The sequence below is a fragment of the Glutamicibacter uratoxydans genome (assembly GCF_006539925.1).
GTDB lineage: Bacteria > Actinomycetota > Actinomycetes > Actinomycetales > Micrococcaceae > Glutamicibacter > Glutamicibacter uratoxydans.
The window spans coordinates 1-55,451 of sequence record NZ_BJNY01000003.1 but is presented as its reverse complement, the minus strand read 5'-3'; the positions used below and the strand labels follow the sequence as shown (position 1 = coordinate 55,451).

Here is a 55,451-nt window from a genome sequence, read left to right as displayed (position 1 = left end):
CGCGAGTGCAACGTGTTTCATGTGGGTTGGTCCTTAGATGTGGAATGCGGGTTCGATGACCTTGGACAAAAATGCTTTGGTGCGTTCGTGGCGCGGTGACGCCAGCACCTGTTCCGGGGTGCCGTCCTCGATGACCCGCCCGGCGTCCACGAACAAGATGCGGTCTGCCACGTCGCGGGCAAAACCGATTTCGTGGGTCACGATGATCAAGGTCGTGCCCGATTCAGCCAGCGACCTGATCACGTCGAGCACCTCGGTGACCAGCTCCGGGTCCAGGGCACTGGTGGGTTCGTCGAACAGCACCACCTTTGGCTCCAGCGCCAGGGCCCGGGCGATGGCGACCCGCTGTTGCTGCCCGCCAGAGAGCTGTCGCGGGTAGGCGGCTTCCTTGTCCGCCAGCCCCACGCGTTCAAGCAACTCCCGCGCCCGTGCCATGGCCTGCGCTCTGGGTATTTTTCTGGCATGGACAGGTGCCTCAATGATGTTCTGCAAGACGGTCAGGTGGCCAAAGAGGTTGAAGTTCTGGAACACCATCCCCACTTCGGTGCGCTGGGCCAGGACTTCTGCCTGGCGCAGTTCATGCAGCTTGCCGTGGCGTGCCCGGTAGCCGATGAGCTCGTCGTCAATGGCGATAGTGCCCTTGTCGACCTTTTCCAGGTGGTTGATCGTGCGCAGCAGCGTGGATTTTCCGGAGCCGGAAGGTCCGAGGATCACTAGCACCTCTCCGGGGGCCACATCGAGGTCGATCCCGTGCAGCACCTGCACATTGCCATAGTGCTTTTCCACCCCGCGCACGCTAACCGCGCCGCGGCTGGTGGTTGGCTGATTCTCAACGAGCAGGCTCATTGGCTGGTCCTTTCACGGCATGGGTGGAAATAAAGCGGCGGAGCTTCTGCAGCGGGGTCGGCGGCAGGGTGCGCAGCGCGCCGCGGGAGTAGTGGCGTTCGATGTAGTACTGGGCGATGCTCAGCACCGAGGTGATGACGATGTACCAAATCGTGGCGACCAGCAGCATCGGCAGCACCTGCTGGGTGCGGTTGTAGATGACCTGCACCGTGTAGAACAGCTCCGAATAGGCCAGCACGTAGACGATCGAGGTTCCCTTGACCAGCCCGATGATTTCGTTGAAGGCTGTGGGCAGGATGGCCCGCATCGCCTGCGGCAGCACGATCCTCGTGGAGCGCCGCCAGCGTGGAATGCCCAGCGCCTCGGCCGCCTCGATCTGCCCCTGGTCCACCGAGAGGATGCCTCCGCGGATGATCTCGGCGCTGTAGGCCGCCTGGTTCAGCGTCAGGCCCAGGACCGCCGCCGCGAACTGGCTGATCAGCGTGGTGGTCTGCAGTTCTGCGAAGGTGATCGAGGTGAACGGCACGCCCAGCCTGATGGTCTCGTAGAGATAGCCGAGGTTGTACCAAAGCAGCAGCTGCACCAGCAGCGGCGTGGAGCGGAAGATCCAGGAGAAGGTCCAGGACACCGAGCTGAACAGCGGCGAAGAGGACAGCCTCATCAATGCCAGGACAAAGCCGAGCAAGAATCCCAGGCTTCCGGAGATCAGCGTCAACTTCAGCGTCTGTCCCAACCCACGCAGGATCGATTCGGCGGTGAACCACTGCGCCACGACGTCCCATTCCCATCGCGGATTAGTCAGCAGGGAATACAGCACGCTGGCCGCGAGGCCGGCAACAACAACCGTGCCCAGCCAGCGCCATGGGTGGCGGGCCGGGACGACCTTGTAGTCGGAATAGTCTCGTTCGCTGGCTTGCCCAGTACCCGTATTGCCGGGCACTTGTTTTTGCGCCGCAGCGTCGACCGTGGTCAGTGTCATCGGTGCTTCCTTCATCAGATCGAATGGCGATGAGAACACCGTAGAACCGCGGCGGCGGCCAGCGCACGGCGCAGATTCACGCTCGTTCACCTGATGCAATTTGCGGTAGTCATGACGTTTCTTGACGCGGATTCCGGCGAATCTCGGGTCGAACTGTGTTCCTGCGTTGCTTCCCGATGACCTTTGTTTCTTCGCAAGTCAGCCGCCTAGCTGCGATGCTGCATGCGCTTCTAGTCTGGCGCTACGACTAGGCCCGGGCCTCATGGCTGTGCGGCGCAAGGAGAGAGCATGGATGAGCAGCACATTGTTTTTATCGGCGGAGGACCGCGGACCGCGATGATCCTCGAACGCATCAGCGCCAACCGGGAGCATTTCCCCGGCTCGCCGCTGCGCCTTCATATCGTCGACCCCTACCCTGCGGGTGCGGGCCGCATCTGGCGAGAAAATCAAAGCCCGCTGCTCAAGCTGAATTCTCGGGCTTCCGATGTCTCGATGTTCACCGACGAGTCGGTGCAGTGCCTGGGTCCGGCCGTCAACGGCCCTCCGCTTGATGAATGGGCGCGGCTCATCCGCGAAGGAGCCTTGAACGATGCGCCCCAGCAACTTGCATCAGACCCGCTACTGCGTGCCGAAGTCGCTGCCTTGGGCCCGGAAGACTTCCCCACCCGCAGACTACAGTCATGCTATCTGCGCTGGTTCTTCGACCGCGTTCGGGCTTCCTTTGCGGCCCCGGACCAGGTCGAGGTTCACCTGGACACTGCTGTGGACCTGATTTCCGGGCCCTCGGCGCACCAGGTCCATCTTGCCTCCGGCCAGATCATCGAGGCAGATCAGGTGGTTCTGGTTCAGGGCCACCTCGATGCCAGGATTCAGTCGGATGCACGGGCCGCTGAATTTGCAGCCAAGGCCGCCAAACATCAACACCTGGGCTATTTCCCGCCCGGATACACCAACGACATCGATTTCCAGTCCTTGCCTGCCGGTGCCGACGTCTTGGTATCCGGCATGGGCCTCGCTTTCACCGACTTGTTCGTGCTGCTCTTTGAAGGCAGGGGCGGACGTTTCGAGCCAGCTTCCGACGGCGCCTTGCGCTACATCCCCAGCGGTGCAGAGCCCCGCCTGCTGGCCGGCTCCCGGCGCGGCGTCCCCTATCATTCCAAGATCAGCAGCATTCCGCGTTCAGACACTTCCAGCACCAGATTCTTCACCGAAGAACAGCTCGCCCGATTGCACGAACGGCACGGCGAACTGGACTTCTTTGAGCATGTGTGGCCGCTGATCGCCAAGGAAGCCGCCTACTTCTACTACCGCGAGCTGTTCAGTGCACCCGCGGCGAGGACCGGGAGTTTTGAGGACTTTGCCGACGCCTATGAATCAGTGCATTGGTATTCGCCTGAGCGCGCGTCGCTGGTTGCGCGCTTCTTCGAACCTGCCGATCGGCTTGAATTTGAAGAGCTCGACTTTCCGCTGCCGTTTCCCCGGCCCTTCGGGTCGAAGCTGGCACGCACGCATATCAACCGCTTGGTCACCTCCCACATTATCCAGGATCTTCGGCTGCGTGATTCACCGGATCATCCGCAGTTTCAGGCATTGTTCCTGGGACTGCTGCGTTGCTACACCGATCTGCGATTCATCCACGACAAGCTGAGCGAGCAGGGACGCAGCCAGCTTGCGAGCTGGTGGCATGGATTCTTCAGCTTCATCGATTCGGGGCCACCCGCCCACAGGCTCCGAGAGCTCCTGGCATTGCATGACGCCGGATTGATCGAGTTTCTCGGCCCAGAGACCAGTTTCGGCTTCGATGAACAAGCCCAACAGTTCACCGCTCAAACCCTGGCCGGCACGGTGAACGCCCAGTGGTTCATCGAGGCTAGGCTGCCGGCAACGCGTGTGGCCTCCAGCGCCGACCCGCTGCTCGCCGCGCTGCACCGCCGAGGACTCATTACCGAAGAACCAGGAGGTTCAGGAAAATTGCACATCAACTCGCTGCGCCAAGTCATCGGCCCGGACGGGGCGGTCCACCGCTGGCTCTTCGCCGTCGGCGCCTCGGTCTCGGGAATTCAAGGCGGCGCATTCTCACGCCCCAAGTCCAATTCTGCGCCCTTTGCCGACAGCGATGCGCTGGCGCGAGAAGTGCTGTCAGCGCCGGCTCGGATGTCCCCTTGGGAACTGGCAGGCTCCGTCGGCGACGCACATCGTATCCTAGGTTAAGCAATGACAACACAACACGATATCCTCAGAGCCCACCAGGTTCGCTTGGGCGATCCACGCTTGCAGCCGCTGTTTGCCGGCCTCAGTGCGGAGTACACGCAACGGTACGGAGACCGCGACGGCTCCGTGGCCCAGGAACTCAATCGCTTTCCCGCCGAAGATTTCGAGGCGCCCTTCGGGCGTTTCGTTGTACTCGAACTTTACGGACAGACCGTCGCCGGGGGCGCACTGCGCCGTTTTGATCAGAACACCGCCGAGCTTAAACGCATCTGGACCCATGAAGGGTACCGCCGCCGCGGCCTGGCCCGCCGGATCCTTCAGGAGCTGGAACTGGCGGCGGCGGAACTGGGCTATTCGCAGATCTACCTCACTACCGGGCCCAATCAGCCTGAAGCACTCCACCTCTATCTCAACGCCGGCTATCTGCCGGGCTTTGATATTGAAGCCGACCCGCGTTCGCTTGAATATCTGGCGTTTACCAAGGCCTTGCCCGCCAGTGCCGACGGTGAAACGATAATTGCATGAACAAGGACGAAGCTGCACTGAACGCGGCTCGTTACAAGCTTGAAAAGCTGACCGAGTCGCAGCCGCCGCTGCCGGTGGACGAATACGCCGAAGCCACCGGCATGGCTCCGGTGGACAAGCCGCGCACCCCGATGCAGATCCATGCCGAGGACGAGGCCTGGGAGATCGCCAATTCAGCGCTGGACGAAGCGGTCGCCCGCGGGGATTTCGACAACCTCGCACTGGCAGGAAAGAACATCGACCACATCACCAGCAGCACGGATCCCGACTGGTGGCTGAAATCGATGATGCACCGCGAGAAGATCTCGGGCCTCGGTCCCCCGGCACTGACCCTTCGGGTGGAAGACGAACACATGGACCAGACGCTGGATGCGCTGCCCACACCGCGCGCCGTGCGCGAACACATCGATGACTTCAACCAGCGCGTCATCGAAGCCCGCCGCCAGCTGCTCGGCGGCCCTCCGGTCATCACCGCCCTGCGTGATGCCGACGCCGAGGTTTTCGCGTGGCAGAACCGCCGCGCCTCCGCTGCCCCGGCCCCCTCGGAGCAGCCGGCGCCGAAAAAGAAACGCTGGTGGCGTCGTTAAACGGCGAAAGCCGCCTTCCCGAAGGAAGGCGGCTAGCGCGTAAGTCTAAAGACTTGCAGGTCTTACCAGGAAGACTTGGTGATGCCCGGAAGCTCACCACGGTGTGCCATGTCGCGGAAGCGAACACGGGAGATACCGAACTTCTGGAAGGTGCCGCGTGGGCGGCCGTCGATCGAGTCGCGGTTGCGAACGCGGACTGGAGAAGCGTTGCGTGGCAGCTTCTGCAGGCCGACGCGAGCTGCTTCGCGAGCCTCGTCGGTGGCGTTTGGATCAATCAGGGTCTTCTTCAGTTCGAGGCGCTTTTCAGCGTAACGCTCGACGATGACCTTGCGCTGTTCGTTCTTTGCGATCTTGGACTTCTTGGCCATGTCTTAGCGCTCCTCTCGGAATTCTACGTGCTTGCGGACTACTGGGTCGTACTTCTTCAGAACCATACGGTCTGGGTCGTTACGACGGTTCTTGCGGGTCACGTAGGTGAAACCGGTGCCAGCAGTGGACTTCAGCTTGATGATCGGACGTACGTCCTTATCCTTCTTTGCCATTTTTAGAGCTTCACACCCTTCGCAATCAGGTCGCCAACAACAGCGTCGATACCGCGGGCATCGATGACCTTGATGCCCTTGACCGACAGGGTCAGGGTCACCTTACGGCGCAGCGATGGCACGTAGTAGGTCTTCTTCTGGATGTTCGGATCGAAACGACGCTTGTTGCGACGGTGCGAGTGGGAGATGCTATGTCCGAAGGCCGGAGTAGTACCGGTTACCTGGCAAACAGCTGCCATGATCACTCCTTAGTTAGTTAGTAGTAAATGCGCGGCGGTCCTCGCTCGTGATACCGAATATCGGCACCACCCCTGCGTTGTCCCGCCGACCAGTGAAACACCGTTATTACTGCACACTAGGAAGAAACCAGGCTGGGTGAGAACCAACCGAAGAGCCTTAAAGTATGTAAGACGGTGAACTTCGCAACCGGTCGAGCATTTTCCCCGTACTCAGTTGGCCGCGATATTCGGTATTACGGGCTATTCACGCACGCTGAAGCATCCGGAGAATGCATTCGGGCATGCGTGATTAACGCCAGATAAGCTTATCGAGAATTTGCCCGGGTTCCAAATCTGAAAATCAGCTGTCCAGAATCCAGTGGCTCTCATCCAGACCAGCGGTGATCTTCCGGGTAATCCGCGCGAGATCGGAAACATCCTTGTCATCCAAGGGATCAAAGAGCAGCCCGCGAACAGAGGCCACATGGTGCGGGGCCATTCTCACGACGGCGTTCATTCCCGCCTCGGTTAATGTAGCGATTTTCACACGGGCATCATCGGGCGACTGCGCCCGAGCCACCCAGCCTCGGGTTTCGAGCTTCTTAACCACGTGAGAGAGCCGGGAGAGCGAGGCGCTGGTCAACGAAGCAAGGTGGGTCATCGACAGCTGCTGTCCCGGAGACTCGGAGAGCATCGCAAGCATGTGGTAGTCGAACAACGTAATTCCATCCAGCGCCTGCAGGTCCGAATCCAGCGCGGCGGGCAGCAAAGTCAGTACCGCATTCAGGCCCAGCCAAGCTTGGCGCTCGGAATCTGAAAGCCATACAGGCTCGTCACTCATGAAATGTCCCATCGAATCTCCATGGACCAAGTACCTGGTCCCGGATGGATAAAGTAAAGTCCGCAATCCCCCAAAGTTGCAACATGTGGTGAATGCACCCGCGGCATCAGGCCGCCGCGATGCGAAAATCTGAAGTATTCCAGTCCCCCACAGGCATTATGTTATGCAATGTATCATCACTTTCCGAATGGGGACATCTCCCCACGCTGCCCTCGGCAGGCTCTGGTTCCTCACTGTCGAGCCGCGCTGCGCAGCGTTGGAAGCCGCCGTAGCCGGTCGAGCCGGCAGCACCGGAATAGTGCGAAGCGGCGGGTGGAATCCGGCAGCAGTTTCACCTTCGCGCCCGTGTTACCGCGCCGATTGGTGCTTTGAGGCCCATGACACTACTGTGTGCTTTAAGCCGCTGGAAGCAGGAAGTCATGCTGGAACCAACCCGTATCACCCTGGCCCGCGAACGTGCGGGCCTTGGCACCATGGACCTTGCCCGCGTGATGAATCTGGATCCCGAGCTGATCGCCGACTATGAACTGCACGGCGCCCCCGATGCGCTGGCCGCGCCGCTGGCGGCCGCGACAGGCTTCCTGCCGGGCTTCTTCAAACTCTCCCCCGCCAGGTCGATCGAGGTGCAGCGGATTTTCTTCCGCACCCCGCGCCGACTCGACGGCGCCGCGAAGGCCTCCGCGGCGGCGCTGGCACGCTGCGGCGTCGAACTCTATTCACTGATTACCGGCTGCTTCACCCTGCCGGATACCCAAATCCCCGACTACACGGGCTTGGACCCGCAGCAGGCGGCCGCGCGGCTGCGGCTTGACTGGAACCTGGGCTGCGGACCGATCCCGGACCTGCTCTATGTGCTTGAATCCCGCGGGGTGCGGGTGCTGTGCGGGCCGGTCACGCTCAGCTTCTGGGAGGACGGCCAGGGCTTCATTTTCCTCTCCCCGGGGCAGGAGGCTGACACCCGCTATCGGCTGGCCCATGAGCTGGCGCATCTGCTGCTGCATTCGGCGCTGGAAGAGGGCGCCGGCTGCGCCGCCGAACGCGAGGCGGACCTTTTCGCCGCCAGTCTCCTGCTGCCGGAGCTGTCGCTGCAGCTGCGGGTTTCCAGCTCGCTGACCCTGGTACAGCTGCTTGACCTGCAGAGGATGTTCGGTACGCCCGCGGCAGTCATCCTGGACTGCGCCCGCGAGGCTCAGCTGCTCGACGAGGACTGCTACCGCTGGCTCATGGCGGAGCTGGCGCTGGAACCGGCAGGGGACATAGTGCGCGCCACCTCGAGGGTCTTCTCCATCGTCTTCCCCGCGCTGCGCGTGGAAAACCGCATGGGCACCACCCGCATCGCCCACCAGCTGGGCCTGGGCGCACAGCAGCTGCACGAGCTGACCTTCGGGCAGGCATTTGTGCTGCTGGCCGGCGGCGGATCCAACGCCCGCACCCGCCTGCACGCGGTGCGCTAGTTCCCTAGCCGAAGCGCGCGGCGGGGGCTAGGCTGGGCAGACCAGCAACAAAGGGGTCTGCCATGGACATCAACGCCGCCGCTGCCCGGAAAGTGGCCGAAGAATCTCGCGAAACCAGCTGGCTGAGGCCAAGCTTCGCCAAGGGCATCTACATGGGCGAGGTGGACTTCTCGCTCATCGAACCTCTGCCCCAGGAGCTTAATGCCGAGCGGGGCAGGGAATTTCTTGCCAAGCTGGAGGGCGTGCTGGACGGCTTCGATCCGTCCCGGGTGGAGCGCGAGGCCCGCATCCCCGACGAGTACATCGCCGCCCTGCGCGAGATCGGCGCTTTCGGCATGAAGATTCCCACCGAATACGGCGGGGTGGGGTTGAGTCTGCTGGACTACGGCCGGGCGCTGATGCGCGTGGGTTCGGTGTGTCCGGCGCTGGGCGCGCTGCTCTCCGCCCACCAGTCCATCGGCGTGCCCGAGCCGGTGAAGTCCTTCGGCAGCGAAGCACAGAAGCGCGAGTACCTGCCGCGCTGCGCGGCCGGGGCGATCAGCGCCTTCCTGCTCACCGAGAACGACGTGGGATCGGATCCCGCCCGGCTGGGCACCAAGGCGGTGCTCAGCGAGGACGGCAGCTATTACGAGATCGACGGCGCGAAGCTGTGGACCACCAACGGCGTCGTCGCCGAACTGCTGGTGGTTATGGCCGCGGTTCAACCCCATGAGGCTTGCGGCGAGCAGCCGGCGGGCAAGGGCGGGATCAGCGCGTTCATTATCGAGGCTGACACCGAAGGCATCACCGTAGAAAACCGCAACGCTTTCATGGGGCTGCGCGGCATCGAAAACGGCGTCACCCGCTTCTCCCGCGTGCGTGTGCCGGCGGCCAATCGGCTGGGTAAGGAGGGCGCGGGGCTGAAAATTGCGCTGAGCACGCTGAACACCGGCCGGCTGTCTATCCCCGCGATGTGCGCCGGCGCCGGGAAATGGGCGACGAAGATCGCCCGCGAATGGTCGGCGGCCCGCGTGCAGTGGGGCCACCCGGTCGGCGAACACCAGGCGGTGGCCGCCAAGCTGGCCTATATCGCCGCGAGCACTTACGCGCTTCAGGCGGTGTTCGAGGTCAGCGCGCTGCTGGCGGATGCGGGCATGAAGGATGTGCGCATCGAGGCGGCGCTGGCCAAGCTCTACTCTTCGGAGGTCTCCTGCAAGATCGCCGACGAGCTGCTGCAGATCCGCGGCGGGCGCGGCTATGAGACCGCCGCCAGCCAGGCAGCCCGCGGCGAGCGCGCGGTCCCCGTCGAGCAGCTGCTGCGCGATTTGCGCATCAACCGCATCTTCGAGGGCTCCACCGAAATCATGCACCTGCTCATCGCCCGCGAGGCGGTGGACGCACACCTGCAGGCGGCCGGGGCGCTGGCCCAGGCGGATTCCACGCTGGAGGAAAAGGCTAGGGCGGCGCTGGATGCCTCCGGCTTCTACGCCCGCTGGCTGCCCAAGCTCGCGGTGGGCGCCGGCACGCTGCCCACGACCTTCTCCGAGCACGGGCCGCTGGCCAAGCACCTGCGCTATGTAGAGCGCACCAGCCGCAAACTGGCGCGGCAGACCTTCGCCGGGATGGCCCGCTGGCAGGCCGGGCTGGAAAAGCAGCAGGTGTTCCTGGGGCACATCGTTGACATCGGGGCGGAGCTGTTCGCGATGAGCGCGGTGATCGCGAAGACCTCCTCGCTAATCGATCATGCGGCGCCGGAAGCCGATTCTGCGCAGCAGCTGGCGCAGGCGTTCTGCGAGCAGGCCACGGCGCGCTGCGAGGACCACTTTGAACACCTGTGGGAGCACAGCCACGAGCACCTTGCCCAGCAGCTGCTGGACGGGGAGTTCACCTGGCTGGAGGCCGGCGTGCGCGACGTCTCCGAGGGCACCGGGCCATGGATCGCTCCATGGTCCGATGCCCCTCGGGAAGATGTCCGCCGGCCCTATGGCGGATCGGCGCAGGACAGCTAGTAGCGGGTGCCGGCGGTGATGCCGCCGTCCACCACGTACTCCGCCCCGGTGCAGAAGCTGGACTCGTCGCTGGCCAGGAACACCATGAGCCCGGTGACCTCCTCGGGGCGGGCGAAGCGCTCCAGGGTATTGCCGCTCAGGTCCTCCTCGGTGACCTCGCGGAAGGCGGTGATCAGCGGGGTGGCGATGGCGCCGGGGTGCAGCGAGTTCACGCGCACCCCAAACTCCGCCAGCTCCAGCGCCGCGGTCTTGGTGACCCCGCGCAGCCCCCACTTGGAGGCCGCATAGGCGTGCTGGCCCGGGTAGCCTTCCAGCCCGGCGGTGGAGGAAACGTTGATGATCGAGGCGTTCCCCGACTTCTTCAACTCTCCGGCCGCCGCGCGCATCCCGAGGAAGGCGCTGGTCAGGTTGATGTTCAGCACCCGCTGCCAGACTTCATCGGTGGTGTCCTCCAGCGGGGCCTGAGCGAAGATGCCCGCGTTGTTCACCAGCACGTCCAGCCCGCCGAACTCGCTGGCGGCCCGCGCCACGGCAGCGTCCCAGTCGGTGGCCCTGGTGACATCCAGGTGGATGTAGCTGGCGCCGAGTTCTTTTGCCAGCGCGGCGCCGGCGCCGTCGTCCACATCAGCCAGCAGCACCTGCGCCCCGGCTTCGATGAAGGCGCGGGCGTGGGCGGCGCCCATCCCCTTGGCGGCGCCGGTGATCAGGGCGCGTTTTCCTGCAAGTCTCATGGGTCTTCTCCTTTACTCTGCTGCGTGCTGCGGTACGCGGACGATGAATCCCGGGTAGCCCTGGGCGGCTTCCTCCGCGCAGCGCTGCCGGTAGTTGGCCAGTCCCCCGGCGTAGACCAGGGTGCGGGTGGGCTTGCCCTCGATGTTCTGCCCGCGGTACCAGGATTTGGCCTTGGCGTAGAGGGTGTAGGACAGCGCGGTTTCCACTTCCGCGGCCCATTCGTCCTCCAGCTCGCCGCGCGGTTCGATGCTCGCCCCTGCTCCGAGATCGGCGATCGCTTGCACCGCCCAGTCCACGTGCTGTTCGATGGCCGCGATCATGTTCACCAGCACCGAGGGCGACTGCGGGCCGGTGATCATGAACAGGTTCGGGAATCCGGCCGCCATCAGCCCCAGGTAGGTGCGCGCGCCGTCGGCCCAGTGCTCGCGCAGGCTGCGCCCGTCTACCCCGCGGTAGTCCACGCGGGTCAGCGCGCCGGTGAGGTTGTCGTAGCCGGTGGCGTAGATGATCACGTCGTACTCCCGCTCCCCGTCCCGGGTGCGGATGCCGTGCTCGGTGATCTGCTCGATCGGGTCCTGGCGCACGTCCACCAGATCCACGTGCTCCCTATTGAAGGTGGATAGGAAGTTGGTGTCGGTGACGATGCGCTTGGCGCCGATCGGATAGTCGCGCGGGGTCAGCTTTTCAGCCAGCTGCGGGTCGGCCACCGTCTGCGCGATGCGCTGGCGCACGTAGCCGGCCAGCTCCTCGTTGGCCTGTTCATCGTAGGTGGCGTCGATGAAGGTGGTCAGGAACAGGTTGCCGCCAAGCTTCCACGCATCATCCAGCCGCCGGGTGCGCTCGGGCTCCGCGGTTTCCATGAGCTTCTGTGTGGTGTAGCCCGAGCTCATGCCCGCCTGCGATTCCTTGCGCGCCTCGACCAGCTGCGCGGCGGTGGCCCGCGCCCGGATCAGCTCGTCCTCATAGAGCGGGCGGTTGCGCGCCGGCAGCGTGTAGGCGGGGGTGCGCTGGTAGACGGTCAGCTGAGCGCACTGCGCCGCTACCTCGGGAATCAACTGCACACCGGAAGAGCCGACGCCGATGACCGCGACTCGCTTGCCGCTCAGGTCCACCCCGCCGGCGGGCCAACGGCCCGGGTGCAGGCTGAGCCCCTGGAACTTTTCGGCACCTTCGAAGGGCGGCACCGAGGCGGCGGAGATCGAGCCGGAGGCCGCGATCACATAGCCGGCGGTGAAGACTTCGCCCGCATCGGTGGCCAAGCGCCAGTGGTCCTCGACGAATTCCGCGCTGACCACCGTGGTGTTGAACTTGAAGCTGCCGCGCACATCGAGCTTGTCCGCGGCCCACCGGGCGTAGCGCAGGATTTCGGGCTGCGTGGCGTAGCGTTCGGACCATTCCCAGCCCTCGTTGACCTGTGCGTCGAAGCCGTACTGGTAGTCGAGGGACTCCACGTCGCAGCGGGCGCCCGGGTAGCGGTTCCAGTACCAGGTGCCACCGACGTCGTCGCCGGTCTCAAACCCCTGGGCACTCAGGCCGCGGGCCTTGAGGCTGTGCACCGCGTAGATTCCGGCGAAACCGCCGCCGATCACGATGGCGTCGATCATTTTGCTTCCTCCAAGATGTTGGCTGCGAAGGCCCGGGCGAAGGCCGCTGTCAGGTCCTGCAGCTGGCGGATGGATACTTCAGCCTGCGGGGCCAGCGCCGCGGAGGCATGGAAAGTGCCAGCGTAGAGGTGCGCCTCGGTGGGCACGTTGGCCTGGGCCAGGCGGCGGGCGAACTCCAGCCCCTCGTCGCGCAGCGGGTCGAACTGGTTCACCGCGATGAACGTCGGCGGCATTCCGGACAGGTCCGCCGCCCGGGCGGGGGCCGCGTACTGGTCGGCCTGAGCGCCTGCGAGATAGGCGTGCCAGCTGCGCCGGGCGTTGTCGGTATCCCACATCGGCGTGTCGGTGTAGGCGAGCACGGATTCGGTGGCCACCGCGTCGTCGGTCACCGGGACGTCGAGCACCAGCTGGCAGATGGCCGGGCCCTGCTCATCGCGCAGCTTCAGCGCCAGTCCCGCCGCATAGGCGCCGCCCGCGCTCTGCCCGCCCAGGGCGATGCGCTGCGGATCGATGCCCAGCTGATCGTGGTGCTCCGCCACCCAGCGGGCCGCCGCGGCGCCCTGGTTGACCGCCACCGGGTAGTTGGCTTCCGGGGAGAGCTGGTACTGCACCGAGATGCCCACCGCTCCGGTGGCCAGGACTACCTGTTCCAGGAACGGCAGGGACTCGCTGGCATCGCCCAGCACAAAGCCGCCGCCGTGGAACCACAGCACCGCCGGCGCTGCATCCTGCGAGCGCGCTTCGGGCCGGATGACCAGCAGTTGGACTTGCGTCCCCTGGTATTCGGCGCTGATCGTTTCCTGCACGATTCCTTCGCCCGGGGCATAGGGCGGAAACTGCTCCGACGCGGCGGCAAGCATGCTGCGGGTGCCGTCGATGTCGCTCAGGGCGATGACTGGCAGATAGTCCACCACTGGCTGGATTTGCGGGTCGTAGGCGTAGGACATGACAACCTTTCGGAATGTGATCTGAACCACAGGATGTGATGCCTCAAGGAAATCATCGGCCATATTCCCGGTCAATCCACCCGACGCGCAGGCCAGTGAGTGGATGAATCTGCATTTTTGTCTACCATTGGCCCATGGTCGACTACTCGAAATTCGCGCCGCAGCCTACCCTGCGCCAGCGCCAGAAAGCCGCCACCAGGCAGCTGCTGATCGACGCCGCCGCGCAGGTTTTTGCCGCGAACGGCTACGCCAAAACCCGCATTGACGACGTGGCCGCCGCGGCGGGAACCAGCCGCGCCACCTTCTACCTGCACTTTGGCGGCAAGAGCGAACTGCTTGGCGAGCTGATCGGCCGCGCCGAAGCCAATTTTGCCTCCGGCTTTCGCGAGCTGGGCCGGTTGCTGGCAGACCCCCAGACCGACCAGCTGTGCCGATGGATCCGGCAGACGCTGGCCCTGTGGAACACCGCTGCGGTGCTGATGCGCCCGGTCTTCGAAGCCACGGACCACGACCCGCTGCTTGCAAATAAGCTGATGCCAGAGGCGCTGCCCGGTTCAGCTCCCCTGGCGGCCGCGCTGCTGGAGTCGGGCATCTGCGCCGAAGAAGCCGCTGCCCAGAGCATGGCCCTGGTTTTCATGGCGCCGCTCTTCGTGGCCTTTCGCAGGCGGGCCATGGGCAGCGCGGTTGACGAGGAGCAGCTGGCCCAGCTCACCGCCACGAGCTGGGCCGCCGTTGCGCAGGCTCATCGCAGCGGCGCCTAGTTCTGCCCCGCTCAGCCCTGGGCGAATTCAACCTCCAGCGTGCCGGCCTTCCAGCGCGCGGTGGCCTCGGCCGCCTGCCGCTGCAGCCTGCGCGCCTCGTCGGGTGCGAAGAAGTAGGTGTTGGAACTGCAGGCGCTGCGCCGGATCCAGCTCCTGGGGCAGCAGCACCATGGGGCGGGAGCCTGGCACCTTGACCGAGTGGAACAGCCCGCAGTGGCGCCCGATGTGGTGCACGGTGCAGAATAGCTCCGCGCTGCCGATGTCGGTGCGCCCGCCGAGCTCCCACTTGTCCAGGTGGTCCAGCTCGCAGCGCTGCGCGGGCATGCTGCACCCCGGGTAGCCGCAGCCGCGGTAGGCGGTGCGGATGGCGCGCGCCTGGGCCGACGAATACAGCCGCTGGGTGCGGCCTAAGTCCAGGATCTTGCTGGCCCCGCCGAGCACCAGCGGGTAGATGCCGGCGTTGCACAGCAGCGCCCGCGCCTCGCCGGCCGGGATTGGAATCCCGGAGGCGGTGACCGCGAAGTCCCTGCCGCAGCTGAGCATCTTGTCGTAGTCGAGGATGACGCCGACCTGCGCGGCGAGCCCGGGCGGGCCGGCACCGGTCGGCTGCAGGGCGGCGAGCAAGCCCAGCAGGTGGCGCAGCTCCGGGCGCAGTTCTTCGAACGGCCGCTGAGGGTCATCCGATGCTGAGGCGCCGGGTTCCGGCGAGGCGTCGGCCGGCGCGGGCCCTGACTGCGAACCGCCGGCCCTGGCCCAGTCGGGCATGGTGCCGGCGTCGTCCCAGGCGGTTGTGGCGGCAAAGCCCATGCCGGCGAGCATCTGCGCCAGCTTCTCGCGGTTGCCGGCGATGGTCTTGGGGTTGTCGATCGCGCGGAACACCGCGAACATGGCCTCGGCCTGGGTGGGCAGGCACTTGATCAGCAGGTGCTCTAGGCCCTGGCGCATGCCCAGCCGGTAGATCCCGGCCCGGTCCTGCAGGCCCTTCTTGCTGTGCTTCTCCCCCACGGCCGCGGCGACCAGCGTGTTGATGTGTTTGCGGGCGGTGGCTGGCTGCTGGGCGATGAAGTCGAGGGCTTGGCGCTGCAGCTGACGGCTGGCCCTGCGCCCGGCGGCCCCGGCGCCCAGGTCCTTGCGGGCCGCATGGATTTTGCGGGCGGCGGCGAGGATCAGCCGCGGGTCGAGCTGCGGGTTGGCAAACTGCCGGGCCAGCAGGCCCAGGGCCGGTTTGGCTGGTTCGCCGGCGTCGGTGACCTGTCCGATCAGGCAGTCGGCGTGGGTGATGCGCTCGCGCACCGTGGAGATCGGCAGCGCCAGCCAGCCGGAGAGCAGGTCCGCGGCGTTGCGGTAGTGGGTGCGGGCGGTGGTGGTGTGCCCGGCGGCGGCCTTGGCGTCGGCAAGGGTGGGGCGCAGGCCGGCGTCGTTGATCAGCTGCAGCGATTCCTGGTCCAGCTTGTGGGCGCCGGAGGAGCGCACCGCATGGGCGGCGGAGATCTGGGCGCGGACCAGGTGCTTTCCCAGGTCCTCGATCAGGCGCGCGGCATAGGCGGCGTGCCCGGCGGGAATCTGCCCGTCGAGCGCCGCGACGGCGCCGGTGAAAAGTTCTGCGGCGCGGCCAAGCTGTACCAGTGCTTCGCTGCTGTCCATGCCTCCATCCTGCGCAGGCGCGCGGCGGACAACCCGAAAAACAGCGCGGACTGTGGACAGCGCTAGTGGTGCATCCGGTAGAAGAGCAGCGCCACCTGCAAGCTGGTGCGGGATTCGGCCGAATCCAGCGCCACCCCGAGCTTTTCCTGGAGCTTGGCAAGGCGCGCGTAGAGCGTGGGCCGCGAGAGGTAGCCGGCCTTGGCCATCGCCGACTTGTTGCCGCCGTGCTCCAGGAACAGCTCAAGCAGTTCAAGCCCGGCAGGATCCGGCGGGTCAAGCAGCCCTGACAGCTCGGCCTGGGCGAAGGCGCGCAGCGCGGTATTGGCCCCCAGCGAGGCGAGCACCCCGCGCAGCCGCAGGTCGGCGAAGCGGTAGTAGGGCTGGGCGCGGGTGGGCAGGTGCGGGACGATCGCCGCCACCTGCACGGCGGTGTCCAGGCCTGCCAGCGCGGTGCCCAGGCTGCCGGCCGGCCCCACGCCCACCGCCACCGGTTCGGCCAGCATTTCTGCCAGCCGGCGGGTGAAGCCCTGGAGCAGCGAGTCGGCCAGTTCCCGGGCGCGCAGCGGCAGGATCACCGCCAGGTAGCCGGGCTTCAGCGAGCCTGCCAGCACTCCCAGGTGCAGGGCGTCGGCCACCTGGTCGATGATTTCCAGGGCGGCGCGCTCGGCCAGCTGGGTGTCTGTCGGGGTGCGCCCGCCGGGCAGCGAGATTACCGCCGGGACGTAGTAGGCAGCTTCCTCCAGCCCCAGGGACTGGGCGCGGATCGCAATGTCCTTGTCCGGGTAGTTGTGCGCGGCCTGCAGCTCGTGTAGCAGCGAGGTGCGCGCCTGGTAGAGCAGTTCGCGCTGGTCGCGGCCCGAGAGCCGGGCGATGGTCAGCGCCTGCCCGGCGCGTTCGAGCACCAGCGCGGCGTTCGCATCGTCGTCAAGCTGCGCGGGGATGATCAGCCGGCCCCAGCGGCGGGAGGCGGCGCCCACCGGGGTCTGCAGCCAGGATTCGGCGCCGGCGGCCCGGCCGGTGTGCTCCAGGTAGCCGACGAAGCGCGACCGGCCCACCCAGTTCTCCAGGCTGGCATCCGCGTGGGCGAGCACCAGGTGGCGCACGTCCTCCAGCACCACCGGGGCGCCCAGCAGCGCGGCGGTGCGGGCGACGATCTGCTGCTCGTCGGCCTCGGTGAGCGAGAGCTCGGTGTACAGCTCGTGCACGGAGCGGGAGAATTCCAGGGCCTGCAGCTGCTGGGCGGCGAGCAGCTGGTGGATGACCTCGGTGATGGACACGAAGCGCACCGGGCGGCGCAGGTGGATCACCGGGAAGTCCAGCTCCGGCAGTTCCAACTGTCCGAAGTGCTCGATCATCACCGCCGCGGCCCCGGCATCGCGCAGTGCGGCGACGAAAGAAGGCACGCTGGACACATTGCGCAGCGTGGTCAGCACCAGCTCCCCGCCCAGCAGCATCTCCACGTTGGCCTCCGACTCGGTCACGTGCACCCAGCGCAGCTCCCGGTCCAGGCTGGCGCTGCTCAGCAGCAGCGGATCGGCGGACTGGACCACCGGCAGTTCAAGGACCTCGGCGACGCTGAGCATGGGCGTTCCTTTACAGGTTGAAAAGTATGACGCATAAATCATGACACAGTGCCCGTGTTTCAGCTCATATTTTTGGGCCACCATGGAGCCATGACAACTTTGCAGCACTGGATCAACAACGCCGAATACTCAGGCGATGACCGCACCGGCAACATCTACAACCCTGCCACCGGAGAGGTCGCCCGCCAGGTGGCGCTGGCCTCCAAAGCCACCACCGAGGCCGCCATCGCCGCCGCGCACGCAGCCTTCCCGGGCTGGCGCGACACCTCGCTGGCCCGCCGCACCGCGATCATGTTCAAGTTCCGCGAGCTGCTCACCGAACGCAAGGGCGAACTGGCCGCGATCATCACCGCCGAGCACGGCAAGGTGCTGGACGACGCGCTGGGCGAGGTGGCCCGCGGCCTGGAGGTCGTCGAACTTGCCTGCAACGCCCCCTATCTGCTCAAGGGCGAATTCTCGGAGAACGCCTCCACCGGCGTGGACGTGAAGTCCATGCGCCAGCCAGTGGGCGTGTCCGCGATCATCTCCCCCTTCAACTTCCCTGCCATGGTGCCGCTGTGGTTCTTCCCGGTGGCCATCGCCGCCGGCAACACCGTGGTGCTCAAGCCTTCGGAGAAGGACCCGTCGGCCGCCAACTGGATGGCGCAGCTCTTCGCGGAGGCCGGCCTGCCCGAGGGCGTGCTGAACGTGGTGCACGGCGACAAGGAGTCGGTGGACACCCTGCTGACCGATAGCCGCGTGGCCTCGGTGTCCTTCGTGGGCTCCACCCCGATCGCGCAGTACGTCTACTCCACCGGCACTGCCAACGGCAAGCGCGTGCAGGCCTTCGGCGGCGCAAAGAACCATATGCTGGTACTGCCGGATGCGGATCTGGATCTGGCCGCTGACATGGCGGTCAACGCAGGCTTCGGCGCGGCCGGCGAGCGCTGCATGGCCATCTCCGTGGTCGTCGCGCTGGATACTATCGCCGACGAGCTGGTGGCAAAGATCGCCGAACGCGCCAAGACCCTGCGCGTGGGCGACGGCACCCGCGGCTGCGACATGGGTCCGCTGATCACCGGCGAGCACCGCGACAAGGTGGCAGGCTACATCGAAGCGGGCATCGAGGCCGGCGCCACCCTGGCACTGGATGGCCGCACCGGTGCCACGGATGCCGATGGCAGCGGCTTCTTCCTGCACCCGACGATCTTCGACAACGTGCAGACCGACATGTCCATCTACACCGACGAGATCTTCGGCCCGGTCCTCTCGGTGGTGCGCGTCAGCTCCTTCAACGAGGGCATCGACCTGATCAACGCCTCCCCCTATGGCAACGGCACCGCGATCTTCACCAACGACGGCGGCGCAGCCCGCCGCTTCGAACACGAGATCCAGGTGGGCATGGTCGGCGTGAACGTGCCGATCCCGGTCCCGGTGGGCTACCACTCCTTCGGCGGCTGGAAGGCCTCGCTGTTCGGCGACCAGCACGCCTACGGCCCGGAGGGCTTCAAGTTCTTCACCCGCAACAAGGTCGTGACCAAGCGCTGGCTGGACCCGAGCCACGGCGGCATCAACCTCGGCTTCCCACAGAACGACTAGGACCATGACCACAGAAATCAGCGAAGTCAGCGAAGAGCTGATCGCGCAGGGCCAGCGCGCCTTCGCGCTGGACCGCGAACACGTCTTCCACTCCTGGCAGGCGCAGGGGCCCTTCACCCCGATGACCATCCTGAAGACCGAGGGCTCCTATGTCTGGGACGGCGAAGGCAACAAGCTCATCGACCTTTCCAGCCAGCTGGTGAACACGAACATCGGCCACCAGCACCCCAAGGTGATCGCCGCGATCCAGGAGCAGGCGGGCAAGATCGCCACCATCGCCCCGCAGCATGTGAACGACGCGCGCTCCGAGGCCGCCCGGCTGATCGCCAAGCACACCCCCGGGGACCTGGACAAGATCTTCTTCACCAACGGCGGCGCCGACGCGGTGGAGCACGCGGTGCGCATGGCGCGGCTGCACACCGGAAAGCACAAGGTGCTCTCCGCCTACCGCTCCTACCACGGCGGCACCCACCTGGCGGTGAACATCACCGGAGACCCGCGGCGCTTCGCCTCGGACTCGGGCTCCGATGGGATCGTGCACTTCTTCCCGGCCTACCCCTACCGCTCCTACTTCGGCTCCACCACCGAGGCAGAGGAGACCGAACGGGCGCTGAAGCACCTGGAAGACACCATCATCCTGGAGGGCCCGGGCAATATCGCCGCGCTGATCCTGGAGTCCATCCCCGGCACCGCTGGCATCTACGTGCCGCCGGCAGGATATATGCAGGGCGTGCGCGAACTGACCGCCAAGTACGGCATCGTCTACATCGCCGACGAGGTCATGGCTGGCTTCGGCCGCTCCGGCGTTTGGTTTGCGGTGAACCACTGGGACATCACCCCTGACCTGATGACCTTCGCCAAGGGCGTGAACTCCGGCTACGTCCCGCTGGGCGGCGTGGCGATCAGCAGCGCAATCTTCGAGACCTTCCGCGAGCGCGTCTACCCCGGCGGGCTGACCTACTCGGGCCATCCGCTGGCCTGCGCGGCGGCGGTGGCCACCATCGAGGCCATGGAAGAAGAGCAGCTGGTTGAAAATGCCAAGCGCCTGGGCGATGAGATCATCGGGCCGCGCCTGGCACAGTTCGCCGCCAACCACCCATCGGTGGGCGAGGTGCGCGGATCGGGCGCGTTCTGGGCCATCGAACTGGTCAAGAACCGTGAAACCCGCGAACCGCTGGCAGCCTACGGCGGCAGCTCCCCGGAGATGAACCAGGTAGTTGCCGCGGCCAAGGCCGCCGGGCTGCTGCCCTTCGCGAATTTCAACCGCCTGCATGTGGTGCCGGCGCTGAACATTCCCGATCAGGTGCTCATCGAGGCGCTGGATAGGCTGGAGCAGGCGCTGGTCGTGGCCGACTCCTTCGTGCAGTAACCCCACGCGCCGCCGGTAGCTGGCAGTTCATGTTTGGACTGCCAGCTACTTATTTAATCGCTGGCAGATGAATGCGCGCTCTGCCGGCTCCCGCCCTGTGAAATACTGGAGTTTCGTACTTTTCAGGCGCCCAAAACCTTTTGGAGGAAACAGACATGATGGGATCCGGTGATCCATTCCAGCCGCATCTTGAATGGGGTCTGAAGTCCTCGTTCGTCGGCTACATTTCTTCGCTGGCCGACGGCCGCATCGAGGCCGCCGACGGCGTATGGCAGGCAGGCAATGCGCTGGCCTTCCCTGTGCACCCGGAGATCGACGTTCCGGACAACGAGATCTGGTTCAACGGCCGCGTCTCCTTCTCCGGCCACGGCGGAATGATGAAGCTGGATTTGATCCAGCCGCGCATCGAGAACACCGATGACAAGATCTTCTTGACCATCGCCGCCGGCGAGGACCGCGTGGCCATCGCCGAGCTGACCGAGACCAGCGTCGCCAACGCCATGGGACTGGTCAAGACCCGCTTCTCTGCGGTGCTCACCGAGGCAGGCTCGAAGATGTTCAACGGCCAGTACCCTGCAGGACAGCAGCTGGAAGAAGTCACAGTCATCCTGCGCAGCTAGCTGCCGCATAAAAATGCCCCGGAAATCCGGGGCATTTTTCATGCGTGCAGCATGCGCAGGTTCTGCAGTCCTGGGTAGCTGCGCAGTCCTGCAGGGCCGTGCAGCGCCCAGATGGCGACGACGGCGGCGAACAGCCCGCCGCGCCCTCCGAGCATCAGCGGTTCAGCGTTGTGGAACTGCAGGATCAAGGTGCCGTTATTTGCATCGGCGTCGATGTTCGTCACTGCATCGAAGTAGAAGCTGAGCCAGGTTCCATCCTGCTTTTGGCACAGCACCCGCTGATTCGTGATCGTCGCGGCGACGACCTGCTGCTCGCGCCACTGCGCCTGGGCATAGGCCTGTGCCTGGCGTCGGCGGACGCTGTTTCCCAAGGCCGTGGCCGCCATGCCTACCGCTACAAAGGAAGGACGCCCCATGAAGAACGCGGAGCTGTGCATGTAGTTGGCCTGGGTCCCGTAGAAGCGGGCGTAGTGGGCGGCCGAGGAGCACACGGCCTGTTCCTGGGGGTTCAGCACCATCGACCAGTTGGGGGCCATCGGCGTCCACGATCCGCTGAGCAGATGGCCAGCCAGTTCAGCCGCCGCATACTGTGCGCTGACCAGCAGCTGCCGCTCCTCGACGATCTGCTGCTCGGCGCGGGTGTAGTGGCCGTTGGCCCGGCGGTAGGCACGCCAAGCCAGGCGCATTTTGCCCAGCGAGGTCAGGAAAAAGAACAGGGAGAATCCGGAAGCCACCAGCGAACCCAGGGCCAGCCCGACGACCATCCAGGCCTGGTCTTTGGTGTCGAGCCCGTCGATCGAGAACATCAGCACAATCGCGGCGATTTCACAGGCCGCGGCGGCCGCCAGCCGGTAGACCCACGGAGAATGCCGCCGCCAGGCAGGATAGTTGTCGTACTCCATTTCGCTGATGGTAGTGAACTTCCTGCCCATGCCTGCTCCCTTTAGTCCCTTTGTTGCCAGTCCCCCACATACCAAGAGTATCTAAAGGCACAGACAAAATTCGCAAGGATGACGGAGCCTACTGCCTAGAGAACTCCGAGGCCCGGGCCACCTGGTCGGCGCTGAGCCCATGCCCCGTGTACTTCTCGAACTGCGCGGCGGCCTGCAGGGCAATAACTTCTGCACCGGTGATGACCTGCTTTCCGGCTTTCCTTGCAGCGAGGATCAACGGGGTTTCGCTCGGGAATGCAACGACGTCGAAGACAACCTTCGCGGCAGCGATCTGCTCGTCGCTAAACGCCTGCACGTCGCTCTGTGCACCGTCCATGCCCAGCGGGGTGACGTTAACCAATATCTGGGCGCCGGGTGCAGGCTCCTGTGCGCTGTAGTCGTAGCCGTACTTCGCCGCCAGCGCCGCGCCGGTCTCCTGGTTGCGCGCGAGCACCGTTAGCTTCTCGAAGCCCGCCGCACGAAAGGCCGCCACGACGGCCTTGGCCATGCCGCCCGAGCCACGCACCACTACCGAGGCCTCTTTATCCAGCTGGTTGCCGGCGATCAGATCGGCGATGGCCTCGAAGTCGGTATTGGAGGCGCGTAGGCGGCCGCCGTCGTTCACAATGGTGTTCACCGATTCAATTGCGGCAGCGGATTCCTCGATGGTGTCCACCAGCGCCATAACGTCTTCCTTGAAGGGCATGGAGACCGAACAGCCGCGGATTCCCAGAGCCCGCACTCCTGCAATGGCTCCGGCCAGGTCGTCGGTGGAGAAGGCCTTGTAGATGAAGTTCAGCCCGAGTTCTTCATAGAGGTAGTTGTGGAAGCGCGTCCCGATATTCGACGGCCGGCCCGAGAGCGAAATGCACAGGGTCATGTCTTTATTCAAGATTGGCATGGGTGGACGTCCTTGAGATCGGCGTTGGGGATTCGCTCCTCAATATACGTGGTGTGCGCAGGTCCTCGAAAGATTAAAGATGATTTTATTACGCGGTCATTCGTGGCTGCTGAAGGTAGCCTTGGCGCATGAGTGAAGTTCTCGACGACGGCCCATTTTTCCACGGCACCAAGGCGCAGCTGCGGCCAGGCGAGCTGCTCGCCGCCGGCTTCCCGTCGAACTACCGGCCGGAAATCATCATGAACCACATCTATTTCACTGCCCTGCGCGACGGGGCAGGACTGGCTGCGGAGATCGCCGGCATGGATGGGACGCCGCATGTCTACGAAGTCGAGCCAACCGGCGAATTCGAGAACGACCCAAATGTCACCGATAAGAAGTTCCCCGGCAATCCCACCCGCTCCTACCGCAGCACGCACCCGCTGCGCGTCATCCGAGAAGTCCACGATTGGACCCGGCTCAGCGCCGAAGACCTGCAGCTTTGGCGCGATCGGCTGGCAGGCATTCGCCGCGGCGAAGGCGGAGTAATCATCAACTAGCTTCGTCAGGATCCCTGTGAAACGCTTAGTAAAAAGGAATAGAATATAAGCGTCCGAAGGAGGTAGGAATGAGTGCCGAACCAGTGGAAGAACGCCAGGCAGTCGCATTGGCCCATGCTCTAAACCTCCCCGACGGCGAGATGGATATTAAGATTCTGCGAGATGCACTTCCGAAAATTCGCCGGCTGGTGGACAGCGAGATCGAAGCTCAAGCTCCGAAGACCCGCCGCAGACTGGCGAACGACGAACGCTTCGGAGACTTTTACGGCACAAGCAGCACCATGAAGACCCTCGGGGTTCAATCACCGCAGCAGCTCAGCGACAGGATCCGGCGCCACACGCTTTTGAGAGTCAAGCTTGAAGATGGGAAGGTCAACGCCTTTCCGGCATTCCAATTCAAGAATCACCAAGTGATCCCGGAGCTCAAGCCGATCTTGCAGGTTCTCATACCCGCCGCCGCAACAGAATGGACAGTTGCTCGCTGGTTGACGCTCCATCAACCGGCGCTTCAAGGCCAAAAGCCCATCGACATTTTGCGCGGGGAAGCAGAGGTTGACGTTCCTTTAGAGCAGGTCTTAAATGCCGCCAAGGAAACAGCGCGGGATTGGAGTTCGTGATCAAGTCGCGAGCGAATCGAGTTTCTGCTGCGGCATTGAGCTTGCACGAAATCGCAAGGCTCTCGCAGATCATTCTTCACCGTGGGCACGAGGTCTTTCGCTGTCATTCACGGTTCCGCATTGGGTCCACAGGAACACGAACCGAACAAGGATCATGGTTTTTTGCCAGCTCGGTCGGTCGATTCGATCTGGCAGACCCGCGAGGAACACTCAATGTGGCTGCAGGTCGAATTGGTGCTGTCTGCGAATCCCTTGGCGTCCTCACTCTCGATACGGAAATACCTGTCCAAGAGATCAATTCACGGAAACTGGTGTCGCTCAGGCTGCCCCAGGAAGTACGACTGGTAGATTTCACCGACCGCAAGGCCGCCCAAAACGGAAAAATTCTAACCACCGAAATGTCTGGCGCGGCTGCAAGCTATTCAGCATTCCAATCGCTGGCAGCTTCTATTGATGCTTCTGGCAACGACGGAATTCGTTCAAGGCTGCGATTCAGCGGCCCCGAACAAGAAGTCGGATACTTCATTTTCGGCGATGCTGGACCGAGGGATTGGCCAGACGGGCAAGAACAATCCATCGCTGAAGTGGTGACAGCCCTCGGGTACCAACTTGTCGACGACGAGAGCCTGCCCCGCAGCGAAGTCAGCTTCAACGAATAACATCATTCGCTGCCGAATCATCCTTAAGGCGGTTACAGTCAAGTCGCTGCACATATAAGCTTGTGACCATGCCCACATCATATCTAAACGTCGACTTCGTCCTCCCCCTCATCGGGGTCGGGGCCGCCGGGGTCTTTCTTGTTTTCGGCATCCCCATGTTGATCCATGCGCAGATCCGCAAGGCAAAATTCAACAAGCTTTCCGACGGCTACCAAACCCATGCGCTGCGCAGTTCGATTCGGCTTGAGAAGATCATCGGCATCTCTTCGCTGGTGGCAGTGGTGGCGCTGTGTGCGGGGTCCTGGTTCGGCTTCGGCACAGCGAAGAGCAACCTCCAGGCGAACATCGAGCAGAAGTACCAGCCGAGCGAACTGAGCCTGGGCAGCTACAACGGCTCATGGATTACCGCGGACCTGACGCTGCCCGACGGCACGAAGTTCAAAGGCGTGACGGTGGACATCCAAGACGGCGGAGAGCCCTTCATTGAAGATGTCTGGTACCACTACAACCCCAAGCCCGCCGGATAGCGGGAGTTGAGACAGCGCTGGCGCCGAACCTGAATGGCTCGGCGCCAGCGGTGCTTTTAGCCCTTGATGATCTGCGGCTGGGCCAGCGACTTCAGGCCGTCCAGCCCGAATTCAAGGCCGTAGCCTGACTGCTTGGCGCCGCCGAAGGGAACGCGCGGGTCGATGGTGCCATGGGAGTTGATCCACACGGTGCCCGCCTGGATCTGGGCGGCAACTTCCAGCGCCTTGGCGCGGTCGCTGCCCCACACCGAGGCGCCCAGGCCGACTTCCAGCGAATTGGCGTGCTTGACGGCTTCGGCGCTGTCCTTGACCTTGATGATCGGCAGGGCCGGGCCGAACTGCTCCTCGGTGACCAGGCGGTTGCCCGGGTCGATGTCGGCAATCAGCGTGGTCGGGTAGAAGTAGCCGGCGGCGTCCTCGTCGGGGTTTGCGCCCAGCAGCACGGTGGCCCCGGAGTCCACGGCGTCCTTCACTAGGCCGGCGACGATGTTGTACTGCGCCTTGTTCTGCAGCGGGCCGAGCACGTTGTTTTCATCCAGGCCCACGCCCATCGGCATGGCCTTGGCCACCTCGGTCAGCGCGGTGCAGACGGCATCGTAGATGGATTCGGGCACGTAGAGGCGCTTGAGGGCCGCGCAGGTCTGGCCGGTGTTGATGAACGCGCCCCAGAACAGGTCCTGGGCGATGGCCTGAGGGTCGGCGTCTTCCAGCACGATGCCGGCGTCGTTGCCGCCGAGTTCCAGGGTCAGGCGCTTCACGGTGTCGGCGGAGGAGCGGATGATCGCCTTGCCGGTGGCGGTGGAGCCGGTGAACATGATCTTGGCGATGTCCGGGTGGCCCGAGAGGCGTTCGCCCACATCGCGGCCGCCGGCCACGACATGCAGTACGTCGGCGGGCAGCACTTGGTTGATCACATGTCCCAGGGCCAGCACCGAGAGCGGGGTGTATTCGCTGGGCTTCATGACCACGGTGTTGCCCATGCGCAGGGAGGGGGCCAGCTGCCAGACGGAGATCATCATCGGCCAGTTCCACGGTCCGATCGCGCCGACCACGCCCAGGGCGCGGTAGTGCTTGGCGGCGTAGGTTTCCCCGTCGTCCACAACGACTTCCGGCTCCACCTCGTAGGCGGTGGCAGCGCGCAGCCATGCGGCCGCTCCCCCGACCTCGAAGCGGGCGTTCGGCCCGTTCAGCGGCTTGCCCTGTTCGCGGGAGAGCAGTTCTGCCAGCGCTTCGGCATTCGCCTCGATGTTGTCCGCCGCCGCGTTGAGCAGGCGCTTGCGTTCCTCGTGGCCCAGGGCGTCCCAGGCTGGCTGGGCGGCGCGGGCGGCGGCAACGGCGGCATCCAGGTCCGCGGCCGAGCGCTGTTCCACCCGGCCGACCACTTCACCGGTGGCAGGGTCGAGCACTTCGGCGCCGCCGGAGGCCGGCTGGATCGCGTCGAGCAGTTCTTGGGCATTGGCGTAGGCCATGGTGTTCTCCTAGTGGTAGCTAGATTGCTGGTTGTTTTTCAGTCTGGTCGGCGGCGGCTTTGGAGCGGGCATACCAGGTGACGGCGAATCCGATGACGCCCGGCAGGATCGCGATCGCCTGCAGTATGTAGCTGAGCATGCCCGGTTTTTCCAGGCCGAGCAAGAGATCGAAGTTCAGCACGATCTGCACGAAGACAAAGACCAGCGCGATGCCGGAGGTTAGCGGGGCGATGACCCGGGTGAACAGCGAGTCGCCGGTGCGGTGCTTGGCGAAGTAGCCGATGATCGCGAAGGAGGTCAGCGCCATGAGCAGCACCAGCCCGAAGGCCGCCGTGTTGGTCATCCAGGTGAACATCGTGAAGACGATGAACATCGGGTCCTGCCCGGTGGAGGCGATGGCGAAGGCGGCCATGACAGCCAGCGCCAGCGCCGACTGGGCCAGGGATCCTGCCACCGGGGCGTGGGTGCGCCGCGAGGTGCCCGCTAGGAAGCCCGGCAGCGCTCCGCCGCGGCCCATGGAGTAGAAGTAGCGGGCCACCACGTTGTGGAAGGCGAGCAGCGCTGCGAACAGGCTGGTGATGAACAGCAGGTTGGCCAGGTCCACGAACCAGGCCGGGGCGTGGGCCGCGAAGAACACGAAGATCAAATCCGGGCCCAGTTCTGCGGTGGCGCCCAGGACGTTGGAGGCTCCCTCGCCCACCGCCACGGCGAAGGCGGAGAAGGCGTAGAAGCAGGCGATGATGACCACCGCGATGATCGTCGCCAGCTTTGCCGTGCGCTGGGGGTCCTTGACCTCTTCGTTGTAGATGGTGCCCGATTCGAAGCCCATGAACGCAGCGATGGTGAAGGCCATGACAGCACCCATGCCCGGGGCCGCGACATCGGCGATGTTGAAGGCTTCCTGCGGGGCCGGCGCCTCGGGGGCCACGGCGAAGGCCATGATGTTGTAGACCACGACCACCAAGAACTCGGCGGCCACCACGATGCCCAGCACCTTCACGGAGAAGTCCACCCGGTTGATGCCCAGCAGGCCCACCAGCGCCCAGGCCACCAGCGCGGTGGCCCACCACGGGATGTCAACGCCCAGCAGGCTGCCGGCGAAGGAGGAGGAGGCGAAGCCGAACATGCCGTAGATGCCGATTTGCATGAGGTTGTAGCTGACCACCGCGACCATGGCGGCGCCCACGCCCGCGGCGCGGCCCATGCCGGCGGCGATATAGGCGTAGAAGGCGCCGGCGTTGGAGATGTGCTGGCTCATGGCGGTATAGCCGATGCTGAACACCAGCAGGATCGCGCCGATCACCAGGAAGGACAGCGGAACCGAGCTCATGCCGGTGACGGCGTAGTTGGTGGTGACGCCGCCGGCGACGGCGGTGAGCGGAGCGCTGGCGGCGATGATCATTACCACCAGGGCCGGCACCGTGAGTGTGCGTTGTTCAAGTCCCATCGGATCCCCCATTAGAAGTCTTTGGTCCAAGCATCCCCGATGGTGGCGTGGATCACCTTGTCATTGCGTGCAGCCCGATTGTCTTCGCGTGCAGCGCCTAGACGCCCTGGCGGTAGCGGCCCGGGGTGAGCCCGAATTCGCGGGAGAACATGCGGCTGAATCCTGCCGCGTCGGCCAGCCCCACCCGGGCGCCGATGCCCTGGATCGGCAGGTCAGCCAGCAGCGGGTCGCGCAGCAGCGCCGCCGCGCGCACCAGCCGGCGGTGCCTGATCAGCGCGGCGATGGTGTGCTCCTCGTGCGCAAAGAGCGCATGCAGCGAGCGCACGGACATGAAGTGGGCGGCGGCGATCCGCGCCGGGTCCAGCTGCGCGTCATTCAGGTGCGCGTCGATGTATCTGGCGATGCGCTCGCGCTGGGCCGCCTTGGCATCGGCCTGGTTCTCTCCGCCCAGCGCCCCGCCCAGCGCGGTGGCCAGCAGGTCCACGGTGTTGTGCGCCAGCGTCTGGCCGCCGAACTCGTCCCAGGTCGGCAGGTTTTCCCCGAGGTGGTGCAGCAGCGGGGCGACGGTGCCGGCCAGCGGGTGCTCGGCCTTGAGCGCCACCGCGGTCAGCTGCCCCACCTGGTGGTTGGAGAGCCTGAATTCGCTGTGCGGGATCAGCGCCACGACCACCGAGGCAGGCTTGTCGAAAGAGAGCGTATAGGGGCGCTGGGTGTCGTAGATGGCCAGGTCGCCCGGGCAGAGCACGGTTTCGCGCCCGTCCTGGATCAGCAGCCCGTGGCCCTCGCGCTGGTAGGAGACCTTGTAGTAGTCCCCGTCGCCGCTGCTGGAGAGGTCCTCGGTGCGCAGCACCGCATGCGGCTTGGTGGAAATGCGCATGAGCGAGAGATCACCCAGGGTGTTCATGCCCAGCGAGGCGGAGAAGTGCCCGTTGGAAACCTGTTCGCAGTCCAGCTTGACGAAGGCGTTGGAGATCAGCGAAGCCCATGCGGTGAACGAGTCGACCTGCTGCACCTGATACATCGCTGCCTCCTGGAATACCCTGCTGACTGTGTCCGTGGACACGTTCGAGGGTACGCCAGGATGCGCGGAATGTCACTATTTTTCTGCGGACGTAGATTATCCCTGCGCGGCTTCGGCCAGCCGGCGCAGCGCCTGGAGCTGCTGTTCGAGCTGTTCAAGCAGGGATTGCACGGTATTGGCGCCCTCGTCCAGGACGCTTCCGGCCTGCGCGCCCATCATGAAGTTGATCAGCGCGTCGCGCGCGGCCGGGGCGTCAGGGTGCGCTGCGCCCAGCAGCTGGGCCAGCCACCCATCGAGCAGGTCGCGCCAGTGCTGCATGGTCTGCGCGTTGACCTTCGCCAGCGCCTGGTCGCCGAGCGCCAGATGCCAGAAGTGCACTGCAACCCGCGCCTCGTCGCGCCGCAGGTCATCCAGCGGCAGCACCTCGTGGGCGAAGGCCTCAATGGCGGCCAGCCCTTCATGCCCGCGCACCCCTGCCTGGATGCGGGAGTTGGTGGCGTCGGCGACATAGCCGAAGGTGGCGGTGAGGATGCTGTCCTTGGTGGGGAAATACGGCTTAAGCCCGCCGTTGGCGAAGCCTGCGGCCGCCGCGAGGTCCCGCAGGTTCAGCTTGTCGATCCCCTCGCGGGCGATGAACCGCCAGGTGACTTCTACGATCTCACGCCGCCGCTGGTCGTGGTCAACAATTTTTGGCATGGCTCCAGCTTAGCCAGCACGGCCATCTCCATCGCACCCCTTGCGCATCCAGTCCGGACTCCGTATTCTCTACAAGCAGAGAAATAAAAATGGCGTGGCTCACACCCGCCGGTTCGAAGGGCTTTCGAAAATGTCTGAATCCACCACCGTCCGCACCGACTTCACCCTGCTGCGCGCCGAGGAAGTCGCCGCCGCCAAGCAGATCCTCGTCGAGAATTCGCTGTTCACCGACACCACCCGCATGGCCTACCTGGGGCTGGAAGACCCCAGCGAAACCAGCGACAAGCGCCAGGTGCGCGTGATGCTCATGGACCGGGTGCGCAACGAGCCCAAGGATGTGCTGATCGACCTGAACACCGGGAGCATCCTCTCGGTGATCGAGCTGGACCCCGCCGCCGGCCAGCTGCCGGTGCTGCTGGAGGAATTCGAGATGGTCGAAGAGATCCTTGCCTCCGACGAGCAGTGGGCCGCCGCCTTGGAAAAGCGCGGGCTGACCCCATCCCAGGTGCGCGTGGCCCCACTGTCCGCCGGCGTGTTCGAATACCCGGAGGAGTCGGGGCGCCGCATGCTGCGCGGCCTGGCCTTCCGCCAGGACTTCGCCGAGGACATCGCCTGGGCGCACCCCATCGACGGCCTGGTGGTCTACATCGACACCATCGCCCGCAAGGTGGATCAGCTGCTGGACTTCGGCATCGTCCCGGTCCCGGAGACCCACGGCAACTTCACCGACCCGGAACTGGCGGGCCCAGTGCGCACCACCCAGAAGCCGATCGAGATCACCCAGCTGCAGGGCCCGAGCTTCACCGTGAGCGAGGGCAACCACGTGGAATGGGAGAAGTGGTCCCTGGACATCGGCTTTGACATGCGCGAAGGCCTGGTGCTCTACAACATCGGCTTCGACGATGCGGGCAGGCGCCGGCGCATCCTGGACCGCGCCTCCATCGCCGAGATGGTGGTCCCCTATGGCGACCCCTCGCCGGTGCGCAGCTGGCAGAATTACTTCGACACCGGTGAATACCTGATCGGCCGCTGCGCCAACTCGCTGGAGCTGGGCTGCGACTGCCTGGGCGAAATCCACTACATCTCCCCGGTGGTCGTCGACGGCGACGGCAACGCACAGACCATTGCCAACGGCATCTGCATGCACGAGGAGGACGCCTCGATCCTGGCCAAGCATTCGGATGACTGGGCGGGCGTGAAGTACACCCGCCGCAACCGCCGCCTGGTGATCAGCTTCTTCACCACCGTGGGCAACTACGACTACGGCTTCTACTGGTACCTCTACCTGGATGGCACCATCGAGTTCGAGGCCAAGGCCACCGGCATCGTGTTCACCTCCGCCATGGGCGACGAACGCTACTCTTCGGAAATGGCCCCGGGGCTGACCGCGCCCTTCCACCAGCACATCTTCGGCGCGCGCCTGGACTTCGCGCTGGACGGCGGGGGAAGCCAGGTCATCGAGGAAGAGGCTGTGCGCCTGCCGATCAGCGAAGCGAACCCGCGCGGCAACGCCTTCACGCGCAGCCACACGGTGTTGGCCACCGAGCAGCAGGCGGTGCGCGATAACAACATGGCCGCCGGGCGCACCTGGATTGTCACCAACCCCGAGTCCAAGAACTACCTGGGCAAAAACGTCGGCTACAAGCTGCTGCCCCAGGGGCTTCCCACCCTGCTGGCCGCCGAGGGCTCCTCGGTGCACCGCCGCGCCGAATTCGCCTCCAAGGCGCTGTGGGTCACCCAGCGCGATGCCGCACACCGCTACCCGACCGGCGATTTTGTGAACCAGAACCCCGGAGTAGACGGCATCGGCTCCTGGGTGCAGGAGGACAAGAACATCGACGGCGAGAAGATCAGCCTGTGGCACACCTTCGCGCTGACCCACTTCCCGCGCACCGAAGACTGGCCGATCATGCCGGTGGACACCGTGGGCTTCACCATCCGCCCCGAGGGCTTCTTCGACCGTTCGCCGATCATGGACGTGCCGGAGCCTGCCAAGCAGCACGGCTGCTGCTCCACCGAAGAAGCCGGCCATGGCTGCTGCGGTTCTGACAGCTAGGCTCGCAGCCCCGCGCCGCCCGGCCGCGCACCACCTCCTGGCCGGCGCCGCCGGGCTGGCCGCGGCCGGGCACCTGCTGGTGCTCGCGCTGCTGCCCCACTCGCTGGGCTGGAGCCTGCTGCTGGCGGCCATGACCCTGTGGTGCATCAAATGCGCCTGGCGCGTGGCCCGCGGCTGCGCCGTCCTGGAGCTTCAGCTCATGTGCGCGGCGATGGGCGCGGCCCATGTGGCGATGGCGGTGGGCCTGCCCTGGTTCTCCGGCCACCACGCGGGCCATGCAGGCCACGCGGCCTCCCACGCGGGGATCATGCTGCTGGCTGCTGCCATCGAATTTGCGCTGATGTTCGCCAGCGCCCTGGTGCTCAGGAAGCGCGGCATTCCAGCAGCAGCGGCGTGAGCTGATGCGGCGCCAGCTCTTGCGGCCAGTGTTCAAGGCTGCCGCCGAAGCGGGTGACTGCCGCGAAGGAGGCGCGCTCCACCTCGCTGTCCGCGCCGTGGCCGCCGGCGTCAACATGGCCGTGGTCGGTGGTCAGCACCAGGTACCAATCCTCGCCCAAGGCCTGCACCCGGTGCTCGATCGCCGCATAAATGCGGGACAAGTGGTTCTCGATGCGCGCCATCGCCGCGGCGTACTGGCTGCTGTGCGGGCCGAAGACATGGCCCTCGTCGTCCGCGTCGCAGAAGTAGATGAAGGAGACGTCGGGGCCCTTGGCGCTCAGCGTGGCCACCGCATGGTCCGCCACCTGGGCATCTGCCAGCTGGTAGCCGTAGGTCTCCCCGTCGCGGGCGATCACCCGGTGGGTTCCGGCGCGCTGCTGTTCGCGCCGCTCCCAGATCACCGGTCCGGCATCCGCCGGGTCCACCAGCGGGGGCCAGCCGGCCGCCGCCATGGTGGTGGTGCCCTGGTCCGCGAAGTAGGCGAGGCTGAGCAGGTCCGGGCGGGCCAGCAGCTGGTGCCCGATGAACTTGTTGTCCGCCACCCGGTGCTGGGCGTGGGTGCTGCCGGTGAGCAGGGTGGACCAGCCGGGCCCGGAGAGGGTCGGCACCTCCATGCGCAGGCTGTTGAGCTTTCCTCCGGCGGCCACCTTGTCCAGGGTCGGCATCGCCCCGGTGCCGTGGGCCAGGTCGATGCGCAGGCCGTCGATGCCGACCAGTGCAATTTTCGGTTTCATGCGATCCGTCCTAGGGCTGGGTGGTGCAGCGGCGCCGGTGCGGCGGCCGGTGCTGCGGTTTTTGCGGAGTCGATGAGCACCGCGCCGGTACGCACGGACACGCTCACCCGACAGGCCGGGGCGAATGCCGCCGCCTCGTGGGTCGGCAGGTCCACGCGCAGCGTCCTGCCCTGGTAGTCGAGCATGATGCTGCTGTGCGCTCCGCGCAGCACCGCCGATTCGACGATGCCCGCCCCGGCGGCATCTGCCCGCAGCACCAGGTCCTCGGGCCTGACCAGCGCCTCAAGCCCCGTCGCGGAGGCCGGCGCCGTCTGCGGGTTGGAGATCTTCAGCAGCTTGCCCAGCACCTGCACCCCGCCGGTGGTGGCGGTGGCGCTGATGCGGTTCACCGCGCCGACGAACTCGGAGATGAAGGCGGTGCGCGGGGTGCAGTACAGCTGCTCGGGGGTGCCTAGCTGTTCGATCTGCCCGCCCAGCATGACGCCCACGCGGTCGCCGATGGTCAGCGCCTCTTCCTGGTCGTGGGTCACCAGCAGCGTCGTGGTGCCAGACTGCAGCTGGATCCGCTTGATTTCCTCGCGCAGGTGCACGCGCACCTGGGCGTCCAGGGCGGAGAGCGGCTCGTCAAGCAGCAGCACGCGCGGCTCGATGGCCAACGCACGGGCCAGCGCCACGCGCTGCTGCTGTCCGCCGGAGAGCTGCCCTGGGTGCTTCTGCGCGTGCTCGGCCAGGCCCACCATCTCCAGCAGCTCGGCCGCCCTGGCGCCGCGCCGGGACTTCGAGGCGCCGGCAAGGCGCAGCCCGTAGGCGACATTCTGCGCCGCGCTCATATGCGGGAACAGGCTGTAGGACTGGAACACGATCCCGATGCCGCGCCCACGCACCGGCGCATGGGTCATGTCCGCTCCCCCGATGTGCACGCTGCCTGCATCAGGGGTTTCCATGCCTGCCAGCACGCGCAGGGTGGTGGTCTTGCCGCAGCCCGAAGGTCCGAGCAGGGCCAGCAGCTCGCCCGGCTTCATGCTCAGGTCCAGGTTGTCCAGGACCTTCTTTCCGGCATAGCTTTTGCTGATTGAGGACAGTACGACCTCGGCTGAATCCCTCGTCATCGGGATCCTCCTTTTGCAGTTGTTTTCCCCGAGCCGCTGCGCGCAAGCACCGCCAGCAGCAGCCAGGTGGCAAGAATTGTGAGGAACGACAGGGCCGCGGCGGCCCTCGGCTCGTTCATGCCGACCTGCACCATGAAGACCGGGAAGGTCGAGTGCAGCAGCAGGGCGGCGATCGCATATTCGCCGAGCACCATCGCGCAGGACAGCAGGCTCGCGCCCAGCAGCGCCCCGCGCAGATTCGGCAGAACCACGTGCACGATGCTCTGCCAGGGCTTTGCGCCAAGGCTTTCGCTGGCCGCCCACAGGGTCCGCAGGTCCAGGGCGCGGATTCCCGCGTCGAGGCTGCGGTACACCAGCGGCAGGGTGAGCACCATGTAGAAGGGCACCAGCGAGTACAGGCTGACCATGAAGCCCGGCGCCACCGCGCGGAAGAACAGGTTCGCGCCGGCCACCAGGGCAATGCCCGGAACCACGTAGGGAACCACCGACAGCCATTCGGTGAAGCGCAGCAGCCCCGGGGCTTTCAGGTGCAGGAACAACAGGGTCGGAACCAGCAGGACCAAGGATCCGGCGGTGCTCAGCATCGCCAGGTTCAGCGTGTTCAGCAGCTGCGCGCCGATCGTTGTTCCCGCCAGCGCCTCGCGCAGCGGATCCAGGGTGAAGCCCTGGCCCGGCAGGCTGAAGCCGAAGATTGCTGTGGCGACCAGCGGCAGGAAGAACATCAGCAGCGCCGCCGCGATGATGACTGTGCGCAGGATGTCGCCGGCCGAGGCCCTCTCCGCGGCCTTGGCCGGGGCTTGTACCGCCGGCGCCGCGGTGCGTTCTAGTAGTGCCATGCCCGTGATTTCCTTTCCACCAGCACCCGCAGCCCCATGGCCGCGACCACCACGATGATCATTCCTGTCACCAGCGCCGCGGCGAAGCTTTCATCGCTCATCACGTCGCCGGAGATGAAGAAGCCGATGAGGATCGGCACCAGGTTGACCCGGCCGCCGGCCAGCGCATAGGCGGTGGCATAGGCGCCGAAGGCGTTGGCGAAGAGCAGGAGCAGCGAGCCGGCAATCGGCGGCCACATGATCGGCAGCGCAATGTCCACCAGGTAGCGCAGCCGGCTGGCGCCCAGCGAGTAGGCCGCCTCGGGCCACTGCTTTTTCAAGGATCCGAAGGCTGGGAGCATCAAGATGGCCATCAGCGGAATCTGGAAGTACAGGTACACCAGCACCAGGCCGCTGAAGGAGGCAAGCTGGATGCTCTGGCTCAGGTCCCACCCGGTCAGCTGCAGCACCAGCTGCGTGACCAGGCCCTGCACGCCAAGCGTGGCGATGAACGCGAAGGCTAGGGCCACGCCGCCCATCTGGGAAGCCACCGCAGAAAATGACATCACCAGGTTCTGCAGCCAGGCAGGCTTTTTGCCGGTAGCCAGCGCCCAGGCCAGCAGCAGGCCCACCGCGCCGCCGATCACCGCGGTGAGCAGCGAGAGGTTGAAGGTCTGGATGAACGCGTCGAGGTATTGCGGCTCCAGCAGCTTGGCCATGGAGGCCAGGGAGAATTCTCCCTTGACCCTGAAGCTGGTGACGATGTTGGCGCCGATGGGAAGCAGCAGGAAGACTGTCAGGAAGATCAGCAGCGGTGCCGCCCCAACCCAGCCGGGGAGCCTGCGCCGGGTTGGAGAAATCACTGGGAGGCAACCTTCTGGGCCCACTGCTCAACGATCAGCTGGCTGGCTGCTTCGCCCTGCTCGACGGTCGGGAAGGTGATCTTGGAGATGACATCGGCATCCGGCAGCTTCGCCAGCGCCTCGTCGGAGAGCTTTCCCGCCTTCTTCAGTTCGACGTAGCGTGCAGGGATGCCGCCGCCCAGTGCGAAGAGCTCGGAAGCTTCGTCGCTGGTCAGCCAGTCCACCCAGAGGCGCGCGCTGTTCGGATGCGGGGAGTTCGCGACCACTGGCTGCGCGTAGTAGTTGCCGAAGACGCCGTCGTCAAAGGTGGTGGTTTCCAGCTTGACGTTGGACTTGGCCAGTTCCTTCTCCATGCCCAGGAAGTTGTAGTTCCAGTCCAGGACCACTGCCGCCTGCCCGGTGCTCAATGCGGAGACCGGAGAAGTAATCGAGACTAGGTTGCCCGACTTGGCAAGCTTCTCGAAGAAGTCGATGCCCGGCTGGATGTTGTCGACGCTGCCGCCGTGGGCCAGCGCTGCGGCGAACACCGCCGCGATCGACGATGCGCCCTTGCGCGGGTCGCCCGGCAGCGCCACCTTGCCCTTGTACTTCGGGTCCAGCAGATCATCCCAAGTCTTCGGTGCTTCGACGACGCTGGTGTTCGTGCCCACCTGCACCACGCCGTAGTAGGCGCCGACCCACATGCCTTCGGGATCCTTCAAGTTATCCGGGATCGCCTCGAAGTTGCTTGGCTTGTAGGCTTCGATCAGGCCTTGCTCTTCAGCCTTTCCGGTGAAGGAGTAGCCGATGTCGATCACATCAGGCTGCGTCGACTGGCCCTTGAGGTTCTTCACAGCGGTCAGTTCGTCGGCGCTGGAGGCATCGGGATTGACCACCGGAGTGGCCACACCGTACTTCTTGGTGAAGGTTTCGAACTGGCTCTTATAGTTGGCCCAGTCCTCTGGAACTGCAATCAGCTGTACGGTGCCTTCGTCCTTGGCAAGCTTGGTGATTTCATCCAGCGAGGTGCCCACCGCGGCTTCTGCGATCGAAGCCTGGTTGCAGGCGGTCAAAGTTCCACCCAAGGTAGCAACCACTGCAAGGGTTGCAACCGAACGAAGCACCGTGCGGCGCGAAGCAGCAAAGAAGCTGCGAGAGTGAGGATTCTGTAACTTGCTCATTGCGAGATTGCTTTCATGTCAGTGAAGTGGGCTCAGTAACCCGCTGGCATGATTCAAACTAATGACGCTACGTTTCCGAGCAACGACCTCAAGGTGTCTGCAAGGTGAACAATGGTCTAGACCTTTATGGTTCCGCTCACATCCGCATTACGTAGCGTCTCCGACGCGCCCAGAGACCACGATCTTCAAGCGGTCGGTCCGGATCAGATCTCGGGAGTATTCCACCGGCTGGCCATTCTTGGCCAGCGCGGTCCGCTTCACGCCAAGAACTGCGCTGTCGGCTTTGATTTCCATCAGCTTCGCATCAGCTTCGGAAATAATCACCGGGTTCAACTCCTCCACCGACGAGTACGGCGCAAGAGAATACCGGGAACTCATCAGCTCGTAGATCGACCCGTCAAGATCCAATTCCAGAAATCTCGGAAACAACCCTGCCGGCAGGAAACTCTCCTCAATGACCACCGGAGTGGCACCCGCATACCTCAAACGGTGAATGCGGTGCACCTCTTCGCCAACAGGCAGTTGCAGCGCTTCGGCCACCGCCGCTTCGGCTGAGATCGTCTGTGCGGAAATCACGATTGATGAGGCGCTATGCACACTTTTCAGCAGCTGCTTACTCAGCCCCATGAGGTTGGAGATATCCACTGGAACCCGGGCTTCAGCAACGAATGAACCACCCTTGGCTCCAACGACTCGGAGAATCGATCCATCCTGCTGCAAAGACTCGAGCGCTTGTCGTAGTGTCATGCGGCTGACGCCGAGCGCTTGTGAGAATCTTCTTTCCGCAGGAAGTTTGAATCCTTGGGGAAGCCGCTGTTCTGCGATAAGCCCGGTAAGCCATTCGCTGATGGATTGATGGGCAGACAGCGCAGGATCCAGCACTAGATCCTGGGCTGCGCTCAAGAGCTCTTCGACGTCGATGACAGTTTCCCTTCATGTTCTTTACCGCGCGTTAATGCAGATGGCGTCTGCCAGTCATTCAATCCCGACCGGCAGTACATCTACGGTGCATAGCTTGTTCCCGTTACCCAGTGGTCTAGACCGTTGGGGTTGTTCAACACAGTATCAAGATCGGATTCACCAATGCACAGCACCCTGTCACAGCCCGCCATATCCTTGGACTTAGTGGACGGAGTCCTCTTCGACTTCAACGGCACGCTGTCAAACGATGAGCCAATCCTTCGTGAACTCTTCATTGAGCTTGCCGCCAAGTACTTTGACGTGACGCTCACTGCTGAGGCCTACCATGCTGAGCTTGCCGGCCGTAACGACAGGGAGATCCTCGGCGGCATTCAGGCCATGGCCAAACCCGGGGTTTGCAGCACTTCGATCCCGGAATTCCTCGAAATCATTGACGCGGAATATGCCGTGCGCATCCGCAAGGAGCAAACAATCAGCACCTCATGTATTGAACTGGTGCGCGAACTGAGTGCGCGTTCAATCAAGATGGCTGTCGTGACCGGTGCAAGTCGAAAGCAGGTCATCCCGGCCTTGGAACGCGCCGGAATTCTGCCGCTGTTCGAAACGGTTGTCACTGACGAAGACGTCGCTGTGGGCAAACCAGATCCAGAAGGCTTCCACATGGCGGCCCACCGCCTGGGGCTGGAAGATCCCCGTCGCATCGCCGTGTTTGAAGATTCCATCCCCGGGCTTCAAGCCGCCAAGGCTGCAGGAATGATTCCTATTTGCGTCAGCGGAACCCACTCAAGAAAAGAACTTGAACAGCATGCTGACATCATTGTCGCCGAGCTGAGCGTGGAGTGCTTGCAGTTGAAGCTGGGATAGCCGCAAATAATTTATTGCAGGACAGCGTCAAGGCGCGTCAGCCGCACACTAACCCAGTGCAGCTGACGCGCCTTCACGCATCTAACGGTTGAAAATTAGTCTTAGAAATCCGAGTTCGGATCAAGTTCCGGAGGAAGATACGGCGGCATCGGCGGAGGATACGGGCTGGGCCGCTTCACTGTCCTGCGGCGGATCCTGTCATTCTCGTCCTTGGGAGGATTTGGATATTTCACCGGTACCGGAGGGATCAGATCCCTGCGCTGGAACCAAGAACGAATGGTGCGAACCACCCCGCGGATCGGCGGCGGGGAGGAAATAAACTCGGTGTCCGAGGTCGGTCGGATCACGATCCGGTGCGGTGCACCAGAAATCACGACTTCTTCCTCCCACCCCTTCGCTTCCTTCGCCAGGTTGCAGGCCCCGCACTTCATGCCGCTGTTATCAAAACTGGTTTCTCCGCCCTTGGCGGCTTGTTTGATGTGGTCCGCATGCTTGACATTGTTGTCGCAGTACGGGGTGCGGCAGTACGGGTCGCGCAGCTGGATCAGATGTCGCAGCTGCCCGGTGAACAAGCGTTCCCTTGAGTCCATGCAGACCAGGTCTTGCTGGTTTGGGGCCAGATAGAGGCGTCGCAGGTACGGCAGGGCTTTGATCTGCTGGTCGATGGCCGCCTGGAACTCGTCGCTGGGATTCTCCCCTTCGATCTGGCAGGCGAGCATGAGCCGCTGCGCGTAGTCGTCGGGCAGGCTGCCATATCCGGTGAGGGTTACGTTCTCCCGGTGCTGCATGAACAGGTTCTGATCAGTCATGATCAATCCCAGGTGCAGCCTGACTGGCAGCGGCTGGTCCAACGGGTTGCCTGTCGCCGCCCGCAGCAAGATGTCCGCTCGAATCTGCGCTGGGGTGCGTTCATCTCCCTTGGCTTTGGCGGAGGCGACTTCGGTGTCAAGGAAGTCCTTGAACGCGGTACCGGTGTCGATGGGGACTTTGGCGTTGAGGAACATGCAGTCCTTGCCCTTCCGCATCCTCACGTACCGGGCGGCGGTGGTGTCCTTGATGTCCTTGAGCCGTTCGGTGCCCAGGAGCTTGTCGGCCGCTTGCTGGGCGATGTTCTTGGCTTCCTTGATGCCGGCTCCGTTGAACAGGTCAGGGTTATCGGAGTAGAAGTTGTCGAAGCTCTTGTGATGCTCTTCGGTCAGGTCGTCGAGCGGGGCGAGGATGGCCAGGACGGTTTTCTCATTTAGGACGCCGCGTTCGAACTGGGAGAAGGTGTAAGGCATGTTGGGGACCAAGTGGCGGATGCGGCGCAGGTAGGTGATCGATCCGCGCGGGGACTGGCGGCGAGCCAGGGAGATGAAGTGCGCGGTGCCCCGTTCCTGGGTGGAGGTGTGGCGTGTGGGCTGGGCTCCGGTGGAGGCGTCGATACGGGCCGCGGCGCGGGCTTCGATGGAAGACCAGAACGCTTTATAGGCTTCAGCTTGGCCCATGATGGTGCACAGATCAGCGGTGTTCCCGGAGCGGAGGGCGTCGTTGATGAACCGGGCGTCCCAGGGGTCCAGGTGGGGTGCTTGGTCGAAGCACTCTTCCTGCCAGTCGTGTGCTTCGAAGTAGTTTTCTTCTACCTCGTATGTTTCGAACATATCTCCAGTTTACGCTGGCATGACTGGATTGTGAAGTGTTTTATCCGAATGTTTTGATTTTTGTTCTAGCCTGTGATAACGCCCGCGTGTTCGAGGGATTCAGCTGGTGCCGAGCGAGATCCAGAGGGACAGGAGCAGCAGGCCGATGCCGATGCCTGCGCCGTGGCCAGCCAGCAAGAGCAGCAGCCTGGGCCAGCTGCGGTAGTCGTCGGCAGTTCCGGTTCCGGCGGAAATGCGCCGGCGGCGGATCCGCGCCAGCAGCGCCGCCAGGACGCAGGCGGCAAAGGACAGCAGCGCACCGAAGACCACCGCGGTAATGCCGGCGGAGGCCTCGGCGCGGTTCGCGGACAGGCCGTTGGCGCTGATGGCAAGCAGCAGCACCCAGAGCCAGATGAGCACCGGGTCACCGAGGGCGGCAAGGATCTTGGAGGAGGCAGGGACGCTGCTGTTGAGCGCGAGCCTGGCGCCGTACTGGGACCAGCCGAGCACGGCGAGCACCAGGAAGAGCGTGGAGAGGAAGGTCACGGCGCGCGGCGGCTAGAAGCTGCGGAGCAGGTCGCCGAGCTTCTTGGTGGCTGCTCCCGGCTCGGTGGTGGCGAAGAAGTACTGGGAGAGCTGCTTTTGGCGCCCCGAGACCCCGGAGGCCGCCAGCTGGGCGACGCGATCGGCCAGGCCGTTGGCGCGGCCGAGCAGCTGGGCGGAGGGCAGCCCGGAACGCAGCCGGCTCTCGCGGTCGCCGGCGAGGATCAGCGGGACGTTCAGCGCGACGGCGTCGTAGGCCATGGCGGAGATGTCGCAGATCGCCACGTCGGCCCAGACCAGCGACTGGCCAGGGTCGTGGACGGGGTCCAAAAGGTGCGAGTAGGCGGACTTCAGCGCGGCCGCCGCCTTCTTGGCAGCCGGCGAGGCGTCGCCGGTTTTGGGGTGCGGGCGAAAGCGGACCTCGAAGTTCGGGTCGGCGTCCAGCTGGGCGAGGATGCGTTCGCCGTAGTCGGGCAGCGAGGAGTAGGCCATGGCGGCCGAGTCGCCCTCCCAGGTCGGTGCGTAGAGCACTCGGGTGGTGGAGCTGGGCTCGGCGGGCTTGAGCCCGTCGAGCTGCGGGCGGCCGATCTGCACCAGGGCGGCGAGGTCGAAGCGGGAGATGGAGTCCGCGATGCGCTCCACCGCGGCCGGCCCGGCGACGCAGGCGTAGTCATAGGCCTTGAGCTGATGCGAAACCATGGAGGCCTTCTCCGACTCGCCATGGTTCAGGTGCACATGGGCCGGGCCGTTGAAGCGCAGCATGGTGAAGTTGCGCTGCGAGTTGTTCACATAGCAGATAGCGCGGGCGCCGATGGCGCGCAGCCGGGTTTCGATGTGCTCGATGGAGTGCGAGAAGAGCACCGGCAGGCTGCTGTTTTCCAGCACCAGCCGGGCGCTGCGCGCGTCCATGGCGATGACCCCCGTCTTCAGGCCCGCGGCGGCCAGACGGTGGAAGGTCTCGATCCAGACATCGAGCTGGTAGAACTGGCCTGGCCCCTCGGCGAAGAAGAGCACGGCGTCCGCCTGATCCAGTTCGCGGGAGCTGCTGGCAATCTGCGCACGGACCGACTTTTCAGCCAGCAACGACTGGGCCTTGCCGGCGAGCTGGTGAACTGTTGCAGGAATCAACGCCATGGTTTCAAGTGTACGTACCGGCTAGCGGTTCACCGCGGAGGCCAGGGCCGAAATATTCTCCTGCATCCACTGCAGATAGCCCGAGCCGTCGGTGATGGTCTCGGTCAGCTCGACCACCGGCACGCCTGCCTCCTGGGCCTTGGCGCGCAGCGCCTTGGTTTCTGCTCCTTCGGTCTGCGTGTTGTAGACCATCATGCCAACGCCCTTTGAAGCGAGCATCTCATCGGACTGCTTCATGGTCAGCGGGGCGATGCCCTCGCCCTCCTCGATGGCCTCGCTCAGCCCGGCGGGGGTCTTGTTGACCATGCCGGCATCTTCCAGCAGGTGGAAGGGCACCGGTTCGGTCATCAGGTAGCTGCGCTTCTCCAGTCCAGCTTCCGCCAGCTGGGCCTGCAGCGTGGTGATGCCGTCGTTGAAGGCGGCGGCGTTCTGCTTGTACTCCTCGGCGTTGGCGGAGTCCTGCGCGCCCAGCTGCTGCGCCAGGGCGTCGGCGAGCGCGCTCATGGAGTCCAGGTCATACCAGATGTGCTCGTTGTAGTCAGCGTGCTCGTGGCCGTGGCCGTCGGCGGCGTCATGCTCGTCGTGGTCGGCATGCCCGTCGGCGTTGTCAACCGGCTTGCCTTCGTGGGTCACCGGCGAGTAGTCCACCGCGTGGACCATCGCAATCTCCTGCGCCTGCTCCTTGGGCAGCGAGCCGTAGAGCGAGTCCATGAACTGGTCGTAGCCGCCGCCGTTGGCCAGGACGATGGAGGCCTTGGAGACGGTGAGCTTGTCGCGGGCGGTGGGCTCGTAGGAGTGCGGGTCCTGGGCGCTGGAGGTGATGACCTCGCTGACCTGGGCGTCCTGCCCGGCCACGGCGCGGGCGATGTCCGCGTAGACATTGGTGGACGCCACGATGTTGATGTCTGCGGGCGGGGCAGAGGCTGTGCCCTGCGCGTCAGCGGTGCAGCCGGAGAGCAGCAGTGCGGCGAAGGGGAGGATGGACAGCGGGGCGAGAAGTGAACGGGTTTTCACTGGAGGCTTTCTAGTTCAGGAGCGCTATTGAGAACTATTCTACATTACTCATGAGAATGATTCGCACTTAGCGCGCGCCTGCCGTGCGCTCCCCCGGTGCCGGTGGCCTTGACCACGAGCACCGCGATCAGCGTGGTCACCGGGATGGCAAGCACCAGGCCGATGGAGCCGATCAGGATCCGGATGACCTCCTCCGCCATTTCCCCGGTGCTCAGCGTGGTGCCGAAGCCCTGGCTGCTCAGCGCCGCGATGGCCAGCACCGGCAGCGCGGCGCCGGCATAGGCGAAGGCGATGGTGTAGACGGTGGAGGCGATGTGGTCCCGGCCGATGCGCATGCCGCGGGTGAACAGCTCCCGGGCGCTGGCGGCGGGGCTGGATTCGGCAAGCTCCCACACGGTGGCCGACTGCGTGATCGTCACATCGTTGAGCACGCCCATGCCGCCAATGAGGATGGAGCAGATCAGCAGGCCGGTCAGCGAGACCTGGGGTGCGACGGTGGACAGGGTCATCGCCGATTCGTCGTGCGCCCCGGTCAGCGCCGCCGCGTCGGTCAGCCACAGCGCCAGCCCCGCAGTGACGCCCAGGCCAAAGAGCGTGCCCAGCAGCGCGGTGGAGGTCTTCGCGTTCAGCCCGTGGGCAAAGTACAGGGCGGCGAACATGATCGCGGTGGAGCCGGTGAGCCCGATGAGCACCGGGTTGCCGCCCTCCAGCAGCGCCGGGACCATGAACAGGATCATGAACCCGATGCCGCCGACCAGCCCCAGGATCGCGCGCACCCCGCGCCAGCCGGCCACCAGGGCGACCACCACGCCGTAGGAGATGGCCAGCAGCGCCATCGGCACGGTGCGCACAAAGTCGACGAACACGTAGTTGGTGCCTGAATTCCCGGCGGCCTTGGACAGATCCAGGTAGCGGATCACATCCCCCTCGCGTGCGGGGCGGGAGGTCAGCGTCTCGGCGGGGATTTCCAGCTGGATCTGCGCCCCGCCGCCGGCGGGCATCAGGTAGGTGACCTCGCAGTCCAGCACCTTGCCGCCCACGTCCTCCAGGCCCTGGGAGGAGGGGCAGGCTTCCACGCCGCTGCGCACCACGGTGCCGGTGGTCATCACCGCTCCCCCGGCGGTGTCCATGGATCCTGCCAGGGCGAACTTGTCGTAGTTGCCCTGCGGCCACAGCGCGATGACCAGGATCAGCGCGAGCGCGCCGATGGGCGCGAGGATGGCCCAGAGGATGATAGAGGCGCGCTTGCGGCGTGCCGGGTCTTGCAGGATTTCTGCGTCATGATGGTGGCCCACGGTGCTCCGAGCGGTAGGTGGCGGCAAAGAAACTCGTGCACCATCGTAGCCAAAGACAGCGATAAATCCTCCCAAAGACTCATGCCCGGACAGGCGCGGGCAGGCGAAAATGGTAGGCATGAGCATGAGCGAAGCCCAAGGACAGGCACCAGCACAGGCACCCGGGCAGGATCCCCAGTACGAGTACCACCGGCTGCTGCGCCGCGACGAGCGCTACCGCTGGTGGCGGCCGCTGGCGATGCTGGGCACCGGGACCGGATTCTTCCTGGTGCTCACCGCGATGGTCATGGTGGCGCTGTTCGCCTCGATGCTCTTCAACCCGGCCTTCTGGAATGCCGACGACGCGGCCATCGACGCCTACTTCGACGAAACACTCATGGACATGAGCAACCCGGCGGCGTTCTTCCTGACCATGATCTCCATCATCGTGATGATCCCGGCGGTGTGGCTTGCCTACCTGCTGCTGGGGGCCAAGCCCATCGGCCTGCTCTTGTCAGTGACGGGGAAGATCCGCTGGCGCTGGCTGGGGCTGGTGGCGGCGGTGAGCACGCTGGTGTACGCGGTGTACTTCTCGCTGTCCTTCATCTTCGACGCGCTGGACACCAGCACCACTGCCTCGCCCTCCGAGTTCATGCCCGCCAACCCGCTGTTCTATGCGCTGCTGGTGGTGGTGCTGACCCCGCTGCAGTGCACCGCCGAGGAGCTGGTGTTCCGCGGCGCGTTCATGCAGGCGGTGGGCGGCTGGCTCAAGCACCCCGCCTTCGCGATCCTGCTGCCGGTGCCGCTGTTCACCTTCGGCCACCTCTACGATGTCTACGGGCTGCTTGACGTGACGGTGTTCGCGGTGGCCGCCGGCTATCTGACCTGGCGCACCGGCGGGCTGGAGGCGGCGATCGCGGTGCACGTGGTGAACAACACCTCGCTGTTCCTGCTCAGTGCGATCGGGCAGATCGACGTGAACGAGACCGAATCCAGCTGGCAGGCGCTGGCCGCCTCTACCGTGATGACCGCCGTGCTGACCTTCATCATCGCCAAGCTCGCGGCGCGCAAGAACATTGTGCGCACCGCCGGCCCTGCCCCGCGCAGCGCGCCGGCGCCGCTGCTGGCGCCGTGGCCGATCGCCTACCCGGCGCACTACAGCCAGCAGCCCCAGGCCTACTGGGCTCCGCCGCAGGCGCCGGAAAACAGGGAGCAGCAGTACAGGGATCCGGAGAACTAGAAAAGTCCAGCGCGGGAGCTTCCCGCGCTGGACTTTTTTCTTGTACTTTTTAGGCCTTGGCCCAGCGCAGCAGGGCCGCGATGCCTGCGCCGTCCGGAATGATGCTGTCAGGCACATAGCGGATGGTGGCGTCGGTCAGTGCGGTGGCCCGCAGCAGCACCTCGGGGGCGGGCCATTCGCCGATGACCAGCTCCGCATGGTCGTCCCCGTCCTGGTGGGCGACCCACGGCTCGTCGATCAGGGCGCGCAGCGTGTGCTCGTCCTGGTACTGGCCCACCAGCACCACCTCGGCCTGGGCCGACTGCAGCGCGGTGACCACCTCGTCCAGGCCCACTGCCAGCAGCGAGCGGCCGTTGCCGGACTGCGCCGCCACGCGGGCTTCCAGCGCCGCCACGGCCGAGGACTTGACCTCGTCCACCAGCGCTGCGATGTGCTCCTGTACCTGCTTGGAATCGGCGCCGCCGGTGCGGGTGTGCGCGTCGATGACCTCCACGTATTCCTGCAGCGCCGCAGGCAGGGCGGCGACGACTGCCTCGCGGGCCTTGATGTCTCCGGAGAGCACGATCAGGCGCACGTAGTTGTCTTTGGCCATCTCGTCGATGAGCTGCGCAACCTCTTCGGTGTTGCGCCGGATCATCTCATCGGCGGCCGCCTGGGCCTTGGGCTGGTCGTATTTGCCCGGCACCTTGCGGGCGTGGCGGATTTCCTCCGGCGCGCCGACGATGCCGCGGCTTGCCAGCCGGGCCGGCGAGGTGGTGTTGTACAGGTGGACTTCGCCACCGTCGCGGCCGACCTCTGCCACCAGGTAGGAGAAGGCGCCGCCGCGGGCGCGGGCCAGTGCGGTGAAGTTCGGGAATGCCCCGGTTTCTACCTGCGGGGCGTCGACTTTCAGTCCTGGAATCAGTTCGTTCAGAACCACCTGTCCGTCGTGGACCGCGATGAACCGCGCCACCGGTGCGCGAAGACCCTGGGCCGGTTCCAAGGCGGAGACCACTGCCTCGGCGTCGGCGCTGGGGGTCTGCTGGCTTTTCAGAAGCTTTGCCACTTCCCCGGGGAGTTCGTCGGCGGCCTCCTGGGCTGCCGTAGTGCCAAGTGAGGCGTCCACCAGTGCCGTGCTCCATGAGCCGGTCTTTCGGTAGAGCGAAGCGTCGATTCCATTAGAATCCGCGCGAAGTGCCATGCTGACTCCCTTCCACACGCGGCGCATGCCGCGATGCGACTTGATCCGTGGCACTAACCTAACACCACAAATTCGCCGCTGGAAGAGCTGGGAGCAAACTGGCTGTCAGTTACGCCCAAAAATGCCCAAATCAGCATGGCACTAGCCGGTTTACCAGCGGCCGCGCCAGTACTGCGCAGGGGTGGCGCCCGGCGCGCCCAGCGCCTTGGCGGCGCGGTTGGCCCACTGCGGGTCGCCCAGCGCTGCACGTCCGATGCTGACCCCGTCGGCCTGGTGGGTGACAAGGATGTGCTCGGCCTGGGCCGGCTCGGTGATTACGCCCACCGCGGTGACGAAGGCGTCCTGAGGCAGGGCGGCCTTCACCGCGGCAGCCAGCGGCACCTGGTAGCCCGGGCCGGTCGGTCCGTGGTAGGGGCCGATGCCTGCGCTGGACAGGTCGAAGGCGCGCACACCTAAGGTGTAGAGCTCCTGGGCCAGGCGCACGGTCTGCTCGATGTCCCAGCCGTCTTCGACCCAGTCTTCGCCGGAAAGCCTGATGCCCAGGGCCTTGTCGTGGGGCCACACGGCGGCCACGGCGGAAACCACCTCGCGCACATAGCGGGTGCGGTTTTCCCAGCTGCCGCCGTATTCGTCGGTGCGCTGGTTGCTCAGCGGGGAGAGGAACTGGTGGATCAGGTAGCCGTGGGCGCCGTGGATCTGGATCAGGTCGAATCCTGCCTCGTCGGCACGGCGGGCGGCGTCCGCCCATGACTGCACGGATTCTGCGATCTGCTCGCGGCTCATTTCTGCGGCCGGGTTCAGCCCGTAGAGTTCGCTGGGCGAGCTGGTGACTGTCTGCCAGCCGCCGTCGGCCTCGCTCAGGCTTCCGGTCTTGCCTGCCTCTTCCAGCTCCTTGAGCCACCCGTAGGTGGATGCCTTGGCGCCGGCATGGGCCAGCTGCACGCCGGCGGCCGCGCCCTGGGAGTGGATGAACTGCGTGATCGGCTTCCAGGCCTGCACCTGCTCGTCGTTCCACAGGCCCACGTCGAGGTTGGAGATGCGGCCTTCGGGCACCACCGCGGTGGCCTCGGCGATCACCAGGCCGAATCCGCCAGAGGCCCGGGAGCCCAGGTGCACCAGCTGCCAGCTGGTCGGCACCCCGTCCTGCTTGTCGATGGAGTACTGGCACATCGGCGGCAGCACCGCGCGGTTGCGCAGGGCCAGGCCGGCGCCGCTGCGGGCGGGGATGGTCACGGGAGTAAATAGTTTGCTTTGAGGCATACCAAGTACGACATCGCTGCCCGCAGATTTATTCCGCGTGCGCGGTATTTATCCAAGGACAAGTACTGCGACCGACAGGTAGACGATCAGCCCCGCGGCGTCCACGAAGGTGGAGATGAACGGGTTGGAGAACACCGCCGGGTCCACCTTCAGCAGCTTGCCGATCACCGGCATGATCCCGCCCACCGAGGCGGCGATGGTGCACAGGGCCACCAACGTGAGCCCGATGATCGCCGCCACCTGCGCATCGAAGATCAGCGCGGAAATGATGAAGCCGATGGCTCCCAGGCTCGCCCCGAGCACCGCGCCGATGCGGACCTCGCGCACCAGCACCCGGCCGATGTCGTTGACCCGCACCTCCCCCATGGCCAGCGCCCGGGTCACCGTGGTGGCCGCCTGATTTCCAGTGTTCCCGCCGATCCCGACGATCAACGGAATGAACAGGCTGAGCACCACCATGGATTCCAAGGTCGCCTCGAAGCTGGAGAGCACCTTGACCGTCAGCGTGGCGCCGATGGCCAGCACCAGCAGCCAGATGATGCGGGCGCGCACCATTTTGCGGATCGGCGTGCCCAGGTAGGGCCGGTGCAGCGGTTCGGCGCCGGCGCTGCGCGCGGTGCGCTCCTCCTCCGCGTCTTCCAGGATGTCCACGGCGTCGGGCCAGGTCAGCATGCCCACCACGAGGTGCTCGGAATCGAGCACCGGAAGCATTTCGCACTTGGAATTTGCCAGCCGACGGGCGGCGTCCGCCGCCGGCTCATGGACATCGGCGGTGGGTGCCTCGCGCAGCAGGGTGGAAATCTGCGCCTGCGGGTCGGCGGCGAGCAGCTGCGCCAGGTGCACCACACCGAGCAGCCGGCGGTCGGTGTCGATGACCATGACCGTCGACTGTTCTTCGGTTTCTGCCAGCCGCAGGTGCAGCCGCGCCAGCGCCTGCTGGACCGAAAGCTGCGGGTAGAGCGTGGTGAAGCGGGTTTCCAGCACCCGGCCGGTGGAGCCTTCCGGGTAGCCAAGCAGCACGCTGGTCTCGCGGCGGGCCGGCGCATCCAGCCCACGCAGCAGGCTGGTAGCCACCTTGGCGGGCAGCTCGTCGAGCAACGCCACCCGGTCTGCGGCGTCGATGCCCGCGAAGACTTCAAGGACCTGGCTGCGCTGCAGGCCGCCAATGAGGTCGGCCTGCACCGGTGCATCCAGCTCCTGGAAGATCTCCAACGCCCGGTGCTTGTCCAGCAGCCGGTAGACAATGGCGGCATCGGTCAGCTCCAGCACGTCGAGCTGCTCGATGATCTCGGTGTTGTTCAAGACCCGCAGGATCGAGGTGATGGCGGCGAAATCGCGCTCTTTCAGGGCGGTGCGGATCTGGCGTGAAGTAGTAGAGAAGTCTACTTTCTCGAAGGTGTTCATGGTAAGTCCCCCAAACAAGGTGTTTGGCGCGGAAATCCAAGGCATCGGGTCCCGGGGATAATGTCGGGGCGCGGCAAATTAACAGGTGAAAAGTCGACCAGTATTTATGCTGAGGATTTCAGGCGCATCGGCGTGTAGTTCAATAGCGCGAACTCACAGACGCATGCGCGGGCAGGCAGAAGGAAAAACCTGCTCGTTAAGATTCGTCTCCAAGAGATCGCGTGCACATAGATCGACTCGGTCCGTCTTCCATGCAGCTCACCTCCTGGATAGATTTCTTCTGGCGGCAGATGCCTCAGGGACGAATGCCCTTCCTCAATTCATATCATCAATGTCCAGGCTTCCAAACCTTTGGTTGGCTACGTCACAGGGTCAGCCAGCGCTCATTCCCCGATTTGATAGCCGATGAGCCAGCGCAGTCCATAGCGATCGGTGACCTGTCCGTCCCAGTCGCCCCAAGAACGTAGGGCCAATGGGTCAATGTCCGTCCCGCCAACGCTGAGCTTGTCGAACCATTCCTGCAGGACTGCTGGTTCGTCGGTGCCGAGCAATGACAGCATGATGCCTTCGGTGTGCAGGCTTGGTTCGCCGGGTGCCGCGTCGGATCCAGCCAAGGCGACAGGTCCGGTAAGCATGCCGTGGGCGATCGCGTCGGGTGGGCCGTCGTTCCTGCCGAACTGTTCGCAGGTGTACAGCGAAAGTTCTCCCCCGAAGACCTGGGCATAGAAATTCAGCGCTTCGCGGGCAGTTCCAGGGAAGCTGATGTAGATCAGGGGCGCAGCCATTGACGATACTCCTAACGTAAGGCGGCAGTCAGCATGTTTTAGGGTAGGTGCGAATGGCTGGTCCGACAACTACTGTCCGGAAATACCAAGGATGCGGCATTAGAGAGCTCCGGGCGAACTACCTGTTCGCTGGGGAGCATCCGCCCGGATAAGACGCTGTGAAATAAGCAGACAGGGACGCGGTCCTTGCCTGCATATGGATCGACTTGGTTCGCCGTCCATGCAGCCCGTCTCCTTTCATCGACAGGCCTACGCCTGGCTGCGACTCAGAGCGTTGGCTCGATTTAGCCGTGCACACAGGCGATCTTCCCCAGATCGAGCCGGGTGCTGGCGGCGATGCCGGCTTCCGCATGTTGGCCTTGACCCTGCCGACGTACTGTTTTGCGGTGCTTTCCTTGATATTCCTGGAGGCCATTTCTTTCGCTGTACTCTGTGCTGCCCTAGGTCCGCTCAGCACTGTGCACCGAGATGATTGACCCGGATCAATAACGTTGGACAGGAAGCAGTTTAAGCGTCTAGATCGCGTTGAGCACCTTGCCAAGATCACCGAATACCAGCTTCTGCTGCTCATTGAGCAATGGATCGGTACTCAGTCCCTCGACCATGGTTCGCCCAGCCGATACCAGGACGTTCCATGCACCCCATCGCAGTTTCGGAATACTCGCTGTGGCTTTCTGCGCGATGGCACCAAGTTTTTGTACATCCGCGTCATTGCTTTCTCTGTCGGCAAGAATCGCCAAGGTTTGATCCGGTGTGGCACAGACGAGGTAGCGTTCACCTGCATACATGGCCTGGACGTAGGGTCTGCCCACAGGGCTGAGATTTTCCAGTTCATCCGCGGTGAGCACTTGGTTCTCCGAGTTGCCCCATGCGTCGCGACGACGGGCAATCACCACCTTGTCAGCAGTTCCCAGAGTGAAGAATGACTTGTCCTTTTCTGAACGGATCACCCGTGCCCGAGGCACCAGCACCTTTCCTATTCGCAACAGCTTGCGGATGGTGAAGTGTTCTCCACTGATTCGCTGGACAGTTTCAAGGTCGTCGCTGGTCGCGCAGCCAAGCAGCCACTTCGATTGGCCTTCGTTGTCTCTTACCTGGGTAAGCCGTTTTCCAACGCTCTGAACCTCATACCCCGAAGCTCTGTAGGATGCACGCAGCAGGCTGCTCAGCTTCTGCTGCCCGCTAATGGCAGTCTGCGGGTTGGCGATGGGGAATTGCTCCGGATCGATGGCCGCTCGGTGGTCCCGGTGAAGTTCATAGAGGTATGCCCCGACGTTCTTCGGCACCCCATAGAACGGGAATTGCGAGCCGGTAATACCTGCATCCGAGTTGATCTCAATGACATATGGTTCGCCTGCCTGATCCAACATGATGTCAACGCCGCCCCAGCCGAGTCCCGGGATCGCAGCAACTGCTGCACTGGCGCTGTCTTTGACCGAGTCCGAAACGTCTTCAAAAACCTCAAACGGCTCGGCGCCCGAACTGAGCCCACCGAAGTTGAGAACTTGGCGACGTTGTCCCCGCTCTAGAACGGTGTCCAAGGACAGATTCTGGGAATTCAGGTAGCGCTCGATGGTCCCGGAAGTTGGAGTATGCCCGTCATAGGTGCTCGGGTAAAGCTGCCGCCGCAAGTTCTCCTTGACTATCAGCTGCTCAATCGTGCTGACCCCGTCCCCCTGGACCCATGGCAAGACCCGGCGAACAACGCTGACGCATTCTTCCGGCGAGGTCAAACAGCGGAACTCCGCAGTGCCAATGATTTGCTCTTGGACGATCACTTCGCCGTAGGCGGCGGCATCCAAGAAAGCCTGGCCGATCTCTTCTTCTCCGAGCAGATTGACGCTGACGGCATTGCCCTTCTGTCCGTTGCGGGGCTTGAGCACTACCGGCTGGCCGACAGAACGCTGAAAGCCTACAGCTTCTTCTGCGGAAGCGACGAGCGCCGTCTTAGGAGTATTGACGCCAGCGGCATCGAGCAATTCGTAGGTTGCGAGCTTGTCGCCGATAGTCCGTGCCCCAACAAATGATTCGGTGCCTTTGTGCCCGAGAAGAAGGAAGCGTTGTTCCCCGGCGGTGACCAGCGCGCGTCGTCCATCCAGCCACTGGAGGGTTGCACCGTCTTGGGCTGCCGCTAGGGCGATGGTCTCAGGACCCGAGCTGCGCGAAAAGCGGTTCATGCCGAAGAGGATCTTCTTGGTCCCGGCATCGGTATAAATGTGCGGTGCGATGCTGGTGTTAAGCAGTGGGTTGAAATCGACGTCAAGTTTTTCAGGCTGCTCGAATGAACGCGCGGCGACTTCCAATGACAAGTAGCTGCCGAGTGCGTCCGATCCCTGCTGGAGATTCTGGCTGCCGTTGTTCTTTTCACCTAGTGCGTCGAGCAGTCGCTGGAACTGCTGTGCGTCCACTGGTCGGGGTTGGAATCCGTTGCTCCGGTTGTCTGCAGTGACCGGGTAGAGCTTCAGCGTGACAGTTTGGACTCCGTCAGCGCCGGCCACCTCGATCATTGTCCAGAAACCGAACGGAACGATCCCGTCGCTTTCTTCAAAGGCCTTGTAGCGCCCTCCAGATTGGAACATGCCATTGCCGATTGAATACACCACCGGCGTTGAATCCAGCGATTCGATTTCTTGTACCGCATGAGAACCGTGGCCAAGAACGAGGTCGAATCCGTGGTGGACCAGCCGCTGCGCCAAACGCTCTTGGGCTTCCGATTTCCACTTGTAGTTTGAGCCCCAGTGCGGGAAGGCAATGTTGATTTCTTGAGGATGAATTGCCGGCAATTGGCTTTTCTGGGACAACGATTGTGCACCGGCTTTTTCTGCTCGTGCATAAAACTCATAGTCCTTGTCATGGACCCGTGAATACTGGAAGCAGCCGAAGACATTTATCTTTCCGCCGCCGTGTTCGGCTGGAATAGAAATCTGGTAGGGCTGGCCTGATTCACTGTTGTTCAATCCCGCACCGAAATAGCTGATTCCGGCTTTGGTCAGCGCATCGAAGGAAGAAACGATTCCGGGCACACCGTAGTCCATGGTGTGGTTGTTGGCCAGGGATACGCAGTCGACTCCCAGATCCTTCAAGGCATCGATGGTTCCAGCTGGATCAGCCCAGTGAATATAGGACTTCTTGCCCCGCAGATCCGAGGTGGTTGTTTTGGGATTGACAATCGGCGATTCTAAGTTGAAGACTGTGTGGTCGGCTTCGTCAATAAAAGGCAGAAGATATTTTGTGGCGTGTGTGTAGCCATGTTCCTCTAGAATTTTTGCGCCAGCTTCCTTGTAGCTTTCACCGAAGTGGAAGTCCCCCAAGAAAAGAATCTTGTACGCCTTATTCATTTACATCCCCAAGTCAGCATAAAACGCCAGCAATTGAATACATGTTATCTGGGTCTCAAGACATTAGCCGATGTTACGAAGCGCTGCACGCCACGTTCCTCAATGAATTACTTGGGGAAAACGAAAATCGGGCCGAAGCAATCCTTGAACAGAATTGCCTCGGCCCGATTGACAAAGGTTTGGGGTGTTGGCTGCTAGCAGACGACCACGTTGACGGCCAGGCCGCCCATCGCGGTTTCCTTGTACTTGTCGCTCATGTCCTTGCCGGTTTCGCGCATGGTGATGATGACTTCATCGAGGCTCACGTGATGTTCGCCGTCGCCCATCAGGGCCATCTTGGCGGCGTTCACTGCCTTGGAAGCGGCGATAGCGTTGCGCTCGATGCACGGGATCTGCACCAGTCCGCCGATGGGGTCGCAGGTCAGGCCGAGGTTGTGCTCCATGGCGATCTCCGCCGCGTTCTCCACCTGGGCAGGGGTGCCGCCCAGGATCTCTGCCAAGCCGCCGGCGGCCATGGAGGATGCGGAGCCGACCTCGCCCTGGCAGCCGACCTCGGCGCCGGAGATGGACGCCTGCTCCTTGTAGAGCACGCCCACGGCTCCAGCGGTGAGCAGGAAGTTCACGATCGCGTCGTGCTTCTCCTCCTCGTTCCAGAACTTGGCGCCCGGCGCATAGTGGGTGGCGTAGAACAGCACGGCAGGGATGATGCCTGCGGCGCCGTTGGTCGGAGCGGTGACCACGCGGCCGCCGGAGGCGTTCTCCTCGTTCACTGCCAGGGCGACCAGGTTGATCCATTCCTGCCAGTAGACGGGGTCGCGGTCCTTGTCTTCCTTCTTCAGGCGCTCGTGCCATTCAGGGGCGCGGCGGCGAACCTTCAGACCGCCGGGCAGCACGTCGGTGCGCTCCAGGGCTGAGTCCTTGCAGGCTTCCATGACCTCGTAGATGTGGATCAGGCCGGAGCGGATCTCTTCGCGGGTGCGGTAGGCCTCTTCATTGGCCATCATGATTTCAGCGATCGACTTGCCGGTGTTCGTGCAGTGCTCCAGCAGCTTGGCTGCGGTGGTGAAGGGGTAGGGCTGCTGCTTGACCTTCTCTTCGAGGTTCGCTTCGATGCGCTCCTCGGCGCCTTCGCGAACAATGAAGCCGCCGCCCACGGAGAAGAAAGTCTCGTTGGACAGCTCGTTGCCTTCGGCGTCCAGGGCGATGAACTTGACGCCGTTGGTGTGGCGCGGAAGCACTGTCAGCGGATGCTGGATCATGTCTTCGACACGGTAGTTGATGTCCTTGCGGGCATCGAGCTGCTCGGCCAGGCGCAGCACGCCGGTGGCAGCCATGTCTGCCAGGCGTTCGTCGACCTGGGTGGGCAGGATGGTTTCCGGCTCAAAGCCTTCCAGGCCCAGCATGATGGCGGTGAAGGTGCCGTGGCCCTTGCCGGTGGCTGCCAGCGAGCCGTAGACGTCGACGCGGATGGACGCCAGCGCATCAAGCTGGTTCTCGCGCGCAACGTGTGCGATGAACGCGTGCGCCGCACGCATTGGCCCTACGGTGTGGCTGGACGAAGGTCCGATGCCTACCGAAAAGAGATCGAATACGCTAACCGCCATGGCGGGTCACATCCTTAGAAGCTCGAAGTCCTTCGGGTGCTCAACCCGAAGTAAACATGTGGTGCGCCGCGAGTGTGCTCGTGCGCTGGTTTCATCGGCCGGGAATGTTCCACGGCTGGTGAAAGGGGAAGGGCCCGAAAAGCGAATGTGTCCGCAGTTCGGGCCCCTCTTCTTCGCTAGAAGAACTTACTCGGAAACCTTAGCCAGGTCCGGGTACAGTGGGTGGGCCGCAGCCAAGGACAAAACACGATCCTTCAGT

At 64.3% G+C, this 55,451-nt stretch carries 52 protein-coding genes (1 of these 52 running past the window's edge); 17 read left to right on the top strand and 35 right to left on the bottom strand.

Annotated elements, in window-relative coordinates; all coding sequences use genetic code 11:
* The 3 genes in view from AUR04nite_RS03700 to AUR04nite_RS03690 are tightly spaced (at most 12 nt apart) and all read right to left on the bottom strand, a layout consistent with a single transcriptional unit that may run on beyond the window.
* On the bottom strand, positions 1-21 hold the beginning of the coding sequence (locus AUR04nite_RS03700; protein ID WP_141362075.1) for a transporter substrate-binding domain-containing protein. The gene continues 918 nt to the left of window position 1, outside the view; only the first 21 of its 939 coding nucleotides appear in the window; the start codon lies at positions 19-21; the stop codon falls past the left edge of the window.
* A gap of 12 nt (positions 22-33) precedes the next feature.
* Positions 34-846 (bottom strand): amino acid ABC transporter ATP-binding protein, encoded by an 813-nt coding sequence (locus AUR04nite_RS03695; RefSeq protein ID WP_141362073.1) that lies wholly within the window; start codon positions 844-846, stop codon positions 34-36.
* The gene (locus AUR04nite_RS03690; protein WP_141362071.1) at positions 830-1,825 is read right to left on the bottom strand and encodes an amino acid ABC transporter permease; all 996 of its coding nucleotides are present in this window, start codon (positions 1,823-1,825) and stop codon (positions 830-832) included. The genes AUR04nite_RS03695 and AUR04nite_RS03690 overlap by 17 nt, the downstream gene beginning before the upstream one ends.
* Positions 1,826-2,113: 288 nt before the next feature.
* Between AUR04nite_RS03690 and AUR04nite_RS03685 the strand changes: the two genes are divergently transcribed.
* The 3 genes from AUR04nite_RS03685 to AUR04nite_RS03675 are packed head-to-tail and all read left to right on the top strand — an operon-like array spanning position 2,114 to position 5,148.
* Entirely contained in the window at positions 2,114-4,036 is a 1,923-nt protein-coding gene (locus AUR04nite_RS03685) for an FAD/NAD(P)-binding protein (protein WP_141362069.1), read from the top strand.
* Between the two features lie 3 nt (positions 4,037-4,039).
* Entirely contained in the window at positions 4,040-4,561 is a 522-nt protein-coding gene (locus AUR04nite_RS03680; RefSeq protein WP_141362067.1) for a GNAT family N-acetyltransferase, read from the top strand.
* Positions 4,558-5,148 carry a DnaJ family domain-containing protein gene (locus tag AUR04nite_RS03675; protein WP_141362065.1) on the top strand — a complete coding sequence of 197 codons (591 nt, stop codon included), beginning with the start codon at positions 4,558-4,560 and terminating at the stop codon, positions 5,146-5,148. Before AUR04nite_RS03680 ends, AUR04nite_RS03675 begins: the two co-directional genes overlap by 4 nt.
* 62 nt (positions 5,149-5,210) lie before the next feature.
* Here AUR04nite_RS03675 and rpsN read toward each other — a convergent pair whose 3' ends face one another.
* From rpsN to AUR04nite_RS03655, 4 genes are all read right to left on the bottom strand, one after another.
* Positions 5,211-5,516 carry a 30S ribosomal protein S14 gene (gene rpsN, locus AUR04nite_RS03670; protein ID WP_141362063.1) on the bottom strand — a complete coding sequence of 102 codons (306 nt, stop codon included), beginning with the start codon at positions 5,514-5,516 and terminating at the stop codon, positions 5,211-5,213.
* 3 nt (positions 5,517-5,519) lie between these two features.
* Positions 5,520-5,690, bottom strand: a complete 171-nt coding sequence (gene rpmG / locus AUR04nite_RS03665) for a 50S ribosomal protein L33 (RefSeq protein WP_022874359.1) — start codon at positions 5,688-5,690, stop codon at positions 5,520-5,522.
* A gap of 2 nt (positions 5,691-5,692) precedes the next feature.
* Positions 5,693-5,929 (bottom strand): 50S ribosomal protein L28, encoded by a 237-nt coding sequence (gene rpmB, locus AUR04nite_RS03660; RefSeq protein WP_141362061.1) that lies wholly within the window; start codon positions 5,927-5,929, stop codon positions 5,693-5,695.
* A 340-nt stretch (positions 5,930-6,269) separates the two neighbouring features.
* Positions 6,270-6,749: a MarR family winged helix-turn-helix transcriptional regulator gene (locus AUR04nite_RS03655; protein WP_141362059.1), complete on the bottom strand. Its 480-nt coding sequence runs from the start codon at positions 6,747-6,749 to the stop codon at positions 6,270-6,272.
* Positions 6,750-7,168: 419 nt separating this feature from the next.
* On the opposite strand from AUR04nite_RS03655, the gene AUR04nite_RS03650 reads away from it, so the two are divergent.
* Positions 7,169-8,203: an ImmA/IrrE family metallo-endopeptidase gene (locus AUR04nite_RS03650; protein ID WP_170184078.1), complete on the top strand. Its 1,035-nt coding sequence runs from the start codon at positions 7,169-7,171 to the stop codon at positions 8,201-8,203.
* A gap of 62 nt (positions 8,204-8,265) precedes the next feature.
* On the top strand, positions 8,266-10,191 hold the full coding sequence (locus AUR04nite_RS03645) for an acyl-CoA dehydrogenase family protein (RefSeq protein ID WP_141362055.1): 1,926 nt from the start codon (positions 8,266-8,268) through the stop codon (positions 10,189-10,191).
* Here AUR04nite_RS03645 and AUR04nite_RS03640 read toward each other — a convergent pair.
* From AUR04nite_RS03640 to AUR04nite_RS03630, 3 genes are read right to left on the bottom strand one after another with little or no spacing between them, the layout of a single operon-like run.
* Positions 10,188-10,922, bottom strand: a complete 735-nt coding sequence (locus tag AUR04nite_RS03640) for an SDR family oxidoreductase (RefSeq protein ID WP_141362053.1) — start codon at positions 10,920-10,922, stop codon at positions 10,188-10,190. The two genes, AUR04nite_RS03645 and AUR04nite_RS03640, sit on opposite strands and share 4 nt — an antisense overlap.
* Before the next feature lie 12 nt (positions 10,923-10,934).
* The gene (locus AUR04nite_RS03635; protein ID WP_141362052.1) at positions 10,935-12,527 is read right to left on the bottom strand and encodes a flavin-containing monooxygenase; all 1,593 of its coding nucleotides are present in this window, start codon (positions 12,525-12,527) and stop codon (positions 10,935-10,937) included.
* A complete protein-coding gene (locus AUR04nite_RS03630) occupies positions 12,524-13,474 on the bottom strand; it encodes an alpha/beta hydrolase (RefSeq protein ID WP_170184077.1) in 951 nt (316 codons plus the stop codon). The genes AUR04nite_RS03635 and AUR04nite_RS03630 overlap by 4 nt, the downstream gene beginning before the upstream one ends.
* 134 nt (positions 13,475-13,608) lie before the next feature.
* Here AUR04nite_RS03630 and AUR04nite_RS03625 point away from each other — a divergent pair, with 134 nt between their 5' ends.
* Positions 13,609-14,235 (top strand): TetR/AcrR family transcriptional regulator, encoded by a 627-nt coding sequence (locus AUR04nite_RS03625; RefSeq protein WP_141362048.1) that lies wholly within the window; start codon positions 13,609-13,611, stop codon positions 14,233-14,235.
* A gap of 27 nt (positions 14,236-14,262) precedes the next feature.
* On the opposite strand, the gene AUR04nite_RS03620 is transcribed toward AUR04nite_RS03625, so the two are convergent.
* The gene (locus AUR04nite_RS03620; protein ID WP_141362046.1) at positions 14,263-15,879 is read right to left on the bottom strand and encodes an HNH endonuclease signature motif containing protein; all 1,617 of its coding nucleotides are present in this window, start codon (positions 15,877-15,879) and stop codon (positions 14,263-14,265) included.
* Positions 15,880-15,941: 62 nt separating this feature from the next.
* A complete protein-coding gene (locus AUR04nite_RS03615; protein ID WP_170184076.1) occupies positions 15,942-17,462 on the bottom strand; it encodes a helix-turn-helix domain-containing protein in 1,521 nt (506 codons plus the stop codon).
* Between the two features lie 90 nt (positions 17,463-17,552).
* Here AUR04nite_RS03615 and AUR04nite_RS03610 point away from each other — a divergent pair, with 90 nt between their 5' ends.
* From AUR04nite_RS03610 to AUR04nite_RS03600, 3 genes are all read left to right on the top strand, one after another.
* Positions 17,553-19,040, top strand: a complete 1,488-nt coding sequence (locus AUR04nite_RS03610) for a CoA-acylating methylmalonate-semialdehyde dehydrogenase (RefSeq protein ID WP_141362042.1) — start codon at positions 17,553-17,555, stop codon at positions 19,038-19,040.
* Positions 19,041-19,044: 4 nt separating this feature from the next.
* A complete protein-coding gene (locus tag AUR04nite_RS03605) occupies positions 19,045-20,409 on the top strand; it encodes an aspartate aminotransferase family protein (protein WP_141362039.1) in 1,365 nt (454 codons plus the stop codon).
* A 155-nt stretch (positions 20,410-20,564) separates the two neighbouring features.
* The gene (locus tag AUR04nite_RS03600) at positions 20,565-21,029 is read left to right on the top strand and encodes an HtaA domain-containing protein (protein WP_141362037.1); all 465 of its coding nucleotides are present in this window, start codon (positions 20,565-20,567) and stop codon (positions 21,027-21,029) included.
* A 38-nt stretch (positions 21,030-21,067) separates the two neighbouring features.
* Here the strand turns inward: AUR04nite_RS03600 and AUR04nite_RS03595 are convergent, their stop codons facing one another.
* Together AUR04nite_RS03595 and AUR04nite_RS03590 are read right to left on the bottom strand one after the other, a co-directional pair.
* Positions 21,068-21,961 (bottom strand): hypothetical protein, encoded by an 894-nt coding sequence (locus AUR04nite_RS03595; RefSeq protein WP_141362035.1) that lies wholly within the window; start codon positions 21,959-21,961, stop codon positions 21,068-21,070.
* 88 nt (positions 21,962-22,049) lie between these two features.
* Entirely contained in the window at positions 22,050-22,862 is an 813-nt protein-coding gene (locus AUR04nite_RS03590; protein ID WP_141362033.1) for a shikimate 5-dehydrogenase, read from the bottom strand.
* Positions 22,863-22,990: 128 nt separating this feature from the next.
* On the opposite strand from AUR04nite_RS03590, the gene arr reads away from it, so the two are divergent.
* From arr to AUR04nite_RS03570, 4 genes are all read left to right on the top strand, one after another.
* Positions 22,991-23,401, top strand: a complete 411-nt coding sequence (arr, locus tag AUR04nite_RS03585; RefSeq protein ID WP_141362031.1) for an NAD(+)--rifampin ADP-ribosyltransferase — start codon at positions 22,991-22,993, stop codon at positions 23,399-23,401.
* A gap of 68 nt (positions 23,402-23,469) precedes the next feature.
* Positions 23,470-24,018 carry a hypothetical protein gene (locus tag AUR04nite_RS03580; RefSeq protein WP_141362029.1) on the top strand — a complete coding sequence of 183 codons (549 nt, stop codon included), beginning with the start codon at positions 23,470-23,472 and terminating at the stop codon, positions 24,016-24,018.
* Entirely contained in the window at positions 24,006-24,677 is a 672-nt protein-coding gene (locus AUR04nite_RS03575) for a hypothetical protein (protein WP_141362027.1), read from the top strand. The genes AUR04nite_RS03580 and AUR04nite_RS03575 overlap by 13 nt, the downstream gene beginning before the upstream one ends.
* 68 nt (positions 24,678-24,745) lie before the next feature.
* Positions 24,746-25,204 carry a hypothetical protein gene (locus AUR04nite_RS03570; protein WP_141362025.1) on the top strand — a complete coding sequence of 153 codons (459 nt, stop codon included), beginning with the start codon at positions 24,746-24,748 and terminating at the stop codon, positions 25,202-25,204.
* A 56-nt stretch (positions 25,205-25,260) separates the two neighbouring features.
* Here AUR04nite_RS03570 and AUR04nite_RS03565 read toward each other — a convergent pair whose 3' ends face one another.
* From AUR04nite_RS03565 to AUR04nite_RS03550, 4 genes are all read right to left on the bottom strand, one after another.
* The gene (locus AUR04nite_RS03565; RefSeq protein ID WP_174787854.1) at positions 25,261-26,673 is read right to left on the bottom strand and encodes an aldehyde dehydrogenase family protein; all 1,413 of its coding nucleotides are present in this window, start codon (positions 26,671-26,673) and stop codon (positions 25,261-25,263) included.
* 19 nt (positions 26,674-26,692) lie between these two features.
* Positions 26,693-28,120 (bottom strand): APC family permease, encoded by a 1,428-nt coding sequence (locus tag AUR04nite_RS03560; protein WP_141362023.1) that lies wholly within the window; start codon positions 28,118-28,120, stop codon positions 26,693-26,695.
* A gap of 97 nt (positions 28,121-28,217) precedes the next feature.
* On the bottom strand, positions 28,218-29,141 hold the full coding sequence (locus AUR04nite_RS03555) for an AraC-like ligand-binding domain-containing protein (protein WP_141362021.1): 924 nt from the start codon (positions 29,139-29,141) through the stop codon (positions 28,218-28,220).
* Between the two features lie 96 nt (positions 29,142-29,237).
* Positions 29,238-29,837: a TetR/AcrR family transcriptional regulator gene (locus AUR04nite_RS03550; RefSeq protein ID WP_141362019.1), complete on the bottom strand. Its 600-nt coding sequence runs from the start codon at positions 29,835-29,837 to the stop codon at positions 29,238-29,240.
* A 130-nt stretch (positions 29,838-29,967) separates the two neighbouring features.
* Between AUR04nite_RS03550 and AUR04nite_RS03545 the strand changes: the two genes are divergently transcribed.
* Both AUR04nite_RS03545 and AUR04nite_RS03540 read left to right on the top strand, forming a co-directional pair.
* The gene (locus AUR04nite_RS03545) at positions 29,968-31,893 is read left to right on the top strand and encodes a primary-amine oxidase (RefSeq protein WP_141362017.1); all 1,926 of its coding nucleotides are present in this window, start codon (positions 29,968-29,970) and stop codon (positions 31,891-31,893) included.
* Positions 31,868-32,290, top strand: a complete 423-nt coding sequence (locus AUR04nite_RS03540; RefSeq protein WP_141362015.1) for a hypothetical protein — start codon at positions 31,868-31,870, stop codon at positions 32,288-32,290. Before AUR04nite_RS03545 ends, AUR04nite_RS03540 begins: the two co-directional genes overlap by 26 nt.
* Here the strand turns inward: AUR04nite_RS03540 and AUR04nite_RS03535 are convergent.
* The 6 genes from AUR04nite_RS03535 to AUR04nite_RS03510 all read right to left on the bottom strand — a co-directional run bounded on the left by AUR04nite_RS03535 (position 32,256) and on the right by AUR04nite_RS03510 (position 37,915).
* The gene (locus AUR04nite_RS03535) at positions 32,256-33,065 is read right to left on the bottom strand and encodes an alkaline phosphatase family protein (protein WP_141362013.1); all 810 of its coding nucleotides are present in this window, start codon (positions 33,063-33,065) and stop codon (positions 32,256-32,258) included. The genes AUR04nite_RS03540 and AUR04nite_RS03535 overlap by 35 nt on opposite strands.
* Positions 33,062-34,174, bottom strand: coding sequence for an ABC transporter ATP-binding protein (locus tag AUR04nite_RS03530; RefSeq protein ID WP_141362011.1), 1,113 nt, complete (start codon positions 34,172-34,174; stop codon positions 33,062-33,064). Before AUR04nite_RS03530 ends, AUR04nite_RS03535 begins: the two co-directional genes overlap by 4 nt.
* A complete protein-coding gene (locus tag AUR04nite_RS03525) occupies positions 34,171-35,010 on the bottom strand; it encodes an ABC transporter permease (RefSeq protein WP_141362009.1) in 840 nt (279 codons plus the stop codon). The genes AUR04nite_RS03530 and AUR04nite_RS03525 overlap by 4 nt, the downstream gene beginning before the upstream one ends.
* Positions 34,998-35,852: an ABC transporter permease gene (locus tag AUR04nite_RS03520; RefSeq protein WP_141362007.1), complete on the bottom strand. Its 855-nt coding sequence runs from the start codon at positions 35,850-35,852 to the stop codon at positions 34,998-35,000. The genes AUR04nite_RS03525 and AUR04nite_RS03520 overlap by 13 nt, the downstream gene beginning before the upstream one ends.
* On the bottom strand, positions 35,849-37,012 hold the full coding sequence (locus AUR04nite_RS03515; RefSeq protein ID WP_141362005.1) for an ABC transporter substrate-binding protein: 1,164 nt from the start codon (positions 37,010-37,012) through the stop codon (positions 35,849-35,851). Before AUR04nite_RS03515 ends, AUR04nite_RS03520 begins: the two co-directional genes overlap by 4 nt.
* 147 nt (positions 37,013-37,159) lie before the next feature.
* A complete protein-coding gene (locus AUR04nite_RS03510) occupies positions 37,160-37,915 on the bottom strand; it encodes a GntR family transcriptional regulator (RefSeq protein ID WP_141362003.1) in 756 nt (251 codons plus the stop codon).
* 180 nt (positions 37,916-38,095) lie between these two features.
* On the opposite strand from AUR04nite_RS03510, the gene AUR04nite_RS03505 reads away from it, so the two are divergent.
* Entirely contained in the window at positions 38,096-38,797 is a 702-nt protein-coding gene (locus tag AUR04nite_RS03505) for an HAD family hydrolase (RefSeq protein ID WP_141362001.1), read from the top strand.
* Between the two features lie 101 nt (positions 38,798-38,898).
* Here AUR04nite_RS03505 and AUR04nite_RS03500 read toward each other — a convergent pair whose 3' ends face one another.
* The 5 genes from AUR04nite_RS03500 to AUR04nite_RS03480 form a co-directional block, all read right to left on the bottom strand.
* The gene (locus AUR04nite_RS03500) at positions 38,899-40,437 is read right to left on the bottom strand and encodes an HNH endonuclease (RefSeq protein ID WP_141361999.1); all 1,539 of its coding nucleotides are present in this window, start codon (positions 40,435-40,437) and stop codon (positions 38,899-38,901) included.
* Between the two features lie 99 nt (positions 40,438-40,536).
* Complete coding sequence (locus AUR04nite_RS03495; protein ID WP_141361997.1) at positions 40,537-40,962, bottom strand: hypothetical protein; 426 nt, start codon at positions 40,960-40,962, stop codon at positions 40,537-40,539.
* 12 nt (positions 40,963-40,974) lie between these two features.
* Entirely contained in the window at positions 40,975-42,093 is a 1,119-nt protein-coding gene (locus tag AUR04nite_RS03490) for a CDP-glycerol glycerophosphotransferase family protein (RefSeq protein WP_141361995.1), read from the bottom strand.
* Between the two features lie 21 nt (positions 42,094-42,114).
* Entirely contained in the window at positions 42,115-43,107 is a 993-nt protein-coding gene (locus tag AUR04nite_RS03485; protein WP_141361993.1) for a metal ABC transporter solute-binding protein, Zn/Mn family, read from the bottom strand.
* 44 nt (positions 43,108-43,151) lie between these two features.
* Positions 43,152-44,522, bottom strand: a complete 1,371-nt coding sequence (locus AUR04nite_RS03480) for a YibE/F family protein (protein ID WP_246055350.1) — start codon at positions 44,520-44,522, stop codon at positions 43,152-43,154.
* On the opposite strand from AUR04nite_RS03480, the gene AUR04nite_RS03475 reads away from it, so the two are divergent.
* Complete coding sequence (locus tag AUR04nite_RS03475) at positions 44,521-45,621, top strand: CPBP family intramembrane glutamic endopeptidase (RefSeq protein WP_170184075.1); 1,101 nt, start codon at positions 44,521-44,523, stop codon at positions 45,619-45,621. The two genes, AUR04nite_RS03480 and AUR04nite_RS03475, sit on opposite strands and share 2 nt — an antisense overlap.
* Positions 45,622-45,670: 49 nt before the next feature.
* Here the strand turns inward: AUR04nite_RS03475 and AUR04nite_RS03470 are convergent, their stop codons facing one another.
* The 6 genes from AUR04nite_RS03470 to AUR04nite_RS03445 all read right to left on the bottom strand — a co-directional run bounded on the left by AUR04nite_RS03470 (position 45,671) and on the right by AUR04nite_RS03445 (position 55,192).
* Positions 45,671-46,801 (bottom strand): baeRF2 domain-containing protein, encoded by a 1,131-nt coding sequence (locus AUR04nite_RS03470; RefSeq protein ID WP_246055349.1) that lies wholly within the window; start codon positions 46,799-46,801, stop codon positions 45,671-45,673.
* 150 nt (positions 46,802-46,951) lie between these two features.
* A complete protein-coding gene (locus AUR04nite_RS03465) occupies positions 46,952-48,061 on the bottom strand; it encodes an NADH:flavin oxidoreductase/NADH oxidase (RefSeq protein WP_141361989.1) in 1,110 nt (369 codons plus the stop codon).
* A 48-nt stretch (positions 48,062-48,109) separates the two neighbouring features.
* Positions 48,110-49,465, bottom strand: coding sequence for a magnesium transporter (mgtE, locus tag AUR04nite_RS03460; RefSeq protein WP_141361987.1), 1,356 nt, complete (start codon positions 49,463-49,465; stop codon positions 48,110-48,112).
* Positions 49,466-49,848: 383 nt separating this feature from the next.
* Complete coding sequence (locus AUR04nite_RS03455; protein WP_141361985.1) at positions 49,849-50,250, bottom strand: VOC family protein; 402 nt, start codon at positions 50,248-50,250, stop codon at positions 49,849-49,851.
* Between the two features lie 515 nt (positions 50,251-50,765).
* A complete protein-coding gene (locus AUR04nite_RS03450; protein WP_141361983.1) occupies positions 50,766-53,588 on the bottom strand; it encodes a CapA family protein in 2,823 nt (940 codons plus the stop codon).
* A gap of 194 nt (positions 53,589-53,782) precedes the next feature.
* The gene (locus AUR04nite_RS03445; RefSeq protein ID WP_141361981.1) at positions 53,783-55,192 is read right to left on the bottom strand and encodes an L-serine ammonia-lyase; all 1,410 of its coding nucleotides are present in this window, start codon (positions 55,190-55,192) and stop codon (positions 53,783-53,785) included.
* Positions 55,193-55,451 lie beyond the last annotated feature (259 nt).

Excerpts from the sequence above, each read along its gene's own strand:
- AUR04nite_RS03695 (WP_141362073.1), bottom strand. The coding sequence starts at position 846 with ATGAGCCTGCTCGTTGAGAATCAGCCAACCACCAGCCGCGGCGCGGTT.
- AUR04nite_RS03690 (WP_141362071.1), bottom strand. The coding sequence starts at position 1,825 with ATGACACTGACCACGGTCGACGCTGCGGCGCAAAAACAAGTGCCCGGC.
- AUR04nite_RS03685 (WP_141362069.1), top strand. The coding sequence starts at position 2,114 with ATGGATGAGCAGCACATTGTTTTTATCGGCGGAGGACCGCGGACCGCG.
- AUR04nite_RS03680 (WP_141362067.1), top strand. The coding sequence starts at position 4,040 with ATGACAACACAACACGATATCCTCAGAGCCCACCAGGTTCGCTTGGGC.
- AUR04nite_RS03675 (WP_141362065.1), top strand. The coding sequence starts at position 4,558 with ATGAACAAGGACGAAGCTGCACTGAACGCGGCTCGTTACAAGCTTGAA.
- rpsN (WP_141362063.1), bottom strand. The coding sequence starts at position 5,516 with ATGGCCAAGAAGTCCAAGATCGCAAAGAACGAACAGCGCAAGGTCATC.
- rpmG (WP_022874359.1), bottom strand. The coding sequence starts at position 5,690 with ATGGCAAAGAAGGATAAGGACGTACGTCCGATCATCAAGCTGAAGTCC.
- rpmB (WP_141362061.1), bottom strand. The coding sequence starts at position 5,929 with ATGGCAGCTGTTTGCCAGGTAACCGGTACTACTCCGGCCTTCGGACAT.
- AUR04nite_RS03655 (WP_141362059.1), bottom strand. The coding sequence starts at position 6,749 with ATGAGTGACGAGCCTGTATGGCTTTCAGATTCCGAGCGCCAAGCTTGG.
- AUR04nite_RS03650 (WP_170184078.1), top strand. The coding sequence starts at position 7,169 with ATGCTGGAACCAACCCGTATCACCCTGGCCCGCGAACGTGCGGGCCTT.
- AUR04nite_RS03645 (WP_141362055.1), top strand. The coding sequence starts at position 8,266 with ATGGACATCAACGCCGCCGCTGCCCGGAAAGTGGCCGAAGAATCTCGC.
- AUR04nite_RS03640 (WP_141362053.1), bottom strand. The coding sequence starts at position 10,922 with ATGAGACTTGCAGGAAAACGCGCCCTGATCACCGGCGCCGCCAAGGGG.
- AUR04nite_RS03635 (WP_141362052.1), bottom strand. The coding sequence starts at position 12,527 with ATGATCGACGCCATCGTGATCGGCGGCGGTTTCGCCGGAATCTACGCG.
- AUR04nite_RS03630 (WP_170184077.1), bottom strand. The coding sequence starts at position 13,474 with ATGTCCTACGCCTACGACCCGCAAATCCAGCCAGTGGTGGACTATCTG.
- AUR04nite_RS03625 (WP_141362048.1), top strand. The coding sequence starts at position 13,609 with ATGGTCGACTACTCGAAATTCGCGCCGCAGCCTACCCTGCGCCAGCGC.
- AUR04nite_RS03620 (WP_141362046.1), bottom strand. The coding sequence starts at position 15,879 with ATGGACAGCAGCGAAGCACTGGTACAGCTTGGCCGCGCCGCAGAACTT.
- AUR04nite_RS03615 (WP_170184076.1), bottom strand. The coding sequence starts at position 17,462 with ATGCTCAGCGTCGCCGAGGTCCTTGAACTGCCGGTGGTCCAGTCCGCC.
- AUR04nite_RS03610 (WP_141362042.1), top strand. The coding sequence starts at position 17,553 with ATGACAACTTTGCAGCACTGGATCAACAACGCCGAATACTCAGGCGAT.
- AUR04nite_RS03605 (WP_141362039.1), top strand. The coding sequence starts at position 19,045 with ATGACCACAGAAATCAGCGAAGTCAGCGAAGAGCTGATCGCGCAGGGC.
- AUR04nite_RS03600 (WP_141362037.1), top strand. The coding sequence starts at position 20,565 with ATGATGGGATCCGGTGATCCATTCCAGCCGCATCTTGAATGGGGTCTG.
- AUR04nite_RS03595 (WP_141362035.1), bottom strand. The coding sequence starts at position 21,961 with ATGGGCAGGAAGTTCACTACCATCAGCGAAATGGAGTACGACAACTAT.
- AUR04nite_RS03590 (WP_141362033.1), bottom strand. The coding sequence starts at position 22,862 with ATGCCAATCTTGAATAAAGACATGACCCTGTGCATTTCGCTCTCGGGC.
- arr (WP_141362031.1), top strand. The coding sequence starts at position 22,991 with ATGAGTGAAGTTCTCGACGACGGCCCATTTTTCCACGGCACCAAGGCG.
- AUR04nite_RS03580 (WP_141362029.1), top strand. The coding sequence starts at position 23,470 with ATGAGTGCCGAACCAGTGGAAGAACGCCAGGCAGTCGCATTGGCCCAT.
- AUR04nite_RS03570 (WP_141362025.1), top strand. The coding sequence starts at position 24,746 with ATGCCCACATCATATCTAAACGTCGACTTCGTCCTCCCCCTCATCGGG.
- AUR04nite_RS03565 (WP_174787854.1), bottom strand. The coding sequence starts at position 26,673 with ATGGCCTACGCCAATGCCCAAGAACTGCTCGACGCGATCCAGCCGGCC.
- AUR04nite_RS03560 (WP_141362023.1), bottom strand. The coding sequence starts at position 28,120 with ATGGGACTTGAACAACGCACACTCACGGTGCCGGCCCTGGTGGTAATG.
- AUR04nite_RS03555 (WP_141362021.1), bottom strand. The coding sequence starts at position 29,141 with ATGTATCAGGTGCAGCAGGTCGACTCGTTCACCGCATGGGCTTCGCTG.
- AUR04nite_RS03550 (WP_141362019.1), bottom strand. The coding sequence starts at position 29,837 with ATGCCAAAAATTGTTGACCACGACCAGCGGCGGCGTGAGATCGTAGAA.
- AUR04nite_RS03545 (WP_141362017.1), top strand. The coding sequence starts at position 29,968 with ATGTCTGAATCCACCACCGTCCGCACCGACTTCACCCTGCTGCGCGCC.
- AUR04nite_RS03540 (WP_141362015.1), top strand. The coding sequence starts at position 31,868 with ATGGCTGCTGCGGTTCTGACAGCTAGGCTCGCAGCCCCGCGCCGCCCG.
- AUR04nite_RS03535 (WP_141362013.1), bottom strand. The coding sequence starts at position 33,065 with ATGAAACCGAAAATTGCACTGGTCGGCATCGACGGCCTGCGCATCGAC.
- AUR04nite_RS03530 (WP_141362011.1), bottom strand. The coding sequence starts at position 34,174 with ATGACGAGGGATTCAGCCGAGGTCGTACTGTCCTCAATCAGCAAAAGC.
- AUR04nite_RS03525 (WP_141362009.1), bottom strand. The coding sequence starts at position 35,010 with ATGGCACTACTAGAACGCACCGCGGCGCCGGCGGTACAAGCCCCGGCC.
- AUR04nite_RS03515 (WP_141362005.1), bottom strand. The coding sequence starts at position 37,012 with ATGAGCAAGTTACAGAATCCTCACTCTCGCAGCTTCTTTGCTGCTTCG.
- AUR04nite_RS03505 (WP_141362001.1), top strand. The coding sequence starts at position 38,096 with ATGCACAGCACCCTGTCACAGCCCGCCATATCCTTGGACTTAGTGGAC.
- AUR04nite_RS03500 (WP_141361999.1), bottom strand. The coding sequence starts at position 40,437 with ATGTTCGAAACATACGAGGTAGAAGAAAACTACTTCGAAGCACACGAC.
- AUR04nite_RS03490 (WP_141361995.1), bottom strand. The coding sequence starts at position 42,093 with ATGGCGTTGATTCCTGCAACAGTTCACCAGCTCGCCGGCAAGGCCCAG.
- AUR04nite_RS03475 (WP_170184075.1), top strand. The coding sequence starts at position 44,521 with ATGAGCATGAGCGAAGCCCAAGGACAGGCACCAGCACAGGCACCCGGG.
- AUR04nite_RS03480 (WP_246055350.1), bottom strand. The coding sequence starts at position 44,522 with ATGCCTACCATTTTCGCCTGCCCGCGCCTGTCCGGGCATGAGTCTTTG.
- AUR04nite_RS03470 (WP_246055349.1), bottom strand. The coding sequence starts at position 46,801 with ATGGCACTTCGCGCGGATTCTAATGGAATCGACGCTTCGCTCTACCGA.
- AUR04nite_RS03465 (WP_141361989.1), bottom strand. The coding sequence starts at position 48,061 with ATGCCTCAAAGCAAACTATTTACTCCCGTGACCATCCCCGCCCGCAGC.
- mgtE (WP_141361987.1), bottom strand. The coding sequence starts at position 49,465 with ATGAACACCTTCGAGAAAGTAGACTTCTCTACTACTTCACGCCAGATC.
- AUR04nite_RS03455 (WP_141361985.1), bottom strand. The coding sequence starts at position 50,250 with ATGGCTGCGCCCCTGATCTACATCAGCTTCCCTGGAACTGCCCGCGAA.
- AUR04nite_RS03450 (WP_141361983.1), bottom strand. The coding sequence starts at position 53,588 with ATGAATAAGGCGTACAAGATTCTTTTCTTGGGGGACTTCCACTTCGGT.
- AUR04nite_RS03445 (WP_141361981.1), bottom strand. The coding sequence starts at position 55,192 with ATGGCGGTTAGCGTATTCGATCTCTTTTCGGTAGGCATCGGACCTTCG.